Origin of the sequence: Anaerotignum sp. (genome assembly GCF_031981185.1) — a bacterium.
Lineage (GTDB): Bacteria > Bacillota > Clostridia > Lachnospirales > Anaerotignaceae > Chakrabartyella.
In genome coordinates, this window is record NZ_DALYUL010000001.1 from 72,907 (window position 1) to 114,081 (window position 41,175).

At 39.9% G+C, this 41,175-nt stretch carries 38 protein-coding genes and 1 pseudogene; 7 read left to right on the forward strand and 32 right to left on the reverse strand.

Going from position 1 to position 41,175, the window contains the following annotated elements; all coding sequences use genetic code 11:
* From RTK36_RS00325 to RTK36_RS00390, 15 genes and pseudogenes are all read right to left on the reverse strand, one after another.
* Nucleotides 1-495: glycerol-3-phosphate acyltransferase (locus RTK36_RS00325; protein WP_312043162.1), on the reverse strand; the 495-nt coding region annotated here is incomplete at its 3' end.
* A gap of 1 nt (nt 496) precedes the next feature.
* Nucleotides 497-1,822 (reverse strand): ribosome biogenesis GTPase Der, encoded by a 1,326-nt coding sequence (gene der / locus RTK36_RS00330; RefSeq protein ID WP_312043164.1) that lies wholly within the window; start codon nt 1,820-1,822, stop codon nt 497-499.
* Nucleotides 1,823-1,956: 134 nt separating this feature from the next.
* A complete protein-coding gene (pgeF, locus tag RTK36_RS00335) occupies nt 1,957-2,766 on the reverse strand; it encodes a peptidoglycan editing factor PgeF (RefSeq protein ID WP_312043166.1) in 810 nt (269 codons plus the stop codon).
* A gap of 10 nt (nt 2,767-2,776) precedes the next feature.
* The gene (locus RTK36_RS16645) at nt 2,777-3,142 is read right to left on the reverse strand and encodes a YraN family protein (RefSeq protein ID WP_442871327.1); all 366 of its coding nucleotides are present in this window, start codon (nt 3,140-3,142) and stop codon (nt 2,777-2,779) included.
* Nucleotides 3,140-3,898: pseudogene (locus tag RTK36_RS00340) on the reverse strand (ribonuclease HII); the annotation flags it as partial. The pseudogene RTK36_RS00340 and the gene RTK36_RS16645, both read right to left, overlap by 3 nt.
* Before the next feature lie 578 nt (nt 3,899-4,476).
* A complete protein-coding gene (locus RTK36_RS00345) occupies nt 4,477-4,788 on the reverse strand; it encodes a DUF1622 domain-containing protein (protein ID WP_312043170.1) in 312 nt (103 codons plus the stop codon).
* Between the two features lie 332 nt (nt 4,789-5,120).
* Nucleotides 5,121-6,803 carry a ribonuclease J gene (locus RTK36_RS00350; RefSeq protein ID WP_312043172.1) on the reverse strand — a complete coding sequence of 561 codons (1,683 nt, stop codon included), beginning with the start codon at nt 6,801-6,803 and terminating at the stop codon, nt 5,121-5,123.
* Nucleotides 6,804-7,520: 717 nt separating this feature from the next.
* Nucleotides 7,521-7,823 carry a DUF1292 domain-containing protein gene (locus tag RTK36_RS00355; protein ID WP_312043174.1) on the reverse strand — a complete coding sequence of 101 codons (303 nt, stop codon included), beginning with the start codon at nt 7,821-7,823 and terminating at the stop codon, nt 7,521-7,523.
* A gap of 41 nt (nt 7,824-7,864) precedes the next feature.
* Nucleotides 7,865-8,293 carry a Holliday junction resolvase RuvX gene (gene ruvX / locus RTK36_RS00360; RefSeq protein ID WP_312043176.1) on the reverse strand — a complete coding sequence of 143 codons (429 nt, stop codon included), beginning with the start codon at nt 8,291-8,293 and terminating at the stop codon, nt 7,865-7,867.
* Nucleotides 8,294-8,308: 15 nt separating this feature from the next.
* A complete protein-coding gene (locus tag RTK36_RS00365) occupies nt 8,309-8,569 on the reverse strand; it encodes an IreB family regulatory phosphoprotein (protein ID WP_066052659.1) in 261 nt (86 codons plus the stop codon).
* Nucleotides 8,570-8,672: 103 nt separating this feature from the next.
* Entirely contained in the window at nt 8,673-9,971 is a 1,299-nt protein-coding gene (gene mtaB / locus RTK36_RS00370; protein ID WP_312043178.1) for a tRNA (N(6)-L-threonylcarbamoyladenosine(37)-C(2))-methylthiotransferase MtaB, read from the reverse strand.
* Nucleotides 9,972-9,995: 24 nt separating this feature from the next.
* Nucleotides 9,996-10,787 (reverse strand): HAD family hydrolase, encoded by a 792-nt coding sequence (locus tag RTK36_RS00375; RefSeq protein WP_312043180.1) that lies wholly within the window; start codon nt 10,785-10,787, stop codon nt 9,996-9,998.
* An 11-nt stretch (nt 10,788-10,798) separates the two neighbouring features.
* Nucleotides 10,799-11,515: a hypothetical protein gene (locus RTK36_RS00380; RefSeq protein WP_312043182.1), complete on the reverse strand. Its 717-nt coding sequence runs from the start codon at nt 11,513-11,515 to the stop codon at nt 10,799-10,801.
* 27 nt (nt 11,516-11,542) lie between these two features.
* Nucleotides 11,543-11,998, reverse strand: a complete 456-nt coding sequence (locus tag RTK36_RS00385; protein ID WP_256149366.1) for a hypothetical protein — start codon at nt 11,996-11,998, stop codon at nt 11,543-11,545.
* Between the two features lie 245 nt (nt 11,999-12,243).
* Nucleotides 12,244-12,942, reverse strand: coding sequence for a 5'-methylthioadenosine/adenosylhomocysteine nucleosidase (locus tag RTK36_RS00390; RefSeq protein WP_312043184.1), 699 nt, complete (start codon nt 12,940-12,942; stop codon nt 12,244-12,246).
* 184 nt (nt 12,943-13,126) lie between these two features.
* On the opposite strand from RTK36_RS00390, the gene RTK36_RS00395 reads away from it, so the two are divergent.
* From RTK36_RS00395 to RTK36_RS00420, 6 genes are all read left to right on the forward strand, one after another.
* A complete protein-coding gene (locus tag RTK36_RS00395) occupies nt 13,127-13,852 on the forward strand; it encodes a gamma-glutamyl-gamma-aminobutyrate hydrolase family protein (RefSeq protein WP_312043186.1) in 726 nt (241 codons plus the stop codon).
* Nucleotides 13,827-14,687, forward strand: a complete 861-nt coding sequence (locus RTK36_RS00400) for a mechanosensitive ion channel family protein (RefSeq protein ID WP_312043187.1) — start codon at nt 13,827-13,829, stop codon at nt 14,685-14,687. Before RTK36_RS00395 ends, RTK36_RS00400 begins: the two co-directional genes overlap by 26 nt.
* A 3-nt stretch (nt 14,688-14,690) precedes the next feature.
* The gene (locus tag RTK36_RS00405; RefSeq protein ID WP_312043190.1) at nt 14,691-14,885 is read left to right on the forward strand and encodes a DUF951 domain-containing protein; all 195 of its coding nucleotides are present in this window, start codon (nt 14,691-14,693) and stop codon (nt 14,883-14,885) included.
* A gap of 368 nt (nt 14,886-15,253) precedes the next feature.
* The gene (locus tag RTK36_RS00410) at nt 15,254-16,006 is read left to right on the forward strand and encodes a YdcF family protein (RefSeq protein ID WP_312043192.1); all 753 of its coding nucleotides are present in this window, start codon (nt 15,254-15,256) and stop codon (nt 16,004-16,006) included.
* A 50-nt stretch (nt 16,007-16,056) separates the two neighbouring features.
* Nucleotides 16,057-16,461, forward strand: coding sequence for a hypothetical protein (locus tag RTK36_RS00415; protein ID WP_312043194.1), 405 nt, complete (start codon nt 16,057-16,059; stop codon nt 16,459-16,461).
* Nucleotides 16,462-16,662: 201 nt separating this feature from the next.
* Complete coding sequence (locus tag RTK36_RS00420; RefSeq protein ID WP_312043196.1) at nt 16,663-17,148, forward strand: hypothetical protein; 486 nt, start codon at nt 16,663-16,665, stop codon at nt 17,146-17,148.
* Between the two features lie 332 nt (nt 17,149-17,480).
* On the opposite strand, the gene RTK36_RS00425 is transcribed toward RTK36_RS00420, so the two are convergent.
* The 12 genes from RTK36_RS00425 to RTK36_RS00480 form a co-directional block, all read right to left on the reverse strand.
* Nucleotides 17,481-19,661, reverse strand: coding sequence for a heavy metal translocating P-type ATPase (locus RTK36_RS00425; RefSeq protein WP_312043198.1), 2,181 nt, complete (start codon nt 19,659-19,661; stop codon nt 17,481-17,483).
* Nucleotides 19,662-19,756: 95 nt separating this feature from the next.
* Nucleotides 19,757-20,104, reverse strand: a complete 348-nt coding sequence (locus RTK36_RS00430; RefSeq protein WP_312043200.1) for an ArsR/SmtB family transcription factor — start codon at nt 20,102-20,104, stop codon at nt 19,757-19,759.
* A 79-nt stretch (nt 20,105-20,183) separates the two neighbouring features.
* Nucleotides 20,184-21,083, reverse strand: coding sequence for a LysR family transcriptional regulator (locus tag RTK36_RS00435; RefSeq protein WP_312043202.1), 900 nt, complete (start codon nt 21,081-21,083; stop codon nt 20,184-20,186).
* A 182-nt stretch (nt 21,084-21,265) separates the two neighbouring features.
* Nucleotides 21,266-22,087, reverse strand: a complete 822-nt coding sequence (locus tag RTK36_RS00440) for a 4Fe-4S binding protein (protein WP_312043204.1) — start codon at nt 22,085-22,087, stop codon at nt 21,266-21,268.
* Between the two features lie 138 nt (nt 22,088-22,225).
* On the reverse strand, nt 22,226-23,224 hold the full coding sequence (locus tag RTK36_RS00445; protein WP_312043206.1) for a peptidylprolyl isomerase: 999 nt from the start codon (nt 23,222-23,224) through the stop codon (nt 22,226-22,228).
* 279 nt (nt 23,225-23,503) lie between these two features.
* Nucleotides 23,504-27,010, reverse strand: coding sequence for a transcription-repair coupling factor (mfd, locus tag RTK36_RS00450; RefSeq protein WP_312043208.1), 3,507 nt, complete (start codon nt 27,008-27,010; stop codon nt 23,504-23,506).
* Nucleotides 27,007-27,696, reverse strand: a complete 690-nt coding sequence (pth, locus tag RTK36_RS00455) for an aminoacyl-tRNA hydrolase (protein ID WP_312043210.1) — start codon at nt 27,694-27,696, stop codon at nt 27,007-27,009. The genes mfd and pth overlap by 4 nt, the downstream gene beginning before the upstream one ends.
* 335 nt (nt 27,697-28,031) lie before the next feature.
* Nucleotides 28,032-29,012 carry a 2-hydroxyacid dehydrogenase gene (locus RTK36_RS00460; RefSeq protein WP_312043212.1) on the reverse strand — a complete coding sequence of 327 codons (981 nt, stop codon included), beginning with the start codon at nt 29,010-29,012 and terminating at the stop codon, nt 28,032-28,034.
* Between the two features lie 400 nt (nt 29,013-29,412).
* Nucleotides 29,413-30,372, reverse strand: a complete 960-nt coding sequence (locus RTK36_RS00465) for a ribose-phosphate diphosphokinase (protein WP_331654885.1) — start codon at nt 30,370-30,372, stop codon at nt 29,413-29,415.
* A gap of 120 nt (nt 30,373-30,492) precedes the next feature.
* Nucleotides 30,493-31,869 carry a bifunctional UDP-N-acetylglucosamine diphosphorylase/glucosamine-1-phosphate N-acetyltransferase GlmU gene (gene glmU, locus RTK36_RS00470; RefSeq protein ID WP_312043214.1) on the reverse strand — a complete coding sequence of 459 codons (1,377 nt, stop codon included), beginning with the start codon at nt 31,867-31,869 and terminating at the stop codon, nt 30,493-30,495.
* 331 nt (nt 31,870-32,200) lie between these two features.
* Nucleotides 32,201-33,319, reverse strand: coding sequence for a glucose-1-phosphate adenylyltransferase subunit GlgD (glgD, locus tag RTK36_RS00475; RefSeq protein ID WP_442871328.1), 1,119 nt, complete (start codon nt 33,317-33,319; stop codon nt 32,201-32,203).
* Between the two features lie 2 nt (nt 33,320-33,321).
* The gene (locus tag RTK36_RS00480; RefSeq protein ID WP_312043216.1) at nt 33,322-34,596 is read right to left on the reverse strand and encodes a glucose-1-phosphate adenylyltransferase; all 1,275 of its coding nucleotides are present in this window, start codon (nt 34,594-34,596) and stop codon (nt 33,322-33,324) included.
* 512 nt (nt 34,597-35,108) lie between these two features.
* Here RTK36_RS00480 and murC point away from each other — a divergent pair.
* Entirely contained in the window at nt 35,109-36,485 is a 1,377-nt protein-coding gene (gene murC, locus RTK36_RS00485) for a UDP-N-acetylmuramate--L-alanine ligase (RefSeq protein WP_312043218.1), read from the forward strand.
* A gap of 85 nt (nt 36,486-36,570) precedes the next feature.
* Here murC and rlmH read toward each other — a convergent pair whose 3' ends face one another.
* From rlmH to RTK36_RS00510, 5 genes are all read right to left on the reverse strand, one after another.
* Complete coding sequence (gene rlmH / locus RTK36_RS00490; RefSeq protein WP_312043220.1) at nt 36,571-37,050, reverse strand: 23S rRNA (pseudouridine(1915)-N(3))-methyltransferase RlmH; 480 nt, start codon at nt 37,048-37,050, stop codon at nt 36,571-36,573.
* Between the two features lie 8 nt (nt 37,051-37,058).
* On the reverse strand, nt 37,059-37,847 hold the full coding sequence (locus RTK36_RS00495; RefSeq protein ID WP_312043410.1) for an MBL fold metallo-hydrolase: 789 nt from the start codon (nt 37,845-37,847) through the stop codon (nt 37,059-37,061).
* A 182-nt stretch (nt 37,848-38,029) separates the two neighbouring features.
* Nucleotides 38,030-39,292: a UDP-N-acetylglucosamine 1-carboxyvinyltransferase gene (locus tag RTK36_RS00500; protein WP_312043222.1), complete on the reverse strand. Its 1,263-nt coding sequence runs from the start codon at nt 39,290-39,292 to the stop codon at nt 38,030-38,032.
* 445 nt (nt 39,293-39,737) lie between these two features.
* Nucleotides 39,738-40,601: a two-component system regulatory protein YycI gene (yycI, locus tag RTK36_RS00505; RefSeq protein WP_312043224.1), complete on the reverse strand. Its 864-nt coding sequence runs from the start codon at nt 40,599-40,601 to the stop codon at nt 39,738-39,740.
* Between the two features lie 51 nt (nt 40,602-40,652).
* The coding region (locus tag RTK36_RS00510) for a hypothetical protein (protein WP_312043226.1) at nt 40,653-41,175 on the reverse strand (523 nt) is incomplete at its 5' end.

Consider the following 41,175-nt stretch of genomic DNA (forward strand, 5'->3'; position numbering starts at 1 on the left):
TGCGGGCATTCCTAAAAAATAGGCACTGATTGGAATGGTCATTGAAAATAGAATAGAACCCATAGAAATAAAGCCGGAAAAAGCAACACCCATAATTCCTATGGCTATGGTAATTACCCCAAGGTACGGAGAAAATACAAATGTTAAAGAAAGCACAACGCCAATAGTAGCAGCAATACCCTTTCCGCCTTTAAATTTCAGATAAAAGGGGAAGTCATGGCCTAAAATGGTTCCTGCGCCTGCATAGATTCCAGCCAGCAAACTGTCATCAGGAAATATCAGCCTGCAAAAGAAGAATGCCAAAACACCCTTTAAAATATCCCCAAGAAAAGTTGCCAACCCCGCGCGAAAACCCAGCACACGCAAGGCATTGGTTGTCCCTAAGTTTCCACTTCCTTTTTTTCGCAAATCTGTTTTTGTCAGCTTTCCAACAATAAAACCCATGGAAATGCAGCCAATAAAATAACCGATTAGCAAACTAATGAGTCTAAACATATCAATCCTTTGCCCCTTTTTCCCTCGCTATAAAATGAATTGGTGTGCCAACAAAGCCAAATGCATCTCTCAACTGATTTTCTATATATCTACGATAGGAGAAATGGAATAATTCCTTTTCATTCACAAAAATAACAAAGGTTGGCGGTTTCACCGAAACCTGGGTCATATAATAAAGCTTTAACTGACGTCCCTTATCCGCAGGAGGTTGCTGCATCGCCATTGCCTCAATCAATACCTCATTTAACACACCTGTGCTGATGCGCAGAGCATGATTCTCGTGTACCATTTGAATTAATTCAAGCATTTTGTTGATTCTCTGTCCGTTCAGGGCAGAAATAAATACTCTTGGCGCATAGGGCATATAGGCTAACTCATTGCCAATATCCTTTAGATATTGGTTCATAGTTTTATCATCTTTTTCAATGGAGTCCCACTTATTCACCGCAACAATGGCGGCCTTGCCTCTTTCGTGGGCAATTCCTGCAATTTTCGTATCCTGATCAGTAATACCTTCATTCGCATCGATGACCAAAATAGCTACGTCACAACGCTCCACCGCCGCAACGGCACGAATGATGCTGAAACGTTCAATCTCTTCTTTGATTTTGGCTTTACGACGCATGCCCGCTGTATCAATAAAGATGTATTTTTTCCCATCAATGGTAATGGGTGTATCAATGGCGTCTCTTGTTGTTCCTGGAATATTGCTTACAATCAAGCGATCTTCCCCAAGAATCTTGTTAATCAAAGAGGATTTCCCTACGTTAGGCTTGCCGATAATTGCAACACGGATAGCATCTTCTTCTTCTCCCAACGCTGAATCATCAGGGAAATGCTCCACAACTTGATCCAACATGTCTCCAAGACCTAATGCCTGTCCCGCAGAAATTGGCACGGGGTCACCAATGCCCAGCTCATAAAATTCATAAATATCCAAAGTGTCTCGTTTTATGCTGTCCACTTTGTTTACTGCCAATACCACGGGCTTCTTGGTGCGGCGCAGCAAATTTGCAACCTGACGGTCATCATCGGTTACGCCTGTTTTTACATCAGTGATAAATAAAACAACATCAGCAGTTTCAATGGCAATTTCCGCCTGCTGCAAAATCTGTTTTTGAATAATCTCTTCAGAACCGATTTCCATACCACCGGTATCTATTAAAGTAAATTTATAGTTCAGCCATTCCACATCCGCATAGATACGGTCACGGGTTACACCCGGTGTATCTTGCACAATGGAGATTCTTTCTCCTGCTAAGCGGTTAAACAATGTAGATTTCCCTACATTGGGACGGCCAACCACTGCTACGATTGGTCTACTCATAATGATTCCTCCATATTTCTCTCTATCGCAAATAAATTTGTTTTTTTGCATTAATTAGGTATAATCACCCCTAAAAGTCACCCTAGGATTATACCACAGTATTCTTTCCAAATACAATAGCACATCTTTTGTTTTCAGCCCTTCAGCTCCATAATACCCGCCATAACTCCCCTGTCGTCTCTCATCTTTCTGTGGGAATAAAAACGCTCTGTGTCACACATAGTACAAAGTCCTGCGATTTCGATGTTTTTCACACCCATATTCTTCAATAAACGGCGATTTGTTTCCCAAAGATCGATACGATATTTCCCCTCTTCCTTAGGGTCGTCAAAAATAATCTCATCTGCAAAAGCTATATTTTTTCGAAACAACTCCACCACAGGATCATCCACCTGAAAACAGCATTTCCCAATGGAAGGGCCAATTGCCGCAACCACATTTTTCGGTTCTGTTCCAAATGCATCCATCATTGCCTGTAAGGTATGCTCCGCCATACGGTTTCCGGTTCCCATCCAACCGCAATGTGCCATACCAATTGCTTTTTCTTTGGTATCCAATAAAAAAACAGGAACACAATCTGCCCCAAAAATTACAAGGGGTATATTGGGCTCGTTGGTAATCAATCCATCCACATCAAAATATTCCCGTTCCCGCAGTACGCCTTTACCTTTGTCTTTTGCTTCTATCCGTCGTACGTTCGTCGTATGGATTTGCTGGGAGGTTACGTAGTTTTCTTTGGAAAAACCCATCGCATCTCCTAGAATCTCATAATTTTTCAGCACCAACTCTTTGTCCTCGCCTCTGGTCAAGCCCATATTCATCGTAGAATAAAAGCCCTTGCTTACACCTCCATGGCGTGTGGTAAAACAATGCTTTACCATGTCAGTTTGATTCAGATTGTCAAAAACAACGACTTCCACTTCTCCCAATTTTTTTATTTTCATGTCCCACTCCTTATGCTATCCAAAACGCATTCTCTGTATAACGAAAAAACGTTTTTCCATTCTCCTCTAAGACTTCTGCAACATCAAAACGAAAATCACTATCTAAGGCATATTCTGCAATATATGCCTTTGCTGTGCGAATAATATGCTCCTGCTTACGTTGATTCACCGCCTCGCAAGGCTCTCCTTTTTTCCGTCCCGCCCTATATTTTACTTCGGTAAAGATGATGTATGTATCCTTTTTTGCAATAATATCAATTTCGCCCCCTTGGGTGCGATAATTTCTGGCCAAAATTTCATAACCTAAGCGACGCATCTCTTTGACTGCCATTTCCTCGCCAAATGCGCCCTTCGTCTGATTATCACCAGAGGTCACAAAATTTTTAACAAAGCTTTTTCGATGAATGGGACAAAGGCCATGAACACGAATGCCTGCAATATGCTCCGTTGAACCATATCCTTTGTTCGAGGCAAATCCATATCCAGGATATAACTCCTCATAGGTTTCCATCAATCTGTCACGATATACTTTAGCCACAATGCTTGCCGCACCAATGGATAGACTTTTTGCATCTCCTTTTATAATGCCCCTTTGAGGGATAAAAATTTCAGGAATTGTGACCGCATCTGCCAAAATAAACCTTGGTACAGGGTTTAATTGGGCAAGTGCCTCTCGCATTGCTTCATAAGTTGCCTGCAAAATATTGATTTCATCGATTTTTTCCCAAGAAACCACACCAATGCCATAAGAAACCGCCTTTTCTAAAATCTCTTCATAAAGGCTCTCTCTTTTTTTTGCTGAAAGTTTTTTAGAATCATCTACGCCCTCTATCGTACAGTTCTTAGGTAAAATAACCGCTGCCGCCACAACAGGCCCGGCCAGCGGACCCCGTCCAACCTCATCTACACCTGCAACCAAGTCATACCCTTGGGCATAGCAAGCCCTTTCATATTCCAACAGAGCATCCAATCTTAATTGCTCTTTTTCAAAGGCGGCTCTTCTTTTCAAGGCCGAAGCAACGGCCAATTGAACTCCCTTTCTCTCATCTGTTGCATATGTGCCTACGGCTTGGTCTAATTCTTCCAATGTGCATTGTTGTAGGTATTCTTTTATTTCTTTTATTGATTGCATCAACCGTCCCGCCTTTCCTGTAATCATTATACCATAAAATAGAACGGATGCGGTAAAGCCCCACGGGAAAAAATTATATGCATCATTATATGTGAGCGCGTTATCCTTCTTTTCCATTGGCAAAAAGAAAAACTTTTTAATATAAAATAGACATTGAATGAAAATCACTAGTACCAAGAAAAACTCTTGTATAGGAAAGATGAAAAAGAAAGAAATAATATTACCTACCACATTATTAATTTGTCTTTGAAAGTATACTGCATTGCACCCGAAACCAGTAAATACACAAAAAGAGGCGTCCACATAACATAAAAGAACACCCCTTTTGTACACTCATTTAAACCAAATGTGATAATTTAAAAGACAAGTTCTGTAACATTACTCATTTTATTTGACTGGAAAACATTGCTGTTTCAAATTGATGTCTTGTTCAGCAAGTTTAACTTAGAATGGTCTTAAACCTGATATATTGGAAAATCTGCTGCGATTGCCTCAAATTTTTAAAGACAAGTATTTTTTATTTCTGAAGAATGAAAACCTTACTCGACATTTTCTGTTTACGACTCTCCACGGGATATTCAGTCTTCTTCGTTTTTAATGGCCCAATGAATCATAAAGGCTAACGCCGCTCGCAGTATAATAATCCCGCCAATAATAAGAATTTCGGAGAAGTCATGGACAATAACCGTTCGTAAAATTTCGCCGCCAAGCTTGAACTCAAGGGCCATAGCCATCCCTTTGGAGAGATTTAGTCGGGTATGGGGATCTCTACGAATATAGTTATATATTCCCTTAGCGCCGGCTATAATCATGATTCCCACACCAACAAACTCAAACATTAAGATTGCTGACTCTGTAAGCATAATTAAAAATTCTCGAAAAAATATCATTGCAACAACTCCTTCAAAAAAATTTTCATTAGTGTATCATTATTTTCGTCAAAAATCCACTTTTTTCGTACACTTTTGAAAATTTTCTTTAAATTTCACAAAGATAATAAAAATATTTGACAATTTTAACAACTAAAATTAGCAATTTCACAAAAACAACAAGGTGATTTTTTCAAAATAGCGCCAATTTCAATTGACATAATAAATTTCATATTATATTCTCAAAAATCAGAACCTGTTACATAATTATCCTTGCATTAATCTACCATCTTTCTTTTGCACAAAAAAATCCCCCCGAAAAATGCTACCTAAGCATCCTTGGGGGGATTCTCTTATACGTCCATGATAATTGGTAAAATCATGGGGCTTCTTTTTGTTTTTTGCCAGAGGAAGTTTTTCAGCGTATCTTTAATGACACCCTTAATATAATTCCAGCTGGTAATATTCTTTTCTTCGCAATCCAGCAATGCTGCCAGCACCACTTTTTTTGCTTCATCCATCAGGTCCTCTGCCACTCGGACATATACAAAACCTCTGGAAATAATATCAGGTCCAGCGACAATTGTACCACTCTCTCGATCCATGGTGACAACTACCACCATCAAACCGTCCTGAGATAAGTGCTTTCTATCTCGCAATACAATGTTACCAACATCGCCAACACCAAGTCCATCAACCATAACACGTCCGGCAGGCACAGTACCATTAATCTTTGCCTCATTACGTGTTACTTCCAACACTTCACCCAATTTCATAATGAAGATGTTATTTTTATCTAAGCCCATGGAAAGAGCTAAATCCTTATGGCATGAAAGATGCATAAATTCACCATGCACTGGCATAAAGAACTTTGGTTTTGTTAACGCAAGCATCAACTTAAGCTCCTCTTGTCTTGCATGACCAGAAACGTGGATTTCTTCCATATCTCCATAAATTACATTTGCGCCCTTCTTTAACAGCTCATTTATAACACGGGTAACATTCTTTTCATTACCGGGTATCGCAGATGCACTAATGATAATTTTATCCTCAGGCTTCACGTTTACCTGCTTGTGCTCATTCATCGCAATTCTGGTGAGGGCAGACATGGTCTCTCCCTGACTGCCGGTGGTGATGATCACAAGCTGTTCATCTTTATAGTTTTTAATTTCGCCAATATCAATCAGCGTGCGAGGCGGTATGGACAGATAATCTAACTCGGAAGCAGTTTTCACTGCATTGACCATACTTCTGCCGATAATGGCAACCTTACGTCCATACATATACGCAGCGTTTACTACCTGCTGTATTCGATGGATGTTGGACGAGAACGTTGCAACCATGATACGGTTTTTGGGAGTATCCTCAAAAATTTTCTCAAAAACCTTGCCAACGCTCTTTTCAGACATGGTGAAGCCTTTTCTTTCCGCGTTGGTACTATCGCTCATCAAAAGAAGAACGCCTTCTTTTCCCAACTCACCAAAACGCTGAAGATCAATTATTTCCCCATCAATGGGTGTATAATCCACCTTGAAATCTCCCGTGTGCACTACCGTTCCAATTGGCGTATGAATCGCCAGGGCAACAGCGTCCGCAATGGAGTGATTGGTGTGGATAAATTCCACATTAAACAGACCCAAATTCACTCTTTCTCTGGGAACAACCGTATGCAAAACAGTTTTATCCAGCATTTTGTGTTCTCTTAGCTTGTTTTCCAACAGCCCTAATGTTAACAGTGTACCAAAAACTGGTACATTCAGCTGTTTGAGAATATAAGGTAATGCACCAATATGATCCTCGTGACCATGGGTCAGTACAATCCCTCTTACTTTGTCTATGTTTTTGATCAGATAAGTTACATCGGGGATAACCAAGTCAATTCCCAGCATATCATCCTCAGGGAATGCCAGACCGCAGTCAATGATCATAATATCATTACCATATTCAAGCATGGTCATATTTTTCCCGATTTCTTCTAACCCACCCAATGAGGCAATCTTAAGCTTTGCCTTGGGTTTTGGTTTTCTTCCTGCCAAAAAACACACCTCCTTTTTTTTACATTTTCCGTTTTCCTTATTTCATAATTATGCCGCAAAAAAGCGGAGTTTAAACCGCAAAAACAAAACCCTATACAAATAAAAATCATTTTATCTGTATTTTGGGTATACATAAAAAGGGCAGTCACCAGCATTTTTTGAAAGCATCTCTCGCACCACGCTTTCTTCCTAGAGGCTCTGCCAAATCCTATGTAGTTTGTTCTCTTTTCACGCACATGATGATTTGGCTATCAGCCTATCATCTATCGTAAACGCAAATTTCGTATGCGTCTTAGATCAAATTGTTATATATGCCATCTTAATCAGCATAATATTTCCTTCAAATGGGCTGCATCTCTTCTAAGCCCCTGTTCAAATGAAGGAGTTCCAAATTGAGTGCTCATATATTTATTGTATGTCTCTCATATATTAAAGTGAAAGAATCACGTTTGTTCTGTCTCAATAGGCATTACTTGTAAGCATACCTCTAAAAAGGAATGCCCCTAAAGTAATTTTTAAAAGCGTAGGATTTCAATATGATACTTCCCATAGTTGCCCTTCAACTTTGTTTCAAGAAAATCCTTATTGAAAAGCATCATTTTATCATATTAAAAGAGCTTTCACAAGGGATTGGTCAGAATATTCTGATTCCAATTGTTTCTATCCCCGCTTCACTCAACAAAACATCCTACTTTTTCTTTATCATACAAAATGACCTTAGTCAATTTCCACTTCGTAGTCATCGCCCTTTTGTGCAAATAAGTCTGCCACACGGTCGAATTCCGCATCATCCTCAACCATTTCATAGGTAACATCATCTGTATTAATTGAGGTTTCCTTCAATATCAAAGCTTCTGCTTCATCATCATCAATCAATTCCGTTTCAACAACCAGTAAATACCGCTCGCCACCGCAAGCCACATTATCAATAATAGAAAACTCAACTTCAGAACCATCTTCTGCAGTCATTGTCACGGTTTCAAACTCAAATTCATTTACTTCGTCAAAAATATCTGCCATATAAACAAGCTCCTTTATATTCCGTCCCGTCTGCCACAGGCTCATCCCCTGTTTCTGCTATCCAAATAGCCCTGGAGGATATGCACAGCGGCCATCTTATCAATCACACTTTTTCTCTTTTCATGGCTCAGTGCCGCCTCACGCAACGCTCGCTCAGCTGCAATGGTACTAAATCGTTCATCCCATAAAACAACTTCTATATTGGGAAAACGTCTCTCAATGCGCTCCGCAAAAGCCTTTGTTTTGATACAGCGCTCTCCTTCGGAATTATCTAGGTTTTTGGGGTAGCCCAATACAATCACCTCGGGCTGATACTCCTCTGCCAATTCTGACAAACGCTTTAAGCTCTTCTTATATTCGCCAGGGTTATCTCTACGGATAATTTCCACACCCTGTGCTGTCCATCCAAAAGGATCACTCACCGCAATCCCAATGGTTTTATCGCCATAATCCAATCCTAAAATTCGCAAATGGTTTCCTCTTTCTTATTCATTACGATTCATGTAGTCCTTTACCAACTCTTCCAGCAGTTCATCTCGCTCCAATTTACGAATCATTACACGGGCATTCATGTAGCTGGTGATATAAGTAGGATCTCCGGATAAAATATATCCGACAATCTGATTTACGGGGTTATATCCTTTTTCCTTCAAAGCCGTACTAACAGCGATGAGGATCTTTTTTGCTTCATTCTCAGGTTCTTTTTCTACTCTTCCAAAATATTGTGTTTCGTTGATATTACTCATACTTCTCACTCCCCACCACTTGATCCATTCGCTCTTCTTATTATCTTACTTCATCATAATATAAACCAAAGCGGATTGCAACTATATTATCTTTACAGAATAATTACAAAATTACCTCACCAAGAGCATTTTCTCCTTGCACTTGAACAATTTTTGTAAAAGCCAGCTGATTGGATAAGTCCACATCACTCTTTGTCAGCACCTTCATGTAATTTGAAGTATGCCCTTCATAAATGCCCGATTCCACAGGTCTTTCATACAGAACCTCCAGGGTTTTGTCAACATACTTATTTAAAAATTCCCCGCTCATTTTATCACTCAATGCAAGCAATTGATGGCTTCTTTCTGTTTTTATATTACTTGGAAGCTGATCTTTTCTTTCTGCTGCCGGCGTACCATTTTTGGGTGAATAGGGAAATACATGAATCTTTGCAAAGCCTATTTCCTCAGCAAATTCATAGGACGCTTTGAAATCTTCCTCTGTTTCACCAGGAAAACCCACAATGATGTCCGTGGTTAATGCCACATCAGGCAAATACTTTCTTAAAAGGGCTGCAGCCTCACGGTATCTTTGCGCATCATACTTACGGTTCATTTCCTTCAGGGTTCTGTCGCACCCACTTTGCAAGGATAGATGAAAGTGATGGCAAACCTTTGGCAGCTCTGCCATGGTTTTTGCAAATTCCTCCGTCACCACATTAGGCTCAATAGAGCTAAAACGAATACGGCGAATACCCTCAACTTCGTGAACTTGTCGTAAAATTTCCAGAAGGTTTGTATCAGTCCTATCCTTCCCATAGCTTGCCACATGAATTCCTGCCAAAACAATTTCTTGGAATCCATTTTCTTCCAAACGTTTCACCTCATCCACAATATCTTTGGGCTCACGACTGCGGATTGGCCCACGGGCATAGGGGATAATGCAATAGGAACAATATTGACTGCATCCATCCTGAATTTTTAAATATGCGCGGGTACGATTCGCCAGTTTTTGAATAGAAAGAGGTTCAAACACGCGCTCCTTCATAATATCAGTCACATAGTTCTCCACGCCGTTTTGAGGTTGATACTGTTCCACCATCTCCACAATCTGTCCACGGTCTTTGGTTCCAATCACCAAATTCACGCCCTCAACAGACATAATCTCCTTTGGTGCTGTCTGGGCATAGCATCCCACAACGGCAACTACAGCATGTTCATTCTGCCTTTTCACCTTACGTATCAATTGTCTGGATTTTTTATCTCCGAAATTGGTTACCGTGCAGGTATTAATGACATATACATCTGCTGCTTCATCAATTCCTACAATTTCATATCCCTTATCAGCAAACAGCTCAGCAATGGCTTCGCTTTCGTATTGGTTTACCTTGCACCCAAGGGCATAACTTGCTGCTTTTTTCATGGTTCTCTCCGTTCCTTCTCGGTCTCAAAGCCCAGTCAATTCTCGAATCGCTTTGACTACCCCGCCTTTATTGTTACTCCCCGCCTGAAAACGGGCGAATTTTTTCACACCGCTGGATGCACCTTCCATAGCATAGCTGTAATATGCCTGTTTTAGCATCTCAACATCATTATACTGATCCCCAAAAACCACGGTCTCTTCTGGGGTTATATTCCACATTTTTTGCAAGGCTGCAACAGCCGTTCCTTTTGTAACATTTCTTAACCCTGTGTCTAAACAAGCATCGCCAGAAATCACAAGATTTAAACTGTCATCCAGTTTTGGGCGCAATCTTTCGTAACAGTTTTCTGCGCTTTTTCCTCCATGAGAAATCATGGATACCTTAAAAATGTCATCCTTCACGTGAAATAAATCCTCCGCCAGCTTCATTTCATAATGAAATAAGGGTGATGACAAATAGTCCAAAAGCTCAGGGCTTCTGGTATAACTGCAATATTTTGCGCAAAGCAAAGGCTCAACATCATTGAGCTTAAAAATATTCTCCAAGCAATGGGTCACTTCCTGTTCTGCCATAGGCTCAACCACAAGTTCTTTTCCATCTTCTACCACAAAAGCACCATTCTCAGCGATTACAACAACATCCTTTATATGCTCATGAAAATGCTTTTTCAGGCTTGGGTACTGTCTGCCGCTAGCCACAACAAAACGGATCCCTTTTTCCTTTAGTATGGGCAAAATATTATAAATATCTGCATCAATATTTTTTTCATCATTGAGCAGAGTACCATCCATATCCGAAACAATTAATTTTATCATTTTATTCCCTCTTACACTTTACTTATTTTAAAAAAAATGGGAAGTATCTTTAATGCAATATTCACATCCTTGCCTGAAAGCCAAACTAAATATTTACGCAATTGGTCCCACTTCTGGCGTTTTAGCAAGACTTGTGAACAGATTTCTTCCATCTCTCCTAATTTTTCTATAATTTCATCTTTTTCATGCTTAGATAGGCCTTCCATAAACCCAATTTCTAATCGCAACTGTGTAAAATCAACATCCATGATGATGTCGTTTTGCTCCAGCCTCAGATAATATTCTAGTAGTCCTTCGTTTTTATAACCGTTTTGACGAAAGCCTTCCAGCCGTTCCAGCATTTTCTTTACATTTTCACGATATGCTTCCGCCTGCAATGCAGTTTTCTCGTAGGGCTGAATCACCCTGAGCTCATCACAAAAACCCTCTATGATATCTCCATAAGCACCCATCAAATAGCGGAATAAAACGGACATTTTCTCCTCATCATACGAGTAGGCATCCCAAGTTTCAAGACTGCGGTCAATATCTTCATCCAGCTTGCGACAAAAATCTTTTTCATTCATAAAGACCCCATCCTCTCCAGAACTATATCCACCCTCGTATTCTACTGTATCTTTGCAGTATATCATAAATTGAAACGTCTTTGCAAGGCTTCCCATAAAAGGAAAAGAGCCTTCCCCAAAGGAAAAACTCTCAAAGTCTTTTTCAAAGGGTGTCGACTTCATCGACACCCCGAAACGCTTTCTGTTTTCTTAAACTTCATCATCCTCAATAATTACAACCATACCGCCTAAACGTCTGTTTAGTTCACTTCTGGTAATTTTAATGATGTTAGGGGTAACGCCGTCTGCCTGGACTTCAATGAAATATGGCTCCTCATTGTCACAATCATTTTCATCCAGCCAACCGCCGAAGAAGGACAAAATTGAACGCATAATTTCAACGCTATGACCCCAATAATCCAGGTCAAGGAAAATCATGCGATTCTTCTCTCCGTTTTTAGAAAATTTACGACTTTTATAAACCATTGTAAAAAGCCGTCTTTCCTCGCCCTTGTAAGTGAAATAAACTGCCATTTCATTGCTTTCGCCGAAACGATTTTCATAGCGGTTTATTTTTGCACTGGGGTCGAAATATTTTAAAACAAACTGATAAAGCTGTTCCAGTTCTATTTCTTTTGTAATATATCCATGAGTTTTTGCTGTCATAGATGGCGCTCCTTTCTAGGCTCTCTCGTGTCAAAAAATAGTTTGTGTGCGAAATATCTCTTTATGATTGCATTATACAGTAACAAAACAGCTCTGACAAGAGCAATACCGCAGAATCATTAGAAAAAAATCAAGGTCATTTTTAGGCACTTTTTTATCCATATATTACAATAAAATACCAAATATATGGATGTGTATGACGTTTTTGTCCTCTATGTTTTTCCCCATGTTATTATATGCAAGTTTTATAATTTTTCTAATATTTTTTCCACCAGTTCGCTGCAGCGCTTTGCTGCCATAATACTAAATTTCTCAAAAGAGATTGTTGCTTCTTCCCCGGCACCATCAGAAATAGCACGAACAATTAAAAATGGGATGCGGTTTAACCAACATGCATGGGCAATAGCTGCCCCTTCCATCTCTGCACAAGTCCCTTGCACATTCTTACGAATGGTTGCTTTGCCTTCCTTTGTACAAATAAATTGATCACCACTGGCAATACGCCCTGTGATAACCCTGTAGCCATCGGCAATTTCTGCCGCTGACGCTTGCGCCAAACGAATCAGTTCTTCGTCTGCCTTAAAATAGCTTTCTGCCATACGAGGGATCATCCCAATCGGGTCTCCTAAAGCCGATGTGTCCATATCGTGCTGAACTGCATCGGTGGAAATCACGATATCACCGATTTTCAAATCTTCAACCAAAGCGCCTGCAACACCAAGCACCAGAATATAATCTACACCGAACAGGTCAATCATGGCTTGGGTACAAATAGCAGCATTCACCTTGCCGATTCCGCTTCTTACCAAAACGATATTATTCCCTTTATATCTGCCAATAAAAAAAGACAGGCCAACAACATTTTTTGTTGTAACAATTTCGATTTTCTCTTTCAAACAAAGAATTTCTTCCTCCATTGCCCCAATAATTCCAATGGTTTTCATTTTTGTCATCTCCACTCTGCGTAATGTTTGTTGGACGGTTACATCTTCGCCCAATTATCTGTATTTTAATCATAGCACAATACCCTGCTATTTTACAAGAGAACATATTTCTCCTTGTCCTCCATTGCAAAACTTTCTCATCTTTTGTATACTATTAGAAATGTTTATAAAAAGGAAGGATTCTATGCAACCGGTAATTGGCATTACTCCAGACTACGATAGCAGCATCTGTAGATATAAAATACACCAAGATTATATTACCGCCATTTCTTCTGCCGGCGGTCTCCCAATCTTATTGTTTCCCTATGCTGAAATTCCACCCTTTCTTGACGGAATTGTTTTCAGCGGCGGGGGTGACATTGATCCACTGCTGTTCCATGAGGAACCTTTGGCACAAAGTGGTAAAATTTCCCCACTGAGGGATCAATACGAAATTTCTCTGTGTAGAGAAGCCATGGAGAAAAACATTCCCATATTGGGGATTTGCCGTGGTATGCAAGTAATTAATATTGCCTTAGGAGGAACAATTTACCAGGATATTTCCGTTCAAACGGGCAGTAAACTAAAGCATAGTCAACAGGCACCCCGTGAATATGGAACCCACAGTATTCTCATTGAAAATGGCTCTCTGCTTTCTACCTTGCTGGGTAAGGAAAAGACTACGGTGAATTCCTTTCATCACCAGGCTGTGGCTCTTTTAGGTGAGGGATTGCGTGTTTCGGCCAAAAGTCCCGACGGCCTAATAGAGGCCATTGAGCATATTCAAAATCTATTTGTCTTAGGGTTACAGTGGCATCCCGAAGCAATGGCCACAGAAGAACAAAAGAAGCTTTTTTCTGCTTTTTTAACCGCAGCAGAAAAATTTAAGGAAACAGGAGGAAACAATGGGAAAAATTCAAGGAGTTCTTAGCTTTGAAGCTTTGATGGAGACCGCAGCCGACCTTGGTGTGAAAATTCTTGAAGTGGGAGGCACTTTACTCCTCTGCTGGATTATCATTCGCATCTCCAATCGTTTGGCACAAAAGTTCTTTCAAAAACAAACACAAAAACAACGTTTGTCAATGTCCGAGAGAAAGGCAAATACGTTGAATACAATCACTTCCAGTGTATTGAAATATGTCGTCTACTTTATTGGTTTGTTCACAATCTTGAAATTGTTGGGGGTAAACACAAGTTCCTTATTGGTCATTGCAAGTGCAGGTTCAGTGGCCATCGGCTTGGGTGCACAAAGTGTAGTTACTGATATGTTGGAGGGATTCTTCATTTTTTTTGAAGACCACTTTGCCGTTGGCGATTTTGTTACCATCCAAAATATCACAGGCACCGTAGAGAGTGTAACCCTGCGCTATACAACAATAAGGGATGCCCAAGGAAAAGTTCACATCATTCCCAATGGTTCCATTGGTATTGTAACAAATATGTCCAGTGAGTTTATCAATGCAATCGTAAATATAGGCGTAGGATATGGAGAGGATATTGACCATGTATTGTTGATCCTCCAGGATGAAATGGCTAAAACCTCAGATATGGAAAGCATTCTGGAAACACCGGTTATCCTCGGTGTAGTAGGCTTGGATGAATCCGCCGTGACCATTCGTGTAGTTGCAAAATGCATGGTAAAAACCAATTTTGCTGTGGAAGTAGAATTGCGCAGACGTATCAAAAACCGTTTTGATCGAGAGGGTATTGAAATCCCTTTCCCCCAACGTACCGTTCATATTGTAAAAGAAAAGGAGGAGGCATAAAATATGGTTTTTTCAGTTGGAGATATTGTACAGATGAAGAAAACCCACCCCTGCGGCTCCAGCCAGTGGGAAATTCTGCGTGTAGGCATTGATTTTCGTATTAAATGCTGTGGCTGTGGCCATATGGTTATGCTGCCCAGAGTAAAGTTTGAAAAAAACGTGAAAAAAGTTATTTCCGTAAACACAGAAGAGAAATAAACTTTGTAATAAAACAGAACGTAAAGCCTTTCCTAAAACATCCACCATCATCTATGTGGGGAGTTGTATTAGGGAAAGGCTTTTTTTACGAGGTTCCTACAGATTTCTTAATTAAATAGTACTATTTTCTAAAACAATTGATATTCCTAATTATTAATTGTAAAATCTTAGATATTATAGGCAAAACTTGGTATTTGGGTGATGAAATAAAGGTAAATTCATGAAGTTTTTTTCCTTTATCATTACAAACCTGAAAAACACAGGGTTTGTACATAAAATTGTGAACTTGAATTTTCAAATAGTAAGCCTTTAATACTGCTGAGAAGGTATTATAGACTATTTAAAAACACTTGAGGTGGGGGTAAACATTGAAAAGTTTAACGAAAGCTATATTTTTAATACTCGGGCTATATTTAGCTTGTGATGCATTAATCATGTCACTGGTAATTAGTTTTAATATCGGCGTACTTGCAACATTTATGGTTGGTGTTGTCTATTTTATTTATGGTTTTTATTATGAAAAGATTCAAATAGTTTCAAAAAGAGGAATTTTTAAGTGGATAAAAAATCTATTTTTAATAGGTAACACAATTATGGTTTCAGCCATTTTATTTATCGCTGCCTTTGCCCAAATGGACACAGTAACTTATAAAGAGGATGCTGTCATTGTCCTTGGTGCAGGATTAAATGGGGAAAAGATTACACTCCCCCTTTATTATAGACTGGAAAAAAGCATAGAGTACTTCAATAAAAATCCAAATGCAATGATAGTTGTATCCGGAGGACAAGGTCGTAACGAAACCATAACGGAAGCTCTTGCAATGGAAAGATACTTGCTTTCAAAAGGAGTTCCTGAAAACAAAATAATAAAAGAGGACAGCTCTACAAGTACCTACGAAAACTTTCTTTTTTCCAAAAAACTATTAGATAACCATTTTAAAAAAGAATACAAGACTGTTTTTATAACAAATAATTTTCATATATTTAGAGCAAATGAGATATCTAAAGTTGTAGGAAGCAATAGTAACTATATGCATGCAAAAATACAATGGTATATCGCTCCTGTGAACTATATACGGGAGATCTTGGCAATTACAAAATTTTTGTTATTAAGACAGTAACATCTATAAAGGATTGTCAACCTAATTCCAAATACATTTTAGGAGGTTTTATGAGAAAGAAAATTCCGATGAATGAAAAAGGTGCTAAATCCTTAATTCTTTTTATGTTATTGTTTATTGGGCTATATACAGCTTGGAATTTTGAGCATACTTTAACAACCTCTCTTTCGCCGGAAAAAAATTATAAATTGGCGATTAAATATGTTACACCTTTTTCATTTGGAGAGCATAAAATAAAGCTATTATATGGCCCACCTGCCCTTTTTTCTCTTAATAAAAAATCATTTACTACTCACCTAGATAATGATGGAATGGCCCTAAATGATTCAAATTATGAAATAGAATGGGTGGATGATAATATTGTTAAAATTCGTTTGATTGGTTTTAATCTAACCAATTCAGAAACATATATAATTAACTGTAGCACTGATGAAATTACAAAATTATTAGGATAATTTATATAGTACATATGAAAAAACTAGTTCAATTAATCTATCACAAGCAGCTTCCATTTTCATCAACAGCCCTTTTGCTAATTGGGGCATATAATAATTTGAATTGCTTTTACACAATAAATTTTACCGTATGCAACATTAAAAAATAACGTTGATGCGTTTCTTTGTTCGCACAGGCTAAAACTTACTACGGAGGGAACTATGAAAAAATTAAAAATAGTTTTGATCGGCGTTTTGATTGCAAGTATTGGCCTATTTTATTACTTCTCAATAAACTATCAACGGATAAAAGGATTTAATAGATTTCCTGAAAAAGACGTCCAAGCCTATGTCTATTCCATGGGTTGTCTAGGGGAAAAAGCAAACTACATCCAAATGGAACTGACTGATTATGAATCTCTATTACAGATAGCATCCAAAATTAAATATATGAATCCAGACATTGACCCACTTTCAATAGATTACATTCTTTACGGTGGCGGTGGGTACGAATTTGAAATTGTTTCTGAAAATGAAGTAACAACCTTCGGTATCAGCTGCAATGAATTAGAACCTAATATCCGCAGAGTTACTCTTTCTAGTGAGAGAATAGAACGGTCTATCTCTGCATATGTAAGCAAAGATGTTTATAAGGAATATGAACAACTGGCACAGAAATATATTAAAAATTCTGAAAGCGAATCATAATTCCTGTAAACCTATGCCCATGAAGTAACAAAAGAATTGTACTCGCCCTTATTTATTAAATATCCAGCCGTAACATTGCATACACTATAGTATAATAAAAATAAAAAATAAAAAGAGCCTTCTGTCTTAATATATAAGACACAGGTTCTTTTTTTAACTAAAAGCTGAATTTTTAGTGCCAATTCCATGGGCAAAAATCACCCCTAGTGAATCGAGGGTACAAAATCGGCAGAGAACGCTTTTTCCAAAAATCGAAAACCACATTCCCTGCCTAACATCTTTGTCTTATCAAATTAACAACAAATCACTACGCTGAAAACCACTCTTATATTTTATTTCTTTCTCATAGCGTTCAAAATTGCCAATACCGCCACACCAACATCAGCAAAAACTGCCATCCACATGGTTGCCATACCAACGGCACTTAAAATCAAAACCAATGCTTTGATGCCTAATGCAAAGGCAATGTTTTGCCTTACGATAACCCGCGTTTTTTTCGCAATACGAATACCTACAGACAGTTTCCCAATATCGTCATCCATTAGTACCACATCCGCCGCCTCAATGGCCGCATCGGAACCAATACCGCCCATGGCAACGCCCAAATCTGCGCCAGCTAATACAGGAGCATCATTAATTCCATCACCGACAAAGGCAACCTTTCCTTTTGTTTCTTTACTTTTAATCTCGTCTAAGATACGAACCTTATCCTCGGGCAATAATTCTGCATAAAACTGGTCAATCCCCAATTCTTGTGCCATTACCTGGGCATTTTCCTTCCTATCCCCTGTGAGCATCGTCATAGAGTGAATGCCCATGCTCCGCAAGGAATATAATGCTTCTTTACAATTATCCTTAAGGGTATCGGCTACCACGATATACCCCATATCGTTTCCATCTTTTGCAACATAAACCACTGAGCCAGCACCTTGGTAAGGCTGGAATGAAATCTTCTCTCTCTCCATTAATCGATGATTCCCCAATAAAACCTGTTCTCCATTTAAGCTGTAAGAGACACCAAAGCCTCCTAATTCCTTATAATCCACTGCCAAATCTGCAGAGATATCTTTTGTCTTTTTATATTCCTGAACAATTGCTTCTGCTATAGGGTGATTGCTATTGGCCTCACCCAAAGCTGCCAAATACATAAGTTCTTCTTTCTTTTCCCCTTCTATTTCTACTACGGAAAATTTACCTTTAGTCAATGTACCCGTCTTATCAAAAACTAGCTGTGACACATGACAAAGGGTATCCAAATCTCCCCCGCCTTTTACTAAAATACCATTCTTTGAGGATGCACCAATCCCAGCAAAATAGCTTAATGGTACTGAGAGTACCAGGGCACATGGGCAAGATACTACCAAGAAAATTAAAGCACGCCCAAACCACATTTGGAATTCACCAAAGCCTAAAACTGGAGGAAGCACCGCCAATGCCACAGCCAAACCTACTACAACTGGGGTATAAACTCTGGCAAAGCGTGTAATAAAACGTTCTGTTTTGGATTTTTTACCAGCGGCATTTTCAACCATCTCCAAAATTTTCATAACTGTTGAATCCTTAAATGGTCTTGTTACTTCCACCTTCAAGTTACCATCTAAATTAATGCATCCGCTTAAAACGTCACTACCCGGCTCTACGCCCCTAGGCAAAGCCTCTCCTGTCAGTGCCGCAGTGTCCAAATTGGCATGACCTTCCTTTACCCTACCATCTAAAGGAATTCTCTCTCCAGCCTTCACCAAAATAATATCCCCAATTTGCACTTCCTCGGGATGCACACGCTTCACGCCACTTTCTGTGATAACCTCCGCAGAATCCGGACGGATATCCAATAAAGCGGTGATAGATTTTCTGGATCTGCGTACTGCATAATCCTGAAAAGCCTCACCAATTTGATAAAACATCATAACAAATACCGCTTCCGGCATTTCTCCGATGGCAATAGCCCCCACAGTAGAAATGGACATCAAAAAGTTTTCATCAAAAACCTGCCCTCTTAAAATGTTTTTAGCGGCTCTTAATAAAACGTCATATCCAAAAATTCCGTAAGAAACCAAAAATAATGGTACAGTCCAATTGCTCTCTCTCAGGAAAACTGCTGCTAAAAACAAAATACCTCCTAGTCCAAAACGAATCAGGATTTTCTTTCCTTCACCCTCTTCTCCATGACCATGATCGTGACCATGGTCGTGGTCGTGACCGTGGTCATCTTTATTGTCATGACTGTGTTCATGTTCATGGGCACCTTCATGACAATGAGAACAGGAACAGCTGGCAGCCTTCATGTCAGTGTTATTTTCCGTAGCTACTACCACATCTGGTTCAAATTTATGTACTATTTTCTCAATTTTTTGCAAAACACCCTGTTCTTCAGTCCCCTCAGATAAAGAGACCTCCATGGTTTGCTTCACTAGGTTAATTTCCGCTTGACGGGTTTCACTGAGTGCGTTCACCGCTGTTTCAATCTTTCCTGCACAATTGGCACAGGTTAATCCTTTTAAATATACTTTCACACCAAAACACCTCCATAAATGTTCATATGATTATTTGTTCATATATAGTATTTTAAGATAGGCTGCCAAAATGTTATTTTAACAGCCTTATTCCTTTACTCAGTATATCCACGTTTATGTTGAATATGAGTCATACCTTGCTCTAAAATTGTTTGTACATGTTCATCATCCAAAGAATAGAACACCGTCTTTCCTTCTTTGCGGTATTTCACCAAAAGATTTTGACGCAATACCCGTAATTGATGGCTCACAGCAGATTGAGACATTGCTAAACATTCAGCCAACTCTCCAACATTTTTTTCTCCAACTAAAAGACTTTGCAATAATCTGATTCTTGTAACATCCCCAAAAACCTTAAAAAACTCCGCAACATCCCGTAAATAATCCTGCTCTATCTCATCAAGTACATGAATATCGCTAGGCGTAATGGAATCATGCTTCATAGAATCACCCCAATTCATTTGAACAATTGAATACTTATTCATATATTATCACGAGCAACTATTTCTGTCAACGCAAAATTTAATTTTCTTGAAATTCAATTAATTGGATAAAACCTCTTACTGCGTGAGGCAGCGTCACATTTTTCAGATGAACCATGCCAATATTGCGTTTTGGCAATGGCGGTGTGATAGGAATTTCATAAAGACGTTTTTCCTTTAACGCCTCCTCTGTAAACTCCTTAATAACATAGGTCAGTCCCAAATTAATTTGGGCAAAGCTAATTAGTAAATCGCTGCTGCCCAATTCCAAAATGGGATTTAAAATGACGCCGTTGTCCTCGGCATATCGGTCAATATACTTTCTGGAATTACTCAAATCCTCCAAAAGCAGCAACGGATAGCCAGGCAAATCCTTTAGTTCCAACCCAACCTCAGACAGACGCTTGTACCGTTCTCCGCCAACCAGAACATCATGAATTTCAATGCACGGTGTTATCTCCAAATCTCCATCATCATTAATGGGTAGATTGATAAAACAAACATCCACACTTCCGTTTTTTAATAAGCGTAAAGACTCATAGGTGGTTTTATTGGTAACTTTAATATTAATATCCGGATAAAGCTTGTGATACTTTTCCAAATAGGGGAGCAAAAAATTCGCAATGACTGTATCACTGGCACCAATTTTCAGCTCGCCCATCTCCATATTTACCATTTGAAAATATTTTTCCTCTGCGGCGTGAATTAGCCCCAAAGCCTGCTCAAGATAAGTATACAAAAGTTTGCCTTCCGCAGTGGGATATACACCTTTTGCCGTTCGAATCAAAAGAGGGCTTCCCATGCGATCCTCCAATTGACGTATTGCCATGCTCACCGCTGGTTGAGAAATATAGAGCTCTCTCGCAGCAGCAGACATATTCCCGCTACGCACTACAGCACAAAAAATACGGTACAAATCCAACGAAACATCAACCCTCATGCAAAACACCCCTTTCCTGATTTATTATACTTGAAACTGGTTGTACACTAAGAAAGCACCCTTATGAATAAGGTGAAGCAAAATACTTTTCCGTTGTCTCCTAAGCTTTCACACTCAAATATAAAACCGTCAACATTCTTTTAATGTTAGCCTTTTGCACAGTTGCAAACAAGATTCCCAGACTAGACAAAAAATTCTGGTTCAGCTCTTCTTTCGTAAAGCTCTTCCAATTCTTCCTTATGGTAGATAAATCCTCCATCATCAAAATACTTAGCGCCTGTGGGACATTTTTTTACACAAGCACAGCACTTCATGCAAATCCCAGGAATCAGAGAAAAGTCTTCCTTTGAAATAGCCCCCATAGGACAGACCTCTGCACAAATCCCGCAGTTACAGCAACTTTCATCGGTAACAGGCTTCACCTTACGAATATCGATTGCACCTTCATGCCTATCCCTAGGGGTGAAATAGGGGCGAATGGGAACTTCCCCTTTTACATAAGTCGGCTGACTATATACCCAACCCTGCTTTATTTTCTCCCCAATTTTTTCACCAAATTCTCTCAGCAAGGCAAGGTCTTTTTCATCAGGTCTGCCTGCACCAAGTTTGCGGGAAAAGGAGTGCTCACTAACAAATGCTCCCCCTGCTACCGTTTGAAATCCTCTCTCCTCCATGATATTGCGTAGTTCAATTAATGCATCATCATAATCTCTATTTCCAAAGGATACAACAGGAACCCCTATAGCACCTGTGCCCTTTATTTTTTCCTTTAGATAAGGCAGCAGAAGGTTAGGTACTCGTCCTGCAATGACAGGTGTTCCCAAAACCACCAAGTCGCCTTCTCCAAATACAACCTCATTTTCTCTGTCTTGAGGCAGCGTAAAATCATAAGTATCATACGCTGTATTGAGGGCTTTTGCCGTTGCTTGCGCAACACTAGTTGCTACCTTTTCCGTTCCCCCTGTAGGACTGAAAAACACTGCCCAAACCTTTTTGATTATCATCTTCTTGCAGGTGCCTCATTTGACACACCCTTCCTCCCTTCCTAAACCTCTTTTATTATGATACTCTATCCCAATTTATTTTTCAACAAAGAAAGAGGAGCTTTTCAATCACTTCAAATTGAAAAACTCCTCCAAAAATTACTTTGTAGCCTTAATATCATGGAACTTTTCAAGGTTGTTATAAACCTTATCCACATATTCAACCTTTTGTGCAGCAATCATCTCTGCGAACCTGGCATCGCTATATTCCGCCTGCTTCTGATTTACAAAAGCGGTTTCTGCCATTTTCTTAACTTCACTGTCCTCAGGCACTGTAACCTTATTCACCCGTACAACAAAGTAATTATTATCCATTTTAACGGGTTCGCTAATCTGTCCAACTTCCGGTACGGTTTCCATAGCAAAGGAAGATAAAAACTGAGCCTTATATACAGACATTTTGCCACCATCTGCTTCTTTCTTTGCATTTTCATCTACATCATATTCTTTAAACAAGCTGCTAAAGTCTTCACCGGCTTTCGCCTTCTTTACAACCTCATTAGCTTTATCTAGATCATTTAAAACAATGGTGTCAATATCCAGCGTGGTGTAGTCATCCTTCATCTGAGCTTTGTTCTTCTCATAGTATTGCGCCTTCTCCCCATCATCCACCTCACACTCAGCTGCTAAAGCTTGATATACCATGGAATACAAATAGGAACCTTCCATAAAAGGAGTCAATTTTTTAGCATCGATCCCCATTTTCTGAATATCCTCTGCTGGTACATTCGTAACAAACTGCTCAGACGCCTTAGCTGCCGCTTCTTTTTGCTCCGTCGTTAAGGCAATTTTATTTTCCTCTGCATAGTTCATTGCGGCAATAACACTCTGTAAGGTGTTCAGTGTGCGCTCAGCTACCAATTCATCTGCCGTCTGTCCATCAAAATCCATCGTCCATATATCATCACCACCCACAGCAGTAAAGCTCTTTGTGGTTGTATACAAATATACCATATATTCTGATTTCATGATTTCTCTGCCATCAACCTTCATGACAACCTCATCATTAAACCTGCTGTTCTTTCCAGCGTCTGCACTACAGGCGGAAAGAGCCATCACGCCGGCAGCCAACAGGCAAAGAAGTCCTTTTTTCTTCATGCTTCATCCCTCTTTCTTCTCTTTTTTAATATTTGCAGGAAGTATTTCCATTTGTATCTTAATCAAAAATACCCTAAATAAAGTAAGCTTTTTCAAAGTGTCTCCATGCATATAATTTGCTTTCCCTTATTATCACATTGATGCCTTCCACCCTGGTATTATCCTCTACCTTGAGAGCCTTATACAAACTGGTCAAAGCAGAAATGTATAAAAAATACAAATATTATTCATTCAGAAAACAACTAATGTTTCTATTATACACACTCCTTGATAAAATGACTATCCTTTCATTGAATTTAATAAGAATTTAATCTCGTCTAACACTTTATTTTCCTTATCCTTTGGCAGTTTCAATGTTAAATAGGGATTTGCACCAGCTGTAAATAAATATTTCCCTCGTCCCTCTGAAATGATTTTTGTAAGCTTCATTGGATCCGTATTTCCATCAGCACGAAACTCAAAAAGAATGCTTTCACGTTTTTGTACGATTGAGGAAATTCCAAGTTCCCTTGCCTCTCCCTTTAACAGCACAATTTCCAAAAGGGTCTGTACACTTTTGGGTAAATCCCCATAGCGATCTTCCATTTCCTCTTGAATGTCAAAATACTCCTCCCGGGTTCGAACAATGGCAATTTTCTTATACAGCTCCATACGTTGCTCTTGGTTTTTAATATAAAAGTCAGGAATGTATGCACTGATATTTAAATCCACCGTGGTTTCAATTTCTTTTGCCTTAGGTTCTTCGCCCTTTAACTGCTGAACCTCTTCCTCCAACAAACGGCAATACATATCATACCCAACGGACTCCATATGACCATGCTGTTCCGCACCTAAGAGATTTCCTGCGCCACGAATTTCTAAGTCTCGCATGGCAATTTTAAAGCCCGAACCAAACTCTGTAAACTCTCGAATGGTCTGCAAGCGTTTTTCTGCCACCTCGCGCAGCATTTTATCACGCCGATACAGTAAGTAAGCATAGGCAATGCGGTTACTGCGTCCAACCCGTCCCCTCAACTGATAAAGTTGGGACAGGCCCATGCGATCTGCATCTTGAATGATAATGGTATTGGCATTGGAAATATCCATACCCGTCTCAATGATGGTTGTACATACCAATACATCCGTCTCACCGCTGATAAAATCCTCCATAATGCCTTCCAACTCCCGCTCGGACATTTGCCCATGGGCAAAGGCAATATTTGCCTCAGGTATCATTTTTTGCAAACGAAAGGCCTCCTCACTGATAGAGTCCACCCGATTATATAAATAATAAACCTGGCCGCCCCTTGCCACCTCTCGATGAATCGCCTCTCGCACAAACTCAGGATTACTTTCCATAACATAGGTCTGCACAGGCCGTCTCTCCTGAGGAGGTTCCTCCAAAAGGCTCATATCTCTAATCCCCGAAAGACTCATATGAAGGGTACGGGGAATGGGTGTTGCAGATAGTGTGAGCACATCTACATTTTCCCTTAATCGCTTGAGTTTTTCCTTGTGGGAAACGCCAAAGCGCTGTTCTTCATCCACAATAATCAATCCCAAATCCTTAAATGCAACATCCTTTGATAAAATGCGATGGGTTCCAATTACAATATCAGCATACCCACGCTCCATATTTTTCAAGCTTTCCTTTTGCTGTTTTGGCGTTCGAAAGCGGGAAAGCAATTCAATGGTAACAGGATAGCCGGACATTCGCTGTATAAACGTGTTATAGTGCTGTTGGGCCAAAATTGTTGTTGGTACCAGAAAAGCCACCTGCTTTCCATCTTGTACCGCTTTGAAGGCCGCTCGAATGGCAACCTCTGTTTTTCCATACCCTACGTCACCACAAATCAAGCGATCCATTACCTTGCCACTTTCCATATCGTGCTTCACATCTTCAATGGCATTTAGCTGATCCTCGGTTTCTGCATAAGGAAAGGCTTCCTCAAATTCCTTTTGCCACACGGTATCAGGATCGTAATGATACCCCTTTGCCGCTGCTCGCTTCGCATAGAGGGCAACCAAATCCTCCGCTAATATTTTAATAGCTGCACGGGTTTTCGCCTTTGCCTTTATCCAATCCTGTCCGCCTAGTTTATTCAGCTTCGGAGCCGCACCACCACTACCGATATATTTTTGAACCATATCCATCTGATTTACGGGTACAAACAGATTCCCCCCATCACGGTAGGAAATTTTCATGTAATCCTTCTGGACGCCCTCAACAGAAATCTTTTCTAGCCCACAAAAAATACCGATACCATGATTGTCGTGTACCACAAAATCTCCTAGCTTTAAATCTGTAAAGCTTTCTATGGCAGCGCCATTTTTACGTTTATTCTTTTTCTGTTTCTTTTCGCCTCCACCAAACAGCTCACTATCAGAAAAAACCATGAGATTAATGAATTCATAACAAAATCCTTTAGATAAGCTGCCCTTGGCAACCCAAACGGCACCCTTAGGGATGGGAGCTTCTAAGCTTTCCATATACACCGCAGGAATCCCCATCTCCGAAAGCTCTTTCGCCATGCGCTGGGCTCTTGAACCCGTTCCTGCTAAAACAATGCTTCGGTACTCGTTTTTTCTCAAATACTCAAGTTCTTCACAAAATAAATCAACCCGTTTGCTAAAGGATGGTGTAGAGCGCACAGCAAAGTTCACCTTCGTCTTTGGTTCAAAATCTGCCGTCCTTTGGGTGAGTCCCGCAAGTAAAATGCGCCCGAACCTCTCCCCCTGCCGCAAAATATCCACATAATCGAATAATAGCTTTGCCTGCCCCGGAAGCAGATACCCCTGGGCAATTCTTCCTTTCATACTCTCGCCAAACTCTTCCATAACCGCATTCATATGCTCCCGAATGCGCTCGGGCTCATCAAAACAAAGGAGCGTGTCCTCTGGAATATAATCCAAAAGGCTTACGGTTTCTTCATAAAAATAAGGAATATAGGAACCAATATTGGAGAGGTTTTTTTCAAGGCGCAAACGCTCCCCATCCTCACCAATATTTTCTTTTAAACGTTCCGCCTCTTCAGTCAGTCCTTTTTTTATCATGCTTTGCAGAGATTTTGAAAACTCTTTGTTAATTTTGTTAGCCGCCTGCTCAGCCATTTCCTCATCATAAACCAATTCTCGCATTGGAAAAATACGGGTTTGCTCCAATTTGTCTATAGAACGTTGGCTGGAAGCATCCATCAAGCGAATAGAGTCTATTTCATCATCCCAAAACTCTATTCGCACTGCATCCTCCGAGGTTAACGAAAAAACATCTAAAATCCCCCCACGCAACGCAAACTGCCCGGCGCTTTCCACTAGTTCCGCCCGTTCATACCCCAAACAAATCAATTGTTTTGTAAGCTTATTAATGTCAACGATATCCCCAATTTTCAAAGTAAGTATAAATTGGGCAAATGTCTCTTTTTTTGGGTATCTATCTAGCAATGCCTCCATGGAAGCAACAATAATGGGTCTCTCTCCCGATAAAAGTCGCTCCACCGCCCCAAATCTTTGGCGATTCATCTCCACGCTGTGCACATCTGCACTATAAAAAAGGATATCTTTACTAGGGTAGTAAATTGGATTTTTATAAAAAAATGACATATCAGAAAGAATCTCTCTGGCCCGTAATTCGCTGTAAGTCAAAATTAGCAAAGGTTTATGACTATGCTCCATAATTGAATATAAAAAATGAGATTTTTCCACGTCAATAACCCCTGTTGCAAATACAGGGGTGTGATCTTTTTGTATGGCTTCCAATACTTTTTGATAACCTTCCAGCTCCAATAAAGGCTCCGTTATCGTTTTCATTCCTTCACCTCACCCTGAGGCTCTTTTTCTTCTTTCTCCTCAGCTGTCTTTTTGGGCTTTTCCTTTTGGGGTGGTTTTGGCTTTTGGTTCATTTGATTCATAGCATCCATAATGCCTCGGGACAAAATCAGCTCCGCAGCCTTTAACCCTTTGTCAGCACCTTGCGCAATCATGGGCAAATCATCTTTATCAAATTTCGCCAAAACATAGTCTGCCAAATCCCAACCGTTCGGCTTCTCACCAATACCTACCTTAATGCGCCAAAACATATCCGTCCCCATTTGTGCAATGATACTACGGATCCCATTATGCCCACCGTGGCTGCCTTTTTCGCGAATACGCACACTGCCCACTGGTAAGCTAGTATCATCATAGATCACTACGAAATGATCTTGTGGTACTTTGTAAAAATTAACAATCTCACGCACACTATCTCCGCTTAGATTCATGAAGGTTTGCGGCTTTACCAAGAGTACTCTTCTTCCCTCAACCATTCCATCGCCAATCAGAGCCTTGTGTTTAAATTTATCAATCTGTATATTATATTTCTCTCCTAGCCGGTCTACCACATCAAACCCAATATTATGCTTGGTTCCATCATACTTTGGCCCTGGATTGCCTAAACCAACAATGACAAAAAAATCTTGTCTATTATCATTATTTTTAAATCTATCAAAAAGTCCCATATTATCCTCCTGCCATTACACAGATAAAAGCCCTAATTTTTTAGAATTAGAGCTTGTGAATCAGATGTATTTTGTTATCACAATAATCTGTAAAAAATACGATTATGCTAGAAATAGCTGTTCATTTACAATCTCTTTTTCAAGAATTTTATATAATTATACCATAGCCATATTCTCAATAACAATGGTTTTGCTGAAAAAAATGAAAGCTGATCTTCTTTGCTGTGTGGAGGAAATTTTCCTACAGTTAGATACGTTTATCTTAGACCGATTCTAAAATTTCTATACAAAAAAGCGGATACTCTCGTATCCGCCTCATCATTTAAGTCAAAAGATTACTTTACTTCGTTCACCAATTCTTCGCCAGCTAAGAAAGCCTTTGCGTTACCACATGTTACTTCTGCCATGGAAGTCAAAGCTTCTTCTGTTAAGAATGCCAAGTGACCGGAAAGAACAACCTTTTCACTTGCAAGCAATCTTCCCAAAGTTGCATCCTTGTCTGCCTTGTCGCTTCTGTCTTCGAAGAAATATTCATGCTCAACTTCACAAACGTCCATACCAACGCCACGGAATTTGCCTGCTTCGATAGCATCAGCCAACGCAACAGAATCAACCAAACCGCCACGAGCAACGTTAACCAAGATTACGCCGTCTTTCATTTTAGCGATTGCTTCTGCATTAACCATATGACGTGTTGCAGGCATCAGAGGGCAGTGAAGAGAAATTACGTCAGAACGAGCGTAAAGCTCATCCAATGTAACATATTCCAAACCAAGGTTAGGGTTAGGGAATGCATCATAAGCAATGATGTTCATGCCGAAGCCCTTTAAAATATTAATCATGCACTGACCGATTTTGCCAGTACCAACAACGCCTGCTGTTCTGCCAACCAAAGCAACGCCGTCCAAGCCATTGATATCAAAGTTGAACTTTGTAGATCTTTCATAAGCCAAGTGTGTTTTTCTGTTTACAGCCATCAACAAAGCAGCGCCTTGTTCCGCAACTGATTCAGGGGAGTACGCAGGTACTCTAAGTACGGGCATACCACATTCTTTAGCAGCAGCCAAATCAACACTATCAAAACCTGCACAACGTAATAACAGAACCTTAACGCCCAAGTCTTTTAATTTATGTACAGCTTCAGCTGGAACTTCATCGTTAACGAAAGAACATGTAGCATCATGACCTGCTGCTAAGTGCGCTGTTGCAGGTGTCAATCTTTCATTAAAGAAAGTAACTTCATAGCCATATTTTTCAGCCACAGGACCGAAAGAGTCTTTCCAATAGGACTTGGTATCAAAAAAAGCAATTTTCATATTAAAACTCCTCCTAAATTATATAAATATTGGTAAAATTAGTTGGGAAACAAAGTCTATTCTCTAAAAAATTAGAGAACTCGCCCTATTTGTCTTACTTTTAACAATATAATCTATTTATTCTGGTTTGTCAACCAACATTTCACAAAATTGTCAGTTTGCCCAATTCTTGCCTGACTTCCTATAATAAAATAATGAGAAACAAGCCTTTTTCCCTCTCTTGTTTTGGAAACAAAAACCGATTCCATTCTGTTTATAGTAAAATTACATAAAAAACCCACCAAATGCATGCAAAATTGGATTTTATAACACAACTTTTTATCTTTTGACAATACAAAAACTCCTGCTTCTAAAACCAAAGAAGCAGGAGTTTTGTAATCACACCAACTGTTTCAAAATATTAGTCAAACAACTGAGAAATAGAGCTGCCTTCATGAATGCATCTTAATGCATTTGCAAAAATATCGGCAACAGATACAACTGCAATTTTACTTGTCTTCTTTTCCTCAGGCAAAGCAATGGTATCAAGAACCAAGAGCTCATTAATTGCTGAATCCTGAATGCGCTTGATTGCAGGTCCGCTTAATACAGCATGGGTACAGCAAGCGTCAACCTCAATCGCACCTCTTTCTTTTAATGCGTTTGCAGCATTTGCAATGGTTCCTGCAGTATCAATCATATCGTCAATCAAAATTACTTTTTTACCCTTCACATCGCCAATGATATTCATGATTTCACTGACATTTGCCTTTGGTCTGCGCTTATCAATAATTGCAATCGGAATATTTAATGTTTCGGCAAATTTTCTTGTTCTGGTCACGCTGCCAAGGTCAGGGGAAACGGCAACAAAATTTTGTAAATCATCACCGTATTTGTTGATATAATAGTTTGTAAGCAATGGACTTCCCACTAAGTTATCTACAGGGATATCAAAGAAGCCTTGAATCTGAGCACAGTGCAAATCCATTGTCAACACACGGTTTGCACCCGCTGAAGTCAAAATATTCGCTACCAATTTTGCACTGATAGGATCTCTTGCTCTTGCTTTACGATCCTGTCTTGCATAGCCGTAATACGGCATAACAGCCGTAATTCTTGCTGCAGAAGCACGCTTCATCGCATCAATCATAATCAACAATTCCATCAAATTGTCATTTACAGGAGCTGAGGTAGACTGAATGATATAAACATCCGCACCACGAATAGTCTCGTTGATTTTTACGGAAATTTCACCGTCACTAAATTGTTCAACTTCTGCATTTCCCAGTGCCATACCCATTTTTTCTGCGATTTCCTCTGCAAGCACGCGGTTGGAATTGCACGCAAAAATCTTGATGTTGCCACCATTAGAATTAATCATTTCAATATCCCCCTAATAATCTTTTGCATTTTATGGTTTGTGGCTGAACAAAGCCCGCCGCTTATATGTTACACCCTTCTTACGTCAATTTCAACTGTATTTCACCGTATTTCATCATTTTTACGATTCTTTTTTCATTTTCTTCTTTTTCCAGCCCTCAATCACCTGCTGTCTTGCCCTTGCTACTGCAAGCACATCTTCGGGAACGTCCTTGGTAATTGTTGAGCCTGCGGCGATATATGCCCCGGCTTTTACCGTAACCGGTGCAACCAAATTCACGTTGCAACCAACAAAAACATTATCCTCCACAACTGTGCGGTGTTTCTTCTCTCCATCATAGTTTACCATGATACTGCCACAACCAAAGTTTACTTTTTTCCCAGCATCAGTATCACCAATATAAGCCAAATGTGGGATTTTTGTGCCATCACCCACTGTTGAATTTTTCACTTCCACAAAATCCCCCACTTTAACGTTTTGGCCAATTTTACAATTAGGGCGGATATAGGCAAAGGGCCCTACGGTAGTATTATCACCAATTTCCGATTCTATGCCAGTTGAAGTCTGGAAGGTTACGCCGTCTCCAAGCAACATATCCGTCAAGCGTGAGTTCGGGCCGATTTTGCAGTCCTCACCAATTTCCGTCTTTCCCTCCAACACACACCCTGGTAAGATCACTGTATCCATACCAATTTTCACCTGAGCATCGATATAGGTATTTTGGGGGTCCACAAGGGTAACGCCATTTTCCATATGAAAGCGGTTGATTCTCTCTTGCATAATTTTTGTTGCTTCAGCCAATTGTACTTTGGAATTAACACCGAAAAATTCCTTATCATCCTCGGCAGCAACTGCACCAACCTTGCCTCCGGCTTTTAAAATGAGCTCTAAACAATCTGGCAGATAGTATTCCCCCTGCACATTGCGATTATCCAGCCTTGCCAATGAAGCAATCAAATCAGCACCTTTAAAAATATAAATTCCCGTGTTTATCTCTTTTATGCAGCGCTCTTCTTGGGATGCATCCTTATGTTCAACAATTTTCGAAAAATCTCCCTGGGCATCACGAATAATTCGTCCATATCCTTCAGGGTTCTCAATCACAGCAGAAACCACAGTGGCACCGTGATTTTGTTGGCGGTGTTTTTCAACCAACTTTTCCAAGGTTTTTCCTTGAATCAGTGGTGTATCTCCATAAAGAATCAGAATATCCTGATCCTGTTCAAGAAAACTCCCAGCCATTTTCACCGCATGACCTGTCCCTTTTTGCTTGGCCTGCAAGGCAAATACCACGCCTTCCTTTTGAATGGCGGTCTTTACTTCTTCTGCCTTATGTCCCACAACAACGCAAACCTTCTCAGCGCCGCAACCCTTTGCCGTATCTATTACATAATCAATCATTGGTTTATTCAAAATTTCATGCAGCACCTTAGGTTTTTTGGACCTCATGCGAGTGCCTTCTCCTGCTGCCAAAATAACAGCCTTCAAATTTTTCATAGGATTCTCCTTTCTCACGGCTTCTGTCCATAAGCCGCATACAACCTTGGATATTTTCTCATTTCCCAAATGAAATATCAATATACGGTTTTACTAAAAAACAGTGCTTATTCTTAAAAAAGTCATGCAAACCTCATTGAAACCCGTTAAAGAGTATCAATTAAGTTCATGTTCTTTGAAAAATATCAGTTCCTTCAGGCTTCTTCGTATAAACAAAGATAAAAAAATCCATTGCTTAGGATTCCTCTGGGGAATCTTCTAAAATTTTTATCGTTGTTAGTTTTTCAGCAGATTAAACAGGCGAAGCAATGCTTCGCCTGTCTTTTCTATATTATAATCTTGTCCCTTTTTTTAAGATAGCTAAATCCTGTGTTGATTTTCCAATCACCTGTTGTCCATCAGAAATTACAACCTCTTTATCCAAAATTGCATTCTCTACGATACAATTTTTACCAATTCGGCATCCTTCCATGATAATGGAGTTTTTTACTACAGACCCTTCACCGGTATAAACTCTGCGGAAGATAACCGAATGCTCAACTCTGCCGTTAAATATTGTGCCACTGCCCACAATAGAGTCCCGCACATCCGCATCCTTATTATATTTTGCCGGAGGCTCGTCTTTGGCTTTTGTTTCAATAAATGGAAATTCGTTCATAAATGTATTTCTGATTTCTTTTTTTAAGAAGTCCATATTTACGTTATAGTATGCATCTACACCTGTACTTAACGTATTCCAATAGCCATTAAATTCATAGCCAAAAATTTTCAATTCTTCACGTTTCGCAAGTAAAATGTCCTTTACAAAATCGTACTTACCCAGAGGTATAATCTCATTTAATAGGTCAACCAAAAGTAATCTAGAAATTACATAGATCCCCAAAGACGCCTTCTTAGTTTTAGGGTGCTGGGGTTTTTCTTCAAAAGAAACCAAACGTCCTTCTTCATCTGTCTCTAAAATACCAAAATTATTTAAATCATTACGTTCCATTTCCTGATATGCAATGGTTATATCTGCACCTTTTTCCTTGTGGCTTTGCACCAACTTATGATAGTCCATTTTATAAATAGAGTCTCCGCTGGTAATCACCACATATTCCTCATTGCTTCTCATAAGATAGGTCATATTTTGATAAATAGAATCTGCTGTCCCACGGAACCAGTTGGAATCGGTACTACTAATAAAGGGCGTAAAAACAAACAATCCCCCTTGTTTTCTACCAAAATCCCACCATTTTGAAGAGGTCAAATGGTCCTTTAGAGAGCGAGAATTATACTGAGTCAAAACAGCAACCTTACCAATTCCGCTGTTTGACATATTGCTCAATGTAAAATCTATGGCACGGTAGCTGCTGCCGATGGGCAAAGCCGCCGCCGCTCTATGGTCGGTTAGGACACCAAGCCGTCCCTCATTGTTACCGCCTGCTAATATGATACCAATGGCTTTCATACTCATTTCCCCTCCCGCACTACCGATTTGCCGCTATCCAATCTGCCTTCTGCATAATCCTCAGCCTTAGTATCGCCAAAAATTACGCAATTTTTCCCTACCGTTATACCATTCGGTACTCGGGTATGGCAGCCAATTACGGTGATGCCGGTATTATAAATATTGGGCTTTGTTTCATTGGGCACATTTTCACCCATGCCCATATGAACATCATTGCCAACCATACAATCCTCATCCACAATACAGCGTTCCAAAACGGCATTTTCGCCAATCACAGTATTTCCCATGATAATGGAGTCCCTCACTACAGCGCCCTTCCCCACAACAACCTGAGATCCTAAAATGGAATGATAAACCTCTCCATAAATTTCACTGCCATCTGTTACCAAAGACTCTTTTACCACAGCTTCTGGGGAAGTATAAGTAGGAGGTTGATGGTCGGAGTTTGTATAAATCTTCCAAAAATCCTCATACAAATTAAATGCCGGCAAAGCCTTAATCAATTCCATATTGGACTCCCAATAGGATTCGATAGTCCCCACATCCTTCCAATAGCCTTGGAAACGATATGCATACATAGTCTGGCCTTCATCCAACATTTTAGGAATGATATGCATTCCAAAATCGCTGTCAGGATGGATTTCTCTATCTTCAACCAAAGCTTCTCTCAATCTGCTCCAAGTGAAAATATAAATACCCATGGACGCCAAATTGCTTTTTGGATTGTCAGGTTTTTCCTCAAATTCATAAACCCTGTCATCATCCTTTGTGTTCATAATACCAAATCGACCGGCTTCTTCAAAGGGTACCTCTAAAACGGCAATCGTAGCCGCCGCCCCCTTCTCTTTATGATAGGACAGCATTTTTGAGTAATCCATTTTATAGATATGGTCTCCGGAAAGAATCAGAATATATTCCGGGTTGTTGCTGTCAATATAGTCAATATTCTGATATATTGCATTGGCCGTACCCATAAACCATTCCCCAGCATCGCCACCCTTCACATGGGGCGCCAAAATGGTAACTCCTCCGTTTTTCTTATCCAAATCCCACGGAATGCCAATCCCAATATGCTGATTTAGCCTGAGAGGCTGATACTGCGTCAACACGCCCACCGTGTCTACTCCTGAATTGATACAGTTGCTAAGCGGAAAATCAATGATTCGAAATTTCCCACCATAAGCAACTGCTGGTTTTGCCACCTTGCGTGTCAAAACACCCAGACGGCTTCCCTGTCCGCCCGCCAAAAGCATTGCTATCATTTCTTTTTTACGCATTTGTATCTACCCCCTGCCATTATTTGTCCAAAGTAATCCTTCCAAAAACAAATATATATTAGACAATTTCATAAATTATGACCAAAAGCAACCCTATTGCTCAATATTTTTCATTGTCACCCATTTTGTTCCATGGCTGTATTCTGATGCTGCAGCTTCCAAAAAAAATCACCCTAAAGACTGAAGTCTAAAACCCCCTTCTTGGCCAAAATAATGATAAATTGCTACATAAATTTACAAAGCATTTACACGTTCAGATGGCATAGCTTTTCACAATTATACCATAATTGCCCCGTAAAAAAAATAGGTATTTCCCTCTCCCGTTCTACAGTTTTTTACTTTTCCCTCGGTTTTTATAAATCGTAAAATTTTTGGTTTATTTCTGATAATTTGGTATAAAATTAAATATAGAAATCCATGTAAAAGATTGCCTTTCCTATTTTAGTATACTATAATGGATAGCAAAATCATGTTAACAAAAAAGATTCTTACAACGATAGAGGCGGTAAAATATGACAACACAATTTAAAAATTCAGACCATATCTATTTTATCGGTATCGGCGGCATCAGTATGTCTGGCTTAGCGGAAATTTTAGCAAGCCGTGGTCATAAGATATCCGGCACTGATATTCGAGAAACACCTGTAACAAAACATTTACAATCCGTAGGCATCAGAATTAATTTTGGGCATCGGGCAGAAAACATTACAGACGATGTGACCCATGTGGTTTACACAGCGGCAATTCATGATGATAATCCGGAACTGGTAACAGCAAAAGCCAAAAATCTAGTTATCATGGATAGAGCACATCTTTTGGGACAAATTATGGAGGATTATAACAGTTCCATTGCTGTTTCCGGAACCCATGGCAAAACCACCACAACTTCTATGGTTGCCGAAATTCTTTTGGCGGCAGAGAAGGATCCCACCATTACCGTGGGGGGTATTCTTCCCACAATCGGAAGCAATTTAAAAATCGGGAAGTCCCCTTATTTTGTGGCAGAAGCCTGTGAGTATTTTAATAGTTTCTTGCAATTAACCCCTTTGGCTGGGGTAATTCTGAATGTGGAAAGCGATCATCTGGACTTTTTTGGTACCCTTGAAAATATTTATCGCTCGTTCCATTCCTTTGGAAGGCGTATTCCCAAAAACGGTGTACTGATTATAAATAAAGAGATCGCTCATCTAGATGAAATTACAGAAGGCCTGTCCTGTGCTGTGGAGACCTTTTCTCTGACCCAAGAGGCGAACTGGAACGCACGGAACATCATTCATCATGATGATGGTAAAAACACTTTTGATGTATATTATAATAATGTCAAAAAGGCTACCATTCATTTAAATGTTCCCGGGGATCATAACATTTCCAATGCTTTGGCGGCAATAGCTACTGCAAGCTTCTTTGGGATTCCCCCTGAAGCTTGGGTAAAAGGCCTTTCTCATTTTTCAGGGACAGACCGCCGCTTCCAGCGTAAGGGTGAAAAAAATGGCGTTCTTGTGATTGATGATTATGCCCATCATCCCACTGAAATACGGGCAACCTTAGCGGCGGCAAAAAAGGTAAAGCATAACACGACATGGTGTGTTTTCCAACCTCATACCTATTCTCGAACCAAGTTTTTATTTGAAGAATTTGGGGATGCTTTTTTTGATGCAGACGAAATTATCATTGCAGATATTTATGCGGCAAGAGAAACGGATGATGGCACCATCAGTGCCAAACAATTGGCGGGACGTATCGCCAAAACAGGAAAATCCGCTCGCTACGTGGGTAATTTTGACGAAATATTAACCTACTTGCAAAATCACTGTCAGTCTGGAGATTTATTTCTCACAGTGGGCGCAGGAGATGTTTACAAAATAGGTGAAGCCTTTCTTGCAGATTGATTAAAGGTTTTCCTTTGAAAAAAAGTTTAGGCAAAAAAATAAGCAGACAGTATCTCACAAAAGTGACTACTGTCTGCTTTATCTTTTACTTATGATAAGGCTCTTTTCGGTTTATTTTCTCAGCCCGATAAATTTGTTCTAGAAGAATTACACGCATCATTTGATGTGGAAAGGTCATAGGGGAAAAGCTTAGCCAGAAATCCGCTCGCTTCATCACCTCTTGGGATAGTCCCAAAGAACCACCAATGATAAAAACCATATGACTCACACCGCGAACAGCTTTCTCCGCCATAAAATCCGCTAATGCCTCTGAAGATAAGCTCTTTCCTTCTATGGCTAAAGCCACAGCAAAAGCATCCTCCTTCACAGCCTTTAATATGCGAAGTCCTTCCTTCTGACGAACCTCGTCTTCTTGCCCTGCGCTCATGGTTTCCGGTGCTTTTTCGTCTGGAAGTTCCACAATTTCCAGCTTCATATAACGCCCCAGACGCTTGCTGTATTCCTCAATGGCTCCTCGCCAATAGGCCTCCTTCAGTTTTCCTACACAAACAATTGTGATCCTCATTCTTTCACCTATAATTCCACCTTAAGCCCTGTATTATGGCGATAAGCCATATCCATATTAAAGTGCTTTCCTACCTGAATTCTATTTTTTTGGAGAATTTTTTCCACCGTATCAAATGCCAAGTGAGGCTCATTGTTTTCCTGGCTTAAATGCCCCAGAAAAACGTGCTTCATCTTTCCATCCACAGCGTCAGAAAGTAATTCTCCCGCAGTTTTATTGGATAAATGTCCTCTGTCGCTTAAAATACGCTTCTTCAAATGCCAAGGGTAACTCCCTTTCTCCACCATTTCTTCATCATGGTTAGACTCCAACAAAAGAATCTCGCTTTCAGCAATGCTCTCTCTTATCTCATCTGTAATATGCCCAATATCTGTTGCAAGGGTCACTTTTTTTCCCCCGGCAAAAACATTAAATCCCACAGGGTCCGCCGCATCATGGGGTATCTGAAAAGGTCTAACACAAATATCATTGATAACGCAATTTTCTCCCGCATATACAAATCGCTTGTTTCCCGGCGAAATTTTACCTAACGTTTCCTCCATTGCAGACCACGTTTCACAGGTCGCATAAATGGGAACATCAAATCTTCTTGAGAAAATGCCGGCACCCTTAATATGATCCAAATGTTCATGGGTGATGAACAATCCATCAATGTCATGTCCTGTGAGTTTCAGCTCTGCCAGCCCTTCCTGAATTCTTTTTCCGCTGACTCCCGCATCAATTAAAATACGAGTATGCTTTGTCCCCACATATGTGCTGTTGCCACTGCTTCCGCTAGCCAGGGTGCAAAATTCCACTGCCAAAAAAATCCCCCCATTCCATTTCAATATGACAGAAAGCAGGGTTGCCCCTGCTCCATGTAAAAGCCTATGTTTTATAAATCATCATTCGTTGCCTATGGATTCTTTTCAAAGGAACTTTCTTTGTGGAATTAAAAGTACCTATGCAAGGTATCAAAACCACAACGTAAACTTTTCCATCAATTTTTATCCAAAACACGCTGAATATCAGCCCCCAATGTGCTAAGCTTCATTTCAACGTCCTCGTACCCTCTATCAATATAACGAACCCCATCAATTTGGGTGGTTCCCTCAGCAGCCAATGCTGCCAAAATCATAGCGGCACCTGCTCTTAAATCCGTTGCCTCAACCTTCGCACCCTGATAATGTGGAATACCTTCTATTGTGGCAATTCTGCCGTTAATATCCACCTTCGCTCCAAGCTTACAAAGCTCTTCTATGTATTGATATCTATTCTCCCAAACGTTTTCGGTGATCACGCTGGTACCGTTGCAGATACTCAAAAGTGCTGCCATCTGAGGCTGTAAATCCGTAGGGAAACCAGGATAGCTCATGGTTTTCACATTTACGCCACGCAAAGGCTTATTCGCCATTACACGAATGGAATCGTCTCCTTCTTCCATCTTTACATTCATCTCTACCAGTTTTGCAGTCAAAGAATCCATATGCTTGGGAATGATGTTTTTCACCAAAACATCTCCCCCTGTAATCGCCGCCGCAATCATATATGTACCTGCTTCAATCTGATCTGGGATAATGGCATATTGAGCTCCATTTAGCTTTTCAACACCAATAATACGAATAACATCCGTTCCTGCACCCTTGATATTAGCGCCCATCATATTCAGATAATTTGCAGTATCTACAACATGTGGCTCCTTGGCCGCGTTTTCAATCGTGGTAACGCCCTCGGCCATTGTTGCCGCCAACATAATATTAATGGTGGCACCCACACTAACCTGATCCATATAAATCGGTGCACCTACCAATTTATCTGCATAAGCCCTTACAAAGCCGCATTCTTCCTCAACTGTTGCTCCAAGGGCACGAAAGCCCTTTAAGTGCAAGTCTATGGGTCTTTTTCCAAAGTTACAGCCACCAGGCATTGCAACCTCTGCCTTTTTATAGCGAGCTAACAGCGCACCTAAAAAATAATAAGACGCTCGAATTCTCTGAACTTCTTCAAAGGTAGCGCAATAATCAATGCCCTCTGAGCAATCAATTTCAATCGTATGCTTATCTCTGCGTATACATTTTCCGCCCAACTTCTCAATTGTGTTGCAAATACAGCTTACATCCTCAATGTTGGGTAAGTTTTCTAAAACGCTTTTGCCACCTGCCATAATTGCCGCAGGCAATACCGCCACCGCTGCATTTTTTGCCCCGCTGATCATTACTTCGCCCACAAGGCGTTTTCTGCCTTTTACAAGCAATTTTTCCATTCAACGTTCATCCTTCCAAAGAATTGCCAAAGGATTTCCCCTTTGTACTCGAAAGCCGGGCTTGTCTTTCTTTTTTATTCAACCAATGGTATTGTATTCGTTGTCGCCCTAACCATTCGAATTATATCACGAAAAATCCTCTGTGGAAAGTATTTTTTCCTTCCGAGGCGTAGAATCACAGATATGAAAATTTTACCAGCAATCCTTTCCAGAATATAAAAAAAAGCTTTCAACCCTCAGAATAAGAAAAATGGGGCTCTTATTTCTCTCCATTTGGAGAAAGCAAAAAACTACATAAGACGAATAAAATAAGTAACATATTGAATCAGATCATAAAAAAATCTCCTTACAAAAACACTGCAAAAACCAACAAAGGATACGCCAACTTGCGCATCCTTTGTTCCATAATTTTTTTACTTAGCATTGCTTATCTGTTATAGAATACCTACTGATCATTCTTTTTTACAATTTGGCAAGTATATGCATTCACCAAATATGGCTCCCGCTCTTCCATCAGATAAATTCGGTAACACGGTTCCAAATAAAGCCCTGTTCCTGATACAGCCTCTCCTTGCTCCAACAAATCGTAGCCTAATTCTACTTTCTGTATTGCCGCATCTCGAACATTGTCTCCCTTATTCCATTCCCGCATAAACGTAAGCAGCGCCTCGTCAGCCATATATATATCTTTTTTTTCCTGGGTAGTCCCCGTTATTTGGCAATAGGTAAAGTCAATCTGGTAGATTCCTTCGTCGGATACAAATAGTGAAAAATGATTGGAAAAAATACTTTTATCATTTTCGACAGATGAAAACTCAATTCGCCAGCCCTCTTGGCTCTTAGATACATAACATAAGTCATTGTTTCCAAAAACGCGCTTCATTGTTTCCATTTTGTTTTCAGCCTGTTTTATTGCATCTTCTTTGCTTAAAGTCTTCAAGCCTTTTTTTATTAATTGATTGGTAAAGCTCCCTCTATCCCCCGAAAGCACTAGGGATTTATTTTCCCCTTTATAAACCGTTTTTGTGCCAGGTGAAACCTTAGTTTTCCCCCCATCAAAAAACACCCCTTCCAGCTCCTCTTTTGAATATGAAGGCACTCTAGCCTCCAAGCGATTCATGGGATGGGTATCAATATTCAAATTGGTATACAATGTGATTCCGTTTTGGGATAAGACTTGAAAAATTGCTTTCTCTTGGGAAGAGGACATGGAATTATCTTGCCTTTGCTTCATATTCAATCCCGCCAAAACCAAGTTTATTATCACCAGCAGAATAATCACAAAACGCTTTGCCCCTGTCCATTCCATGCCCTCACCTCCCTACTCTAAAAAATAAATCTTTTTCTTAATGCTTTCTCCTTAAGTTGCACCGTTGGTGGGAGAAAAGGTATCCTTGTTCGTTTCTGTAACAAATAAATAATCATATAACGTGATAAACCACTTAAAGCCAATCTCCCCTGTCAGATCAACATAATAGCCTAATGAAATGTTCTTTACGTCGGTAATCACCTTTTCCTCAACAGTTTCCTGATAATTTTTATTGGCCTCATCCAGTGCATCAATAAACTGCACATTTAACGTCATATCCTTTGACTGCAAGGGTTCATAATTCACAACATATCTCTGGTATTTCTTAACTCTTTGATTTCTTATGGTAATCTCAATGGCATGATTACTTCCGATTTTATCTTGAAGGGCAGCAGACAATTCCACTGGCAGGTTATTCACAGCATAATCAAAATAATAAATTGTTTCATTACTCTTTTTCTGAATATCCGCTAAAAAAACATTGGTTGATAAAGAAGTATCATTTTCCAAAAAGCTACAGCTAATCTGGTATCCCTCCAGTAAGCCCGTGTTGTTTTCATCATTACCGTAGGCT

What these genes read in the sequence shown, in the direction of transcription:
- RTK36_RS00400 (WP_312043187.1), top strand. Translation starts at nt 13,827, where the DNA reads ATGGGAAAAATTCAAGGAGTTCTTAGCTTTGAAGCTTTGATGGAGACC.
- RTK36_RS00385 (WP_256149366.1), bottom strand. Translation starts at nt 11,998, where the DNA reads ATGACAGCAAAAACTCATGGATATATTACAAAAGAAATAGAACTGGAA.
- RTK36_RS00500 (WP_312043222.1), bottom strand. Translation starts at nt 39,292, where the DNA reads ATGGAAAAATTGCTTGTAAAAGGCAGAAAACGCCTTGTGGGCGAAGTA.
- RTK36_RS00420 (WP_312043196.1), top strand. Translation starts at nt 16,663, where the DNA reads ATGAAAAAATTAAAAATAGTTTTGATCGGCGTTTTGATTGCAAGTATT.
- glmU (WP_312043214.1), bottom strand. Translation starts at nt 31,869, where the DNA reads ATGAAAAATTTGAAGGCTGTTATTTTGGCAGCAGGAGAAGGCACTCGC.
- RTK36_RS00345 (WP_312043170.1), bottom strand. Translation starts at nt 4,788, where the DNA reads ATGATATTTTTTCGAGAATTTTTAATTATGCTTACAGAGTCAGCAATC.
- RTK36_RS00415 (WP_312043194.1), top strand. Translation starts at nt 16,057, where the DNA reads ATGAGAAAGAAAATTCCGATGAATGAAAAAGGTGCTAAATCCTTAATT.
- glgD (WP_442871328.1), bottom strand. Translation starts at nt 33,319, where the DNA reads ATGAAAGCCATTGGTATCATATTAGCAGGCGGTAACAATGAGGGACGG.
- RTK36_RS00480 (WP_312043216.1), bottom strand. Translation starts at nt 34,596, where the DNA reads ATGCGTAAAAAAGAAATGATAGCAATGCTTTTGGCGGGCGGACAGGGA.
- RTK36_RS00430 (WP_312043200.1), bottom strand. Translation starts at nt 20,104, where the DNA reads ATGAAGCATGATTCCATTACGCCTAGCGATATTCATGTACTTGATGAG.
- RTK36_RS00395 (WP_312043186.1), top strand. Translation starts at nt 13,127, where the DNA reads ATGCAACCGGTAATTGGCATTACTCCAGACTACGATAGCAGCATCTGT.
- RTK36_RS00380 (WP_312043182.1), bottom strand. Translation starts at nt 11,515, where the DNA reads ATGAAGTCGACACCCTTTGAAAAAGACTTTGAGAGTTTTTCCTTTGGG.
- RTK36_RS00365 (WP_066052659.1), bottom strand. Translation starts at nt 8,569, where the DNA reads ATGAGTAATATCAACGAAACACAATATTTTGGAAGAGTAGAAAAAGAA.
- rlmH (WP_312043220.1), bottom strand. Translation starts at nt 37,050, where the DNA reads ATGAGGATCACAATTGTTTGTGTAGGAAAACTGAAGGAGGCCTATTGG.
- mfd (WP_312043208.1), bottom strand. Translation starts at nt 27,010, where the DNA reads ATGAAAACGATAACGGAGCCTTTATTGGAGCTGGAAGGTTATCAAAAA.
- RTK36_RS00405 (WP_312043190.1), top strand. Translation starts at nt 14,691, where the DNA reads ATGGTTTTTTCAGTTGGAGATATTGTACAGATGAAGAAAACCCACCCC.
- pth (WP_312043210.1), bottom strand. Translation starts at nt 27,696, where the DNA reads ATGGGACTTTTTGATAGATTTAAAAATAATGATAATAGACAAGATTTT.
- RTK36_RS00355 (WP_312043174.1), bottom strand. Translation starts at nt 7,823, where the DNA reads ATGGCAGATATTTTTGACGAAGTAAATGAATTTGAGTTTGAAACCGTG.
- RTK36_RS00375 (WP_312043180.1), bottom strand. Translation starts at nt 10,787, where the DNA reads ATGATAAAATTAATTGTTTCGGATATGGATGGTACTCTGCTCAATGAT.
- murC (WP_312043218.1), top strand. Translation starts at nt 35,109, where the DNA reads ATGACAACACAATTTAAAAATTCAGACCATATCTATTTTATCGGTATC.
- RTK36_RS00440 (WP_312043204.1), bottom strand. Translation starts at nt 22,087, where the DNA reads ATGATAATCAAAAAGGTTTGGGCAGTGTTTTTCAGTCCTACAGGGGGA.
- der (WP_312043164.1), bottom strand. Translation starts at nt 1,822, where the DNA reads ATGAGTAGACCAATCGTAGCAGTGGTTGGCCGTCCCAATGTAGGGAAA.
- RTK36_RS00390 (WP_312043184.1), bottom strand. Translation starts at nt 12,942, where the DNA reads ATGAAAACCATTGGAATTATTGGGGCAATGGAGGAAGAAATTCTTTGT.
- RTK36_RS00445 (WP_312043206.1), bottom strand. Translation starts at nt 23,224, where the DNA reads ATGAAGAAAAAAGGACTTCTTTGCCTGTTGGCTGCCGGCGTGATGGCT.
- RTK36_RS00460 (WP_312043212.1), bottom strand. Translation starts at nt 29,012, where the DNA reads ATGAAAATTGCTTTTTTTGATACCAAGTCCTATTGGAAAGACTCTTTC.
- RTK36_RS00465 (WP_331654885.1), bottom strand. Translation starts at nt 30,372, where the DNA reads ATGATTAATTCTAATGGTGGCAACATCAAGATTTTTGCGTGCAATTCC.
- pgeF (WP_312043166.1), bottom strand. Translation starts at nt 2,766, where the DNA reads ATGAAAATAAAAAAATTGGGAGAAGTGGAAGTCGTTGTTTTTGACAAT.
- yycI (WP_312043224.1), bottom strand. Translation starts at nt 40,601, where the DNA reads ATGGAATGGACAGGGGCAAAGCGTTTTGTGATTATTCTGCTGGTGATA.
- RTK36_RS00435 (WP_312043202.1), bottom strand. Translation starts at nt 21,083, where the DNA reads ATGAGGGTTGATGTTTCGTTGGATTTGTACCGTATTTTTTGTGCTGTA.
- mtaB (WP_312043178.1), bottom strand. Translation starts at nt 9,971, where the DNA reads ATGAAAAAAGCAGCAAGTTATGCCCTTGGGTGCAAGGTAAACCAATAC.